The sequence below is a fragment of the Phaeobacter sp. genome (assembly GCF_022825805.1).
Lineage (GTDB): Bacteria > Pseudomonadota > Alphaproteobacteria > Rhodobacterales > Rhodobacteraceae > Phaeobacter.
Window position 1 is genome coordinate 1 of sequence record NZ_JAJDWC010000008.1, and the last position, 54,148, is coordinate 54,148.

Annotated in this window: 49 protein-coding genes and 1 tRNA gene; 24 read left to right on the plus strand and 26 right to left on the minus strand. The window is 55.7% G+C overall.

Annotation, left to right across the window (positions count from 1 at the left end; translation table 11 throughout):
* Both Q0C28_RS00515 and Q0C28_RS00520 read right to left on the minus strand, forming a co-directional pair.
* On the minus strand, positions 1–613 hold a 613-nt coding region (locus Q0C28_RS00515), incomplete at its 3' end, for a dihydrodipicolinate synthase family protein (protein WP_293572693.1).
* A gap of 8 nt (positions 614–621) precedes the next feature.
* Entirely contained in the window at positions 622–1,332 is a 711-nt protein-coding gene (locus Q0C28_RS00520; RefSeq protein ID WP_293572694.1) for a GntR family transcriptional regulator, read from the minus strand.
* A 159-nt stretch (positions 1,333–1,491) separates the two neighbouring features.
* Between Q0C28_RS00520 and Q0C28_RS00525 the strand changes: the two genes are divergently transcribed.
* The 5 genes from Q0C28_RS00525 to Q0C28_RS00545 all read left to right on the plus strand — a co-directional run bounded on the left by Q0C28_RS00525 (position 1,492) and on the right by Q0C28_RS00545 (position 5,559).
* On the plus strand, positions 1,492–2,574 hold the full coding sequence (locus Q0C28_RS00525; RefSeq protein ID WP_293572695.1) for a glycine betaine/L-proline ABC transporter ATP-binding protein: 1,083 nt from the start codon (positions 1,492–1,494) through the stop codon (positions 2,572–2,574).
* 12 nt (positions 2,575–2,586) lie between these two features.
* Entirely contained in the window at positions 2,587–3,222 is a 636-nt protein-coding gene (locus tag Q0C28_RS00530; protein ID WP_293572696.1) for an ABC transporter permease subunit, read from the plus strand.
* The gene (locus Q0C28_RS00535) at positions 3,152–3,523 is read left to right on the plus strand and encodes an ABC transporter permease subunit (RefSeq protein ID WP_293572697.1); all 372 of its coding nucleotides are present in this window, start codon (positions 3,152–3,154) and stop codon (positions 3,521–3,523) included. Before Q0C28_RS00530 ends, Q0C28_RS00535 begins: the two co-directional genes overlap by 71 nt.
* A 34-nt stretch (positions 3,524–3,557) precedes the next feature.
* Positions 3,558–4,550: a glycine betaine/L-proline ABC transporter substrate-binding protein ProX gene (proX, locus tag Q0C28_RS00540; protein ID WP_293572698.1), complete on the plus strand. Its 993-nt coding sequence runs from the start codon at positions 3,558–3,560 to the stop codon at positions 4,548–4,550.
* A 64-nt stretch (positions 4,551–4,614) separates the two neighbouring features.
* A complete protein-coding gene (locus Q0C28_RS00545; RefSeq protein ID WP_293572699.1) occupies positions 4,615–5,559 on the plus strand; it encodes a GlxA family transcriptional regulator in 945 nt (314 codons plus the stop codon).
* A gap of 50 nt (positions 5,560–5,609) precedes the next feature.
* Here the strand turns inward: Q0C28_RS00545 and Q0C28_RS00550 are convergent, their stop codons facing one another.
* Complete coding sequence (locus Q0C28_RS00550) at positions 5,610–8,078, minus strand: FAD-dependent oxidoreductase (protein ID WP_293572700.1); 2,469 nt, start codon at positions 8,076–8,078, stop codon at positions 5,610–5,612.
* 114 nt (positions 8,079–8,192) lie between these two features.
* Complete coding sequence (locus tag Q0C28_RS00555) at positions 8,193–9,710, minus strand: trimethylamine methyltransferase family protein (RefSeq protein ID WP_293572701.1); 1,518 nt, start codon at positions 9,708–9,710, stop codon at positions 8,193–8,195.
* A 95-nt stretch (positions 9,711–9,805) separates the two neighbouring features.
* Here Q0C28_RS00555 and Q0C28_RS00560 point away from each other — a divergent pair, with 95 nt between their 5' ends.
* On the plus strand, positions 9,806–10,756 hold the full coding sequence (locus Q0C28_RS00560) for a LysR substrate-binding domain-containing protein (protein ID WP_293572702.1): 951 nt from the start codon (positions 9,806–9,808) through the stop codon (positions 10,754–10,756).
* Between the two features lie 59 nt (positions 10,757–10,815).
* Here Q0C28_RS00560 and Q0C28_RS00565 read toward each other — a convergent pair whose 3' ends face one another.
* The gene (locus Q0C28_RS00565; RefSeq protein WP_293572703.1) at positions 10,816–13,605 is read right to left on the minus strand and encodes a bifunctional aconitate hydratase 2/2-methylisocitrate dehydratase; all 2,790 of its coding nucleotides are present in this window, start codon (positions 13,603–13,605) and stop codon (positions 10,816–10,818) included.
* 245 nt (positions 13,606–13,850) lie between these two features.
* Between Q0C28_RS00565 and Q0C28_RS00570 the strand changes: the two genes are divergently transcribed.
* Together Q0C28_RS00570 and Q0C28_RS00575 are read left to right on the plus strand one after the other, a co-directional pair.
* Complete coding sequence (locus Q0C28_RS00570) at positions 13,851–15,245, plus strand: multicopper oxidase family protein (RefSeq protein ID WP_293572704.1); 1,395 nt, start codon at positions 13,851–13,853, stop codon at positions 15,243–15,245.
* 285 nt (positions 15,246–15,530) lie between these two features.
* Positions 15,531–17,681 (plus strand): methyl-accepting chemotaxis protein, encoded by a 2,151-nt coding sequence (locus Q0C28_RS00575; RefSeq protein ID WP_293572705.1) that lies wholly within the window; start codon positions 15,531–15,533, stop codon positions 17,679–17,681.
* A gap of 80 nt (positions 17,682–17,761) precedes the next feature.
* Here Q0C28_RS00575 and Q0C28_RS00580 read toward each other — a convergent pair whose 3' ends face one another.
* Positions 17,762–18,532, minus strand: coding sequence for a transporter substrate-binding domain-containing protein (locus Q0C28_RS00580; protein WP_293572706.1), 771 nt, complete (start codon positions 18,530–18,532; stop codon positions 17,762–17,764).
* A gap of 124 nt (positions 18,533–18,656) precedes the next feature.
* Between Q0C28_RS00580 and Q0C28_RS00585 the strand changes: the two genes are divergently transcribed.
* The 4 genes from Q0C28_RS00585 (at position 18,657) to Q0C28_RS00600 (ending at position 21,235) form a co-directional block, all read left to right on the plus strand.
* On the plus strand, positions 18,657–19,397 hold the full coding sequence (locus Q0C28_RS00585) for an amino acid ABC transporter ATP-binding protein (RefSeq protein WP_293572707.1): 741 nt from the start codon (positions 18,657–18,659) through the stop codon (positions 19,395–19,397).
* 7 nt (positions 19,398–19,404) lie between these two features.
* Positions 19,405–20,169, plus strand: coding sequence for an amino acid ABC transporter permease (locus Q0C28_RS00590; protein ID WP_366934213.1), 765 nt, complete (start codon positions 19,405–19,407; stop codon positions 20,167–20,169).
* Positions 20,170–20,195: 26 nt separating this feature from the next.
* Entirely contained in the window at positions 20,196–20,543 is a 348-nt protein-coding gene (locus tag Q0C28_RS00595) for a carboxymuconolactone decarboxylase family protein (protein ID WP_293572708.1), read from the plus strand.
* Positions 20,544–20,743: 200 nt separating this feature from the next.
* A complete protein-coding gene (locus tag Q0C28_RS00600) occupies positions 20,744–21,235 on the plus strand; it encodes a fasciclin domain-containing protein (RefSeq protein ID WP_293572709.1) in 492 nt (163 codons plus the stop codon).
* Between the two features lie 52 nt (positions 21,236–21,287).
* Here the strand turns inward: Q0C28_RS00600 and Q0C28_RS00605 are convergent, their stop codons facing one another.
* From Q0C28_RS00605 to Q0C28_RS00620, 4 genes are read right to left on the minus strand one after another with little or no spacing between them, the layout of a single operon-like run.
* Positions 21,288–22,574, minus strand: coding sequence for an aminotransferase class III-fold pyridoxal phosphate-dependent enzyme (locus Q0C28_RS00605; protein WP_293572710.1), 1,287 nt, complete (start codon positions 22,572–22,574; stop codon positions 21,288–21,290).
* 4 nt (positions 22,575–22,578) lie between these two features.
* The gene (locus Q0C28_RS00610) at positions 22,579–23,682 is read right to left on the minus strand and encodes an enolase C-terminal domain-like protein (RefSeq protein ID WP_293572711.1); all 1,104 of its coding nucleotides are present in this window, start codon (positions 23,680–23,682) and stop codon (positions 22,579–22,581) included.
* Positions 23,679–24,278 (minus strand): dimethylsulfonioproprionate lyase family protein, encoded by a 600-nt coding sequence (locus Q0C28_RS00615; protein ID WP_293572712.1) that lies wholly within the window; start codon positions 24,276–24,278, stop codon positions 23,679–23,681. Before Q0C28_RS00615 ends, Q0C28_RS00610 begins: the two co-directional genes overlap by 4 nt.
* On the minus strand, positions 24,275–26,743 hold the full coding sequence (locus Q0C28_RS00620) for an FAD-dependent oxidoreductase (RefSeq protein WP_293572713.1): 2,469 nt from the start codon (positions 26,741–26,743) through the stop codon (positions 24,275–24,277). Before Q0C28_RS00620 ends, Q0C28_RS00615 begins: the two co-directional genes overlap by 4 nt.
* Before the next feature lie 73 nt (positions 26,744–26,816).
* Between Q0C28_RS00620 and Q0C28_RS00625 the strand changes: the two genes are divergently transcribed.
* From Q0C28_RS00625 to Q0C28_RS00640, 4 genes are read left to right on the plus strand one after another with little or no spacing between them, the layout of a single operon-like run.
* Entirely contained in the window at positions 26,817–27,731 is a 915-nt protein-coding gene (locus Q0C28_RS00625; RefSeq protein ID WP_293572714.1) for a MurR/RpiR family transcriptional regulator, read from the plus strand.
* Positions 27,728–28,855, plus strand: a complete 1,128-nt coding sequence (locus Q0C28_RS00630) for an aromatic ring-hydroxylating dioxygenase subunit alpha (RefSeq protein WP_293572715.1) — start codon at positions 27,728–27,730, stop codon at positions 28,853–28,855. Before Q0C28_RS00625 ends, Q0C28_RS00630 begins: the two co-directional genes overlap by 4 nt.
* A complete protein-coding gene (locus Q0C28_RS00635) occupies positions 28,852–30,306 on the plus strand; it encodes an aldehyde dehydrogenase family protein (RefSeq protein WP_293572716.1) in 1,455 nt (484 codons plus the stop codon). The genes Q0C28_RS00630 and Q0C28_RS00635 overlap by 4 nt, the downstream gene beginning before the upstream one ends.
* Positions 30,303–30,689 carry a carboxymuconolactone decarboxylase family protein gene (locus Q0C28_RS00640; RefSeq protein ID WP_293572717.1) on the plus strand — a complete coding sequence of 129 codons (387 nt, stop codon included), beginning with the start codon at positions 30,303–30,305 and terminating at the stop codon, positions 30,687–30,689. The genes Q0C28_RS00635 and Q0C28_RS00640 overlap by 4 nt, the downstream gene beginning before the upstream one ends.
* Before the next feature lie 52 nt (positions 30,690–30,741).
* Here Q0C28_RS00640 and Q0C28_RS00645 read toward each other — a convergent pair whose 3' ends face one another.
* Genes Q0C28_RS00645 through Q0C28_RS00675 form a run of 7 tightly spaced genes read right to left on the minus strand, consistent with a single transcriptional unit; the run spans position 30,742 to position 36,820 of the window.
* Positions 30,742–31,086: a RidA family protein gene (locus Q0C28_RS00645; RefSeq protein WP_293572718.1), complete on the minus strand. Its 345-nt coding sequence runs from the start codon at positions 31,084–31,086 to the stop codon at positions 30,742–30,744.
* A gap of 21 nt (positions 31,087–31,107) precedes the next feature.
* Positions 31,108–32,223, minus strand: coding sequence for an FAD-binding oxidoreductase (locus Q0C28_RS00650; RefSeq protein WP_293572719.1), 1,116 nt, complete (start codon positions 32,221–32,223; stop codon positions 31,108–31,110).
* Positions 32,220–33,611 carry an NAD(P)/FAD-dependent oxidoreductase gene (locus Q0C28_RS00655; protein ID WP_293572720.1) on the minus strand — a complete coding sequence of 464 codons (1,392 nt, stop codon included), beginning with the start codon at positions 33,609–33,611 and terminating at the stop codon, positions 32,220–32,222. The genes Q0C28_RS00650 and Q0C28_RS00655 overlap by 4 nt, the downstream gene beginning before the upstream one ends.
* Positions 33,598–33,909: a (2Fe-2S)-binding protein gene (locus Q0C28_RS00660; RefSeq protein ID WP_293572721.1), complete on the minus strand. Its 312-nt coding sequence runs from the start codon at positions 33,907–33,909 to the stop codon at positions 33,598–33,600. Before Q0C28_RS00660 ends, Q0C28_RS00655 begins: the two co-directional genes overlap by 14 nt.
* Positions 33,910–33,969: 60 nt before the next feature.
* Entirely contained in the window at positions 33,970–34,962 is a 993-nt protein-coding gene (gene dctP / locus Q0C28_RS00665; RefSeq protein ID WP_293572722.1) for a TRAP transporter substrate-binding protein DctP, read from the minus strand.
* 56 nt (positions 34,963–35,018) lie between these two features.
* The gene (locus Q0C28_RS00670; protein ID WP_293572723.1) at positions 35,019–36,317 is read right to left on the minus strand and encodes a TRAP transporter large permease; all 1,299 of its coding nucleotides are present in this window, start codon (positions 36,315–36,317) and stop codon (positions 35,019–35,021) included.
* 2 nt (positions 36,318–36,319) lie between these two features.
* Positions 36,320–36,820 (minus strand): TRAP transporter small permease subunit, encoded by a 501-nt coding sequence (locus Q0C28_RS00675; protein WP_293572724.1) that lies wholly within the window; start codon positions 36,818–36,820, stop codon positions 36,320–36,322.
* A gap of 141 nt (positions 36,821–36,961) precedes the next feature.
* On the opposite strand from Q0C28_RS00675, the gene Q0C28_RS00680 reads away from it, so the two are divergent.
* Positions 36,962–37,885: a LysR substrate-binding domain-containing protein gene (locus tag Q0C28_RS00680; protein WP_293572725.1), complete on the plus strand. Its 924-nt coding sequence runs from the start codon at positions 36,962–36,964 to the stop codon at positions 37,883–37,885.
* Positions 37,886–37,944: 59 nt separating this feature from the next.
* On the opposite strand, the gene Q0C28_RS00685 is transcribed toward Q0C28_RS00680, so the two are convergent.
* The 5 genes from Q0C28_RS00685 to Q0C28_RS00705 all read right to left on the minus strand — a co-directional run bounded on the left by Q0C28_RS00685 (position 37,945) and on the right by Q0C28_RS00705 (position 41,737).
* Positions 37,945–38,021, minus strand: a tRNA-Arg gene (locus tag Q0C28_RS00685).
* A 123-nt stretch (positions 38,022–38,144) separates the two neighbouring features.
* Positions 38,145–38,645 (minus strand): DUF995 domain-containing protein, encoded by a 501-nt coding sequence (locus Q0C28_RS00690; protein WP_293572726.1) that lies wholly within the window; start codon positions 38,643–38,645, stop codon positions 38,145–38,147.
* A 59-nt stretch (positions 38,646–38,704) separates the two neighbouring features.
* Positions 38,705–39,625 (minus strand): calcium-binding protein, encoded by a 921-nt coding sequence (locus Q0C28_RS00695; protein WP_293572727.1) that lies wholly within the window; start codon positions 39,623–39,625, stop codon positions 38,705–38,707.
* Between the two features lie 290 nt (positions 39,626–39,915).
* Positions 39,916–41,166: a lytic murein transglycosylase gene (locus tag Q0C28_RS00700; RefSeq protein WP_366934212.1), complete on the minus strand. Its 1,251-nt coding sequence runs from the start codon at positions 41,164–41,166 to the stop codon at positions 39,916–39,918.
* Positions 41,167–41,263: 97 nt separating this feature from the next.
* Entirely contained in the window at positions 41,264–41,737 is a 474-nt protein-coding gene (locus Q0C28_RS00705) for an Lrp/AsnC family transcriptional regulator (protein WP_293572728.1), read from the minus strand.
* A 98-nt stretch (positions 41,738–41,835) separates the two neighbouring features.
* Here Q0C28_RS00705 and Q0C28_RS00710 point away from each other — a divergent pair, with 98 nt between their 5' ends.
* The 5 genes from Q0C28_RS00710 (at position 41,836) to Q0C28_RS00730 (ending at position 47,499) form a co-directional block, all read left to right on the plus strand.
* Complete coding sequence (locus Q0C28_RS00710) at positions 41,836–42,834, plus strand: pyridoxal-phosphate dependent enzyme (RefSeq protein ID WP_293572729.1); 999 nt, start codon at positions 41,836–41,838, stop codon at positions 42,832–42,834.
* Positions 42,834–43,961, plus strand: a complete 1,128-nt coding sequence (locus Q0C28_RS00715; protein WP_293572730.1) for an amidohydrolase — start codon at positions 42,834–42,836, stop codon at positions 43,959–43,961. The genes Q0C28_RS00710 and Q0C28_RS00715 overlap by 1 nt, the downstream gene beginning before the upstream one ends.
* A gap of 136 nt (positions 43,962–44,097) precedes the next feature.
* Positions 44,098–45,456, plus strand: a complete 1,359-nt coding sequence (locus tag Q0C28_RS00720; RefSeq protein WP_293572740.1) for a hypothetical protein — start codon at positions 44,098–44,100, stop codon at positions 45,454–45,456.
* Positions 45,446–46,249: a hypothetical protein gene (locus Q0C28_RS00725; RefSeq protein WP_293572731.1), complete on the plus strand. Its 804-nt coding sequence runs from the start codon at positions 45,446–45,448 to the stop codon at positions 46,247–46,249. Before Q0C28_RS00720 ends, Q0C28_RS00725 begins: the two co-directional genes overlap by 11 nt.
* Before the next feature lie 95 nt (positions 46,250–46,344).
* Entirely contained in the window at positions 46,345–47,499 is a 1,155-nt protein-coding gene (locus Q0C28_RS00730; RefSeq protein ID WP_293572741.1) for a lytic murein transglycosylase, read from the plus strand.
* 65 nt (positions 47,500–47,564) lie between these two features.
* On the opposite strand, the gene Q0C28_RS00735 is transcribed toward Q0C28_RS00730, so the two are convergent.
* Complete coding sequence (locus tag Q0C28_RS00735) at positions 47,565–48,641, minus strand: calcium-binding protein (protein WP_293572732.1); 1,077 nt, start codon at positions 48,639–48,641, stop codon at positions 47,565–47,567.
* Between the two features lie 278 nt (positions 48,642–48,919).
* Between Q0C28_RS00735 and Q0C28_RS00740 the strand changes: the two genes are divergently transcribed.
* On the plus strand, positions 48,920–49,906 hold the full coding sequence (locus Q0C28_RS00740) for a hypothetical protein (protein ID WP_293572733.1): 987 nt from the start codon (positions 48,920–48,922) through the stop codon (positions 49,904–49,906).
* On the opposite strand, the gene Q0C28_RS00745 is transcribed toward Q0C28_RS00740, so the two are convergent.
* Genes Q0C28_RS00745 through Q0C28_RS00755 form a run of 3 tightly spaced genes read right to left on the minus strand, consistent with a single transcriptional unit; the run spans position 49,903 to position 53,080 of the window.
* Positions 49,903–51,045 (minus strand): glycosyltransferase, encoded by a 1,143-nt coding sequence (locus Q0C28_RS00745; protein ID WP_293572734.1) that lies wholly within the window; start codon positions 51,043–51,045, stop codon positions 49,903–49,905. The two genes, Q0C28_RS00740 and Q0C28_RS00745, sit on opposite strands and share 4 nt — an antisense overlap.
* Before the next feature lie 14 nt (positions 51,046–51,059).
* Positions 51,060–52,010, minus strand: a complete 951-nt coding sequence (locus tag Q0C28_RS00750) for a glycosyltransferase family 2 protein (RefSeq protein ID WP_293572735.1) — start codon at positions 52,008–52,010, stop codon at positions 51,060–51,062.
* Between the two features lie 8 nt (positions 52,011–52,018).
* Complete coding sequence (locus Q0C28_RS00755) at positions 52,019–53,080, minus strand: glycosyltransferase family 2 protein (RefSeq protein ID WP_293572736.1); 1,062 nt, start codon at positions 53,078–53,080, stop codon at positions 52,019–52,021.
* A gap of 175 nt (positions 53,081–53,255) precedes the next feature.
* Here Q0C28_RS00755 and Q0C28_RS00760 point away from each other — a divergent pair, with 175 nt between their 5' ends.
* Complete coding sequence (locus Q0C28_RS00760; RefSeq protein WP_293572737.1) at positions 53,256–54,029, plus strand: Wzz/FepE/Etk N-terminal domain-containing protein; 774 nt, start codon at positions 53,256–53,258, stop codon at positions 54,027–54,029.
* The last annotated feature ends 119 nt before the right edge of the window (positions 54,030–54,148 follow it).

Below are 54,148 nucleotides of genomic sequence, written 5' to 3' on the forward strand. Positions count from 1 at the left end.
GCAAGACTGCCTTGATGAACTCCCACTCCAGATCGCTCATGTCCGAACGCGCCATTTTCACACCCCAGCATGTTGTTTTGCTGGAAATGAAGCACAAGCCAATACGAATGATAAGGAATTTATAGGTGTGCTGCCTAGACCGTCCAACCCGGTCCAGAAACTCTTCACCCATCATCGTGCCTGTCCGATGCGGATAGTTATAAAGCATGATTGGCAGGTCTGCCGCCTTATCGATGGCCAGCGCGTTCAGAGCATTTTCGCGATCTGTTGGGACCGAATATGGCGGCGATGCCAAAAGGATCGCAGCAGCCTCCAGTTCCCGCGCACCCGATGCCAGCGCCACGGAATCCTCCGTCAACATCGCACCGGTTCCAACCACCAGAGGCAACCGACCATCCAGCTGTTTATGGGTAAAACGGGCCAGCTCAAGACGCTCATCCACTGTTTGCGCGTAGTTTTCACCGGTCGATCCGCCAGAGATCAGGCCGTGTATGCCAGCCTCAATAAGGTATTCGATCACCTGTGAAAGTGCGTCCCAGTTGACGCGACCATCCTCTTGGTAGGGTGTTACGACGGGCGTATAAATCCCTTCGAATTTAAAAATAGGGGTCATCTGCGTCCTCATGCAGGGGTTTTGCGCGCAACCGTCCCAAGCGGAACGTCAAGCCCGGATGGCATGACGAACAACTCGATCTGATCGCGCGACAGGTTCCAATGATCACTTGCCAGCTGCCCAGCTGCCGCTTCATCCCCTGCTTCAATCGCAGCAATGATCGCATCGTGCTGGGCACTTGCTTCGTCTAGGTTCTCCATCATCTGACGATCTGTCGGCCGATAGAACGTCATCCCGATGCGCGCGTGATCGATCAGCAGCCGCTGAAACGACGGCGCAAGATAGATGTTGTCTGCCATCTCACCGGTGATTTCATGGAACCGGTTGTTCGCCATCGCGCGCTCCGCCCCGGTCCCAGACCGCAAAGTCGCCTTGAACTGCTCCTGCGCGGTTTTCAGATCTTGGATCTGCTCTGGCGTGGCGTTTTTCGCCGCCAACTGCAAAACCGCGCCGTACATCATCGGTGCTGCCAGAAAAAAATCTCGCAAGGTCATGTGGGACATCTCGCCCACTCGTGCGCCACGGTTTTCGCGCAGGTCAACATACCCTTCCCCGGCCAGCTGCCGCAGAACTTCACGCAGCGGAGTTCGGGACAATTCAAACTCTTCTGACAGTTTAGCCTCGTCCAAATCGGTACCCGGACGCAAAACAAGCGTCATGATGGCCGTTTTCAAGTGACCATAGAGCTCCGCTTTTCTGCGTTTGGACGCGTCTTTCATTGTCATCTCCATCGTTGCGTGCGGTTCAGTTTGTCCAAGATGACGCCCCTAGACCGCAGCAGCAACTACAACATGCAGTTTGTGTTATTTCAAAATACATTTTGTGTACAAGTGAAAAATTCATAGTATACAAAATGAAATATCGGGAGGGAGACCGCAGTGCCACAAGACGACGATACGGCAGTGATTGATTGCAGAAACCTATGGAAGATCTTTGGGAAGAGATCCAAAGAAGCCATGGAAGCTGTTAAAAATCATGTGATTAGCAAGTTAGAAGTCAGAGATCGCTTCGACTGCGTTGTAGGCGTGCAAGACGCTACCTTTCAGGTGAGACGCGGCGAGATCTTCTGCATCATGGGTCTCTCTGGTTCCGGCAAATCAACTTTGATTCGACATATCAATCGGCTGATCGAACCGACCTCCGGACAACTCTTCATTGAAAACCAAGACATAAACGCCCTGTCCGACCGCAGTTTACGGCAACTGAGAGCCGAAAAAATCGGCATGGTCTTTCAGAACATGGCCCTGATGCCGCATCGCACCGTGTTGGACAACGTGTGCTTCAGCCAGGAAGTCCGTGGTCATGATGCCGCTGAACGGCGCGAGACTGCAATGCGGGCCATCGATGCCGTGGACTTGAACGGCTGGGATCAGAAATACCCAGATGAGCTGTCCGGTGGGATGCAACAACGGGTGGGGCTGGCCCGCGCCATCGCTGCAGACCCGTCTATTTTGCTCATGGACGAGCCATTTTCAGCACTTGACCCACTGATCCGGCGTCAGTTGCAGGACAAATTCATGTCCCTGTCCGCGGAAATGCAGAAAACCACGCTGTTCATCACCCATGACTTGGATGAGGCGATCCGTATCGGTCACCGCATCGCCATCATGAAAGACGGGGCGCTGATCCAGGTCGGCACGCCAGAGGATATCGTCACCAACCCTGCGGACGACTATGTGGCAGACTTTGTGGCTGGCATCTCCAAGCTGGACCTCGTGTCTGCTGCAAAAATCATGACACCATTGGAGCAATTCGAGCAGAGAAACGGCCCCACCAATACAGATGCCTGGCCCGAAGCCCATCCAGATCACTCACTTGATGAACTCGTCACACTCTCGATTTCCACCAAACACCCCGTTGTCGTGAAAGCCGACGGGAAAACAGTCGGCATTGTGACCAAAAACTCCCTTTTGCGCGGCATCCAAGGCCACGGCGATAGCGCCGTGGGCGCAGGTCAATAAGGAGCAACGCATATGTCAGATCAAACCTTCAGCCTGCTCGATCCGTTTTCATCCGTCGACTTGGGGCTTGCGGATACCGCCGATGGGATCAAGCAATGGGCCATCGCCAATCGCGGGATCATTCAACCCATCAAACAGGTTTTCAACGACCTGATCATCGGCATTGATACGGCACTCAATGCCGTACCCCCCATCATCATGCTGTGTCTCATCGTGCTGATTGCCTGGCAGTCAGCTGGGCGTCGGGTCGCGGCGGTCGTCGCCGTGGCGATGTTTGCGCTCGGCTTTCTTGCTCCCAATGCATGGAGCTTGGCCATGACAACGCTGGCGATTGTCGTCTCTGCGGTCATCCTGTGTTTTGTGATTGGTCTGCCTTTGGGAATTGTTGCCGGCAAAAACGATCGCATGGAAGCCGCAATGCGGCCTGTGCTGGATACCATGCAGACCATTCCTGCCTTTGTGTATCTGGTACCGGTCGTCATGTTGATCGGGATTGGCAATGTCTCCGGTGTGATCGTCACGATCATTTTCGCGCTTCCCCCCACTAATCCGGCTGACATCACTTGGCATCCGCGGCGTGAACCCAAGCGTTGTCGAAGCAGCGCGCGCGTTTGGCGCCTCACCCCGGCAGATCCTGTTCAAGGTTGAATTGCCCCTTGCGACACCAACCATTCTGGCAGGCGTCAACCAGACCATCATGCTGTCGCTGTCCATGGTGGTGATCGCCTCGATGATTTCAGTCAAGGGACTGGGCAATGAGGTGCTGCGCGCGATGGGCCGACTGGACGCCGGCAAAGCGCTTGTTGGCGGGCTCGGCATCGTCATCCTCGCAATCGTTTTGGATCGCATCACACAAGGTATGGGCCAATCCGGCCGCGCACGGGGACACCGCCATTGGTGGCAGTCCGGACCTGTGGGCCTTGTGATGCGGGCCATCGGAAAATCCTAAACATTCAACTGAACACCTAAGGGAGGAAAACTACATGTTCAGAAAAACCGCGTGCGCCACATTGATGGCGTCCACATTGCTCGCGTCACATGCCTTCGGCGCGGATATGCCCGGGGCTGGCACAACCGTACGCCCCGTCATGGCACCGTCTGTTGAAGAAATTTTCCAGCACCGTGTGCTGTTCAGAGCGCTAGAAGATCTCGGCTACAGCATCGCCGAACCGCAAGAAGTGGAATATCAGACCATCCATCTGGCGCTTGGCACCGGCGACGGTGATTTCACAGCGGTTCATTGGAACAACCTCCATGACACGTTTTTCCAAGAATCCGGCGGCGACGATGTGTTGGAAAAAGTCGGCAACCTGATCGACGGCGCGCTGCAAGGGTATTTAATTAACAAATCAGCCTATGATGCCGGAATTCAGAACCTGGGCGATCTGAAGGATCCACAAAATGCAGCCATGTTTGATGCCGATGGTGACGGCAAAGCCGACCTGGCAGGCTGTGCCCCCGGTTGGGGCTGCGAACGTGTCATCGAACACCAGCTAAGCGAATTTGGCCTGCGCGACACGATTGCACACAATCAAGGCGCATATAACGCCATCATGGCAGACTCAATTGCTCGAAATGCAGCGGGAGAAAACATCCTCTACTACACCTGGACACCTTACTGGGTGTCTGGCGCTCTGGTGCCTGGTGAAGATGTCGAATGGCTGTCCGTGCCGTATTCATCACTGCCGGATGGGGCAACTGCGGAAACCACCTTCAATGGCAAGGATCTCGGTTTCGCCGTTGATAGCATTCGGGTGGTTGCCACGGATGACTTTCTCGCGGCCAATCCAGCGGCTGGCAAGTTGTTTGAGGTCGCTCAAATCAGCATCAATGACATTTCCGCGCAAAACAAACTGGTTGCGGATGGCGAAGATGATTCAGCGGACATTGATCGCCACGTCGATAGCTGGATCGCAAACAATCGCGCAACCTACGACAGCTGGCTAGACGCCGCCCGCGCAGCTGCGTCAAACTAAACGAAACAAACCCCGTGTCGGCGGCGCCAATTCGTTCCGCCGACACCGCTGGAACACCTGACACATGACAACACAGTTTACCTTTCTGCTGATCGAGGAATTTTCGCACCTCGCGTTTTCCTGCGCGGTCGAACCCCTTAGGATTGCCAATCTGGTCAGTGAACAAGAGCTATATGCCTGGTCCTTTGCCTCCGAGAACGGTGAAACCGCGACCTGTTCAAACGGATCGGTCACATTGGTCCATAGTCGGTTCGACGAGATAGAGCGCTGTGATCATCTGTTTGCCCTCTCTGGCATCAACATGCGCAAGCATGTGACCAAACCGCTGTTGACCGCACTGCGACGCGCGAAATCCAGGGGCGTGGCAGTCGGGGCGTTGTGTTCAGGGGCCTGGATACTTGCAGAGGGCGGCCTACTGGATGAACTGCAGGCCGCGATACATTGGGAATACCACGACAGCTTCATGGAGGCCTTTCCGGAAGTGAACCTGGTGCGCAACGTCTTTGTGGCTGATGAAAAACACATGACCGCATCGGGCGGGACAGCCACAGCCGACTTGATGCTGCATTTGATTGAACGAGATCACGGCAACGATCTGGCAGTCTCTGTGGCTGATCAGATGGTCTACAATGCTGTGCGCAATGCAACAGCAGAACAACGCGTTTCGCTGCAATCACGAAACGGGATGCGCAACGCCCATCTGGTACACGCCATCCAACGGATGAAAGAGACCATCGAAACACCCGTTTCACCAAGCGTGATCGCCACTGAACTCGGGATCTCAACCCGCCAGTTGGAGCGGCTATTTGGCAAGTATCTGAACAGTTCCCCAAAGAAATACTATACGGAAATCCGTCTGGAACGCGCCCGCAACCTTTTGGTTCAGACCGAGGCATCAGTGACGGATATCGCCTTATCTTGCGGGTTTGAAAGCCCTGGCCATTTTTCACGGGTCTACAAAGCCGCCTACGGTGTCACGCCAGTACTGCAGAGAAGCAGCTTTCGCTAAGGCGAAAGCTGTTTCCCAAAGCCTTTTGCGAGCTGGCTTAAACCGCGTGTTTAGCCGCGCATTCGGTCACCATTTGGGTCATACGCAGGCCCGGACAAAACAGTGGCCGCATAAAATTCACCCAGGATTTCAACTTGCAGCGTGGTGCCCGCAGCCGCGACTGTGCTGTCGACGTAACCCATTGCCATCGATTGTCCGGTTCGGTGCCCATATCCACCCGAGGAGACATACCCAACCGCCTGACCATCTTTCAGGATCGCCTCGTCGTTGGAAACATCGATGCCGTCCACATCAATGGCCACCGTCACCAATCGCTTGTCAGCGCCCTGCTCTTGGAATTTTCGGGTCGCGGCTTTGCCAACGAACTCTTTGTTCCAATTGATGAAGATATCCATACCGCTTTCTACAGCGTTGAAATCAGGTCTGAATTCCAATGTCCAAACACCCCAGCCCTTCTCCAGGCGCATAGACATCAAAGCACGCGCACCGTACCAGCGATAGCCGAGATCCTTACCTGCGTCTTCAATGGAGGCGGCCAGTCGCATTAGGTAGTGGGGTTTGCAATAGATCTCGAACCCCAGTTCGCCCGAGAAACTGATCCGGTTCAAAAGCACGGGAACCCCGGCGACAACGGTTTGGCGCACATCGCGAAACTTAAACGACGCTGCCAAGACATCATCGCGCGTGATCCGCTGCAACAACTCCCGCGACTTTGGCCCTGACAGTGCAATGCCGTGCCAGTCGTCGGAGACATTTTGGTAGCTTATATCAGCTGGCAGATCCTTTTCGAACCAACGCCGATGTGCTTCTTGCATGGCCCCCGAGCCAAGCAACATAAAATGGTCTTCAGCCAAACAGGCGATGGTCAAATCACCGTAGAGTTTGCCTTTCTCCGTCAGCATTGGCGACAGGGTCAATCGTCCCGGTTTCGGAACAAATCCGGCCATGATCCGATCGAGATGCGCACGAGCGCCTGCGCCTTTGAACTCGTGTTTTGCAAAGTTGGCAATTTCGATGCCGCCAACACCCTGTTGAACAGCAGACACCTCCCGCGCGACATAATCATGGCTTCGATTGCGCTCAAATGTCGGATCCTCATGGGCATCGTCGGGCCCATCTGCAAACCAAAGAGCATGCTCCAAACCAAAACCTTGGCCCATAATGGCACCCTTCTGGGTCAGACGATCATAAAGCGCTGTGGTCTTCTGCAATCGACCTTTTGGCAGGGTTTCGTTCGGGAAGGTCATCACGAAGCGACGTTCATAATTCTCCGACGATTTGATGGTTCCCCAGTCTGGCGTGGCGAACTCACCAAACCGCGCCACATCCATTGCCCAAACATCGATCGAAGGCTCGCCATCGATCATCCACTCCGCCATGGTCAGACCAACGCCGCCACCCTGACAAAAACCAGCCATGACACCGACCGCAACCCAGTAGTTCTTCATACCGGGAACAGGCCCGATCATGGGGTTGCCGTCAGGGCCGAATGTGAAGGGCCCGTTGATCATATCCTTGATGCCCACCTGCCCGATGGTGGGAATCCGGTCGAAAGACATCTCCAACCGGTCCGCGATCCGATCAAGGTCGGGCTGCAGCAATTCATGGCCAAAGTCCCAAGGGGTGCCATTCACCTTCCACGGCGTTGATTTTGGCTCATAGGTGCCAAGCAACATGCCCTGACGTTCCTGTCGGAAGTAAATGTTGGCCTCATAGTCGATACCAGCGGGCAACCGTCCCGCCTCGCCCATGTTGGACATACGCTCTGCGATTTGGGGGATCGTCTCTGTGATCAGATAATGGTGCTCCATCGGCTGAACAGGCAGAGGAATGCCTGACATCTGCCCAACCTCCCGCGCCCAAAGGCCCCCACAGTTGACCACCATTTCCGCATTGATCTGACCTTTTGGAGTTGTCAGGTCCCAGCTGCCGTCAGGACGCTGCGCCATCGCCGTAACGCCGCAATGGGTGAAATACTGCGCACCATGAACACGGGCAGATTTTGCAAACGCATAGGTCGCACCAGACGGATCCAAATCCCCGTCTTGATCATCCCAAAGCGCGGCGTAGTAGTGTTTGGGATCAATCAGCGGGTGGCGCTCAGCAAGCTCCGAAGGTGAGATAAACTCCTGGTGCAGGCCCATATACCGTGCTTTGGACCGCTCACGTTTGAGATAATCATACCATTCCTTGGTCGACGCCGCATAAAACCCGCCAGTGATATGCAGCCCAACCGAATGGCCAGAGGTCTCCTCGATCTCCTTATACAAATCAATCGTATAACTTTGCAGACGAGAAATATTGGGATCTGAACTGATGGTATGTATCTGTCCCGCGGCGTGCCAGCTGGACCCCGACGTCAGCTCATCCCGTTCCAGCAGGACGACGTCTTTCCAACCAAATTTCGCCAAATGGAACAGAATTGAGCAGCCCACGACGCCGCCACCGATGACGACAACTTTTGCATGGGAGGGGAGCGGTTTTCCTGTCGACGTTTCGTCTTTTTGAATCTCAGGCAAGGGAGACCTCCTTATGTGAGCCGTTGGTGCCGTTTGCGGCTATTTTCTGTATCCTGGTCAGTTGCAGTTGCCCGACCTGCAATGCAGCCTGACGCGTGTTGGACCACAGTCGCATCAATACCACGCATCCGGGAGTTCTTCTTTCCGTTTGGCCACAAAGGCCGAAAGTTCCTCGCGTATGGCGATGTCCATGTCCGGGGGTTGGTAGTCGGCAAGCATCTTTTTCCATCTCGCATGCGCTCTCTGTCGCATGTCATTAGACCCCTGCTCCTCCCAACTCTCGACATTCTCGCTGTCGCTTAGATGCGGTTCATAGAATGCATCTTGATAGTTCCGCATCGTATGGGCCGAACCCAGAAAATGCCCGCCCGGATCCACTTCCTGATACGCGTCTCTCGCAAATGCTTCGTCGGAGGTATCAAGACCCTGGCTCAGCACTTTCTGATAGGATCCAAGCCGATCGGCATCCATGATGAGCTTTTCAAACCCAACACAAAGCCCCCCTTCCAGCCAGCCGGCGGCGTGCAACACAAAACTTGCACCGGCCAGCATGGTCGAATGCATCGAGTCCGCGCTTTCGTATGCGGCCTGCGCATCTTCGATCTTTGAGGCTGTCAGTGACCCACCGCAGCGCAGCGGCAGGCCAGCCCGACGGGCCAATTGCCCGATCGCGTAGTTGGAGACCACAGGTTCCGGCATCCCAAAGGTCGGCGCGCCAGATTTCAACGACATTGAGGACAGGAAATTCCCCAACACAAATGGTGCGCCAGGCCGGATCAGTTGGATGTAGGCGCATACCATCATCGCTTCTGCCATGGCCTGTGCCACTGATGCCGCCGTCGAAACAGGGCCCATTGCCCCGGTAAGGATAAAGGGCACCACGATCATCCCCTGCCCTCTGCTGCTATAGACACGGGCCGCCTCGGTCACGACCCGGTCCACCAATAGCGGAGAGTTCGTGTTCACATTGCCCATGATGACGCAGTGCTGCTCCATCATCTCTGCACCAAATAAAATCTCAGCCATATCAACGCTGTCCTGGGCGCGGCTCATTTCAGTGATGGCGCCAAGATGCGGTTTGTCTGACAGTGTCATATGTGCAAACAACATATCCAGATGCCGCTTGCTGACAGGGACGTCGCAGGGTTCACAGGTCACAAAACCACTGTGATGCAAATTTGGATGCATATAGGTCAACCGGACCAGATCCTGAAACGACGCCAGATCACCGTAGCGTCTGCCCTGCTCTAGATCGCGAACAAAAGGCGCGCCGTAAATCGGAGCAAACACCTGGCTACTCCCGCCAATGGAAACAGAGCGCTTTGGATTTCGCGCCACCTGTGTGAATTCCCTAGGCGCCTTAGCACATAGGTTCCGGATCCAGTCTGCCGGAGCGCGCACACGATCGCCGTCAACCGTGGCCCCCTCGCGGCGCCACAGCGCCAATGCCTCTGGATCATCACGAAACGCGATGCCGACGTCTTGGATCAGCCAATCGACCTGACGTTCAAGCCGGGTCAGCTGTTCCTCATCCAGAACATCAAAAAAGGGCAGCACACGGCTGATAAAGGGCGATTGCACTGGTGCGGTGGAGCTTTGATTGCGCTGCCGAGAGGATCTTGACCGTCTCACCGTTCTGGACCTTTCCAATTTGATACACCACAGCTAACCCGCGCCACCAACTCTGTGACGATTGAAAAAACCAATTCTTTGGATAAATTGAAATTATGCGAAAACCCTGGAACCATCTCACCTCACCGAGGCATCTTGTTGTCTTCGAAGCTGCTGCACGCTGCGGGTCATTCACTCTTGCCGCAGATGAATTGAACGTTCAGCAACCTGCCGTTAGCGCATCGATCAAGCAGCTTGAAACAAACCTTGGCGTGGCGCTGTTCCATCGCAGCCACCGTCGGATTGATCTAACCAATGCAGGAAAACGGCTCTTCGCGGATGTGACGCGGGCGTTTGAACTCTTGGCGGATTCTGCAACCAGCATCCGGCAGACAAACAGCAACGACCACGTCACATTGAACGCTTCATCGGCCTTCAACAATTACTGGATGCTGCCAAAACTGCGAGAGTTCCAAACATCACATCCAGCGGTCGATCTGCGACTGCAATCCAGTGATCGTGAACCAGATCTGAGCCTCGAAACCATCAGCCTCGCGGTGCGACTGGGCAGCGGCACCTGGCCTGACTGCGAGGCCGCGCTGTTGGCGGATGAAATCATCTACCCCGTTGCTGCGCCACGTGTGATGCAGAGCGCAGTCAACCTACGCAATGTGCCGGGCTTACTGAGCCAACGGTTGATCCACCTGGAAGAACCCATCCGCCAGCGCCCGTCATGGGAGCAATGGTTCCGCGCCTTCGACGTAGGTGAAATTCCACCACGCAGCGGTTTGCGGTTAAATGACTATGCGCTGGTATTACAGGCTGCGATGGCTGGGGAAGGATTTGCCTTTGGCTGGCACCACCTGGTCGCCCCCTTGGTGCAACAAAATCTGTTAGCGGCCCGCACGGATTGGGCGTGGAAGACGGGCAACGGGTTTTATCTTGTGTGGTCAAAAACCAAACCGCTGACAGATGAAGCGCAAGTCGTGCGGGACTGGATCTTATCCAACCGAACGGGCGCAGCCGATCTCTTGCCCAAAAGCCCGACGATCCCAGCAGCGCGGTAGCGGAAAAAAACACCCCTCTGAAATCAGAGGGGTGTTTAGAGCTTTCGGTTCTGGATGCCTTAGAAATGAACAGACTTTGCGCCAGCCGGTTTTTCAATCGGTGGTGCAAATTTCGTCAGGTCGATGCCTTCGACGGCGGCTTTGTACTCTTCCAGCGTGGGCGTCCGTCCGAGGATGGCTGACAGGACCACAACAGGTGTCGATGCCAGCAGCGACTCACCCTTTTTCTCGGAACTGTCTTCCACGACGCGCCCTTGGAACAAGCGGGTCGAGGTCGCCAGAACGGTGTCACCCTTCGCCGCCTTTTCCTGGTTACCCATGCAAAGGTTGCAGCCAGGACGCTCGAGATAAAGGATGTTCTCATACTCCGTGCGGGCTTTGCTCTTTGGCATGAAGTCGTCGAATTCAAACCCGGAATAGCGCTGCAGGATTTCCCAATCCCCTTCGGCCTTCATTTCATCAATGATGTTGTAGGTCGGCGCAGCAACCACCAGAGGTGCTTTGAATTCGACCTTGCCGGAGTGTTTCTCCAGGTTCTTCAGCATCTGGGCCACAATTTTCATGTCACCCTTGTGCACCATGCAGGATCCGACAAAGCCCAAATCCACTTTCTTCTCCGCCGCGTAGTAAGAAATTGGGCGGATGGTGTCGTGGGTGTAGCGTTTGGCCACATCGGCATTGTTCACGTCAGGGTCAGCAATCATTGGCTCGATGATCTGATCCAGGTCTACTTCAACCTCGGCGAAATACTTGGCAGTCGGGTCGGGCGTGAGCGCTGGGTTTTCACCAGATTTGATCTCGGCGATACGCTTGTCGGCTTTGTCAATCAGCCCCTGCAGTGTGCCTGCAGCGTTTTCCATACCTTTGTCGATCATCACCTGAATGCGCGACTTTGCCAGCTCCAACGATCCAATGAGGGTGTCGTCGTTGGAAATACAGATAGAGGCTTTTGCCTTCATCTCCGCAGTCCAGTCGGTGAAGGTGAAGGCCTGGTCCGCGAGCAGCGTGCCGATGTGCACTTCGATGATGCGGCCCTGGAAGACGTTCTCGCCACCGTGCTGTTTCAACATCTGCGCTTGCGTGGCGTGGACAACGTCGCGGAAATCCATGTGATCCGCCATCGTGCCCTTGAAGGTCACCTTCACAGATTCCGGGATCGGCATGGTGGCCTCGCCAGTGGCCAGCGCCAGAGCAACAGTGCCGGAGTCTGCACCAAAGGCGACACCTTTGGACATGCGGGTGTGGCTATCGCCCCCGATGATAACGTCCCAGTCGTCGACCGTGATGTCATTGAGAACCTTGTGAATAACGTCGGTCATCGCATGGTATTCGCCCTGTGGATCGCGGGCGGTTACCAAACCAAAGTTGTTCATGAAGCTCATCAACTTGGGGATATTGGCCTGTGCCTTGAGATCCCAAACAGATGCGGTGTGACAGCCGGATTGGTAGGCACCGTCCACCGACGGCGACAGAACGGTGGCGGCCATTGCCTCCAGCTCTTGGGCTGTCATCGGACCGGTGGTGTCCTGCGAGCCCACAATGTTCACGCGAACACGAACATCCGATCCTGCGTGCAGGGTCTTGCCCGGTGTTGCGCCACGTGCATTGCGGTTGAAGATCTTTTCAACCGCGGTGAGGCCCTGGCCTTCGACGGATACTTCTTTTGACGCAGCATAAGCCGATTGCAGTTCGACACCCAACGCTTCACACGCAAATGTCTGCAGCTTTTTGCCGAAAACAACAGCGTAAGAACCGCCTGCCTTCATGAATTCTACCTTTTGAGGGGTGAAAGACGAGGACACATCAACGAGCTCTTGATCACCATCATAGAGCTTTTTGGTCTTTGTATTGATGGTGAGCACTTTGCCGGTTTCGACAGAATAGGCTTGCTCCAACACCGGATCGCCATTGGCATCCGTAACAGTGTTGCCGTCTGCGTCAGTTTTCTTGACCCAGTTTTTCAGGTCCAGGCCGATACCACCCGTCACGCCCACTGTGGTCAGGAAGATCGGGGAAATACCGTTGGTCCCTGCAACAACAGGTGCAATGTTCACAAACGGCACATAGGGGCTTGCCTGTTTGCCGGTCCAAAGAGCGACGTTATTCACGCCGGACATGCGAGAGGAGCCGACACCCATGGTGCCTTTTTCCGCGATCAGCATGATACGGGCGTTCGGGTGTTTTTTCTGCAGCGCCTGAATTTCCACCTGGGCTTCGGGCGAGATCATGCATTTGCCGTGCAATTCACGGTCGGAACGCGAATGTGCCTGATTGCCCGGAGACAGCAAATCGGTCGAAATGTCGCCTTCTGCAGCGATGTAGGTCACGACCTCGATTTCTTCGTCGATATCTGGCAGCTTGGTGAAGAATTCAGCCTTGGCATAGCTTTCCAAAATCGACTTCGCGAAGCCATTGCCATCAGCCAGAGCTTTGGCCAGTCGATCCGTATCGGCCTCATACAGGAACACTTGGGTTTTCAGCACATCTGCGGCCTGTGCAGCGGTGCCCTCATCATTTCCAAGCGCAAGGTCCAGAAGAACGGCGACGGACGGCCCACCTTTCATGTGCGAGAGCAGCTCAAACGCAAAATCTGGGGAAATCTCTGCAACAACGGCTTGCCCCAAAATGATCTCTTTCAGGAACGCAGCCTTCACACCGGCCGCGCTGGTCGTGCCAGGCAGGGTGTTGTAGATGAAAAACTGAAGAGAGTCGTCGCGGTGTGGATGCCCATCCGTTTTGATCTGCTCGATCAGCTCACTGACCAACGCCCCATCATCAATGGGCTTTGGGTGGAGATCTTGGGCTTTACGGTCTTCGATTTCTTCGAGGTAGGCTGTGTAGAGGCTCATGGCTAACTCGTTTTGCTATGTGTTCAGACGATGGTGACGTCCATCTGGAGGTCCTGACATCGCGCCAGGTGTATTTGCATACCGCGGTATACGATAACTGTCAGAGGTGCAAGATCTCTATAGAGAATAGTACCACAGCAGTTAACCTACCGTTTGCGGCAGTTTAGCGCGGCAAATTCCCTTCAATAAGGAAATCCCGCCTGTTACTCGTTTGCGTGTTTGTTGCTTATGCATTTGGAGACGTCATGGTTGGGCTTTCTCGCAGACAATTTCTGGCAGGCACAGCCTGTGCCGTTGCCGGAGGCACAGGCGCATTTGCAACCTCTTGGACATCAGCTGCGCAAGAGATCCACCTGCAATCCCGCGAAACAGCGTTCAATTTCGGACCCAAACCGACCAACGGCCTGATTAGCCTTGCAGACAACGCGCCTCCCCCCATCTTGCGCCTGAAACAAGGGCAGCCAGCGGCGTTGAACTACACCAACGGTTTGGCGGATTACTCAACCATGCATTGGCACGGTATACGGCTTCCAAACGATATGGATGGTGTGCCCTATCTAACCCAAATGCCGATTGCACAGGGTGAGACGTTTCAATACCGGTTCACGCCCCCTGACGCCGGGACCTACTGGTATCATCCGCATTGCATGACCATGTCGCAAATGGCCAAAGGCCTGACAGGTGTTTTGATCGTCGACGAAGCCGAGGACCAGGGATTCGACGCGGACATATCGCTCAATCTCAAGGACTTTCGCCTGGCCGAAGATGGCAGTCTGCTCCCTTACTTCACAGCACGTGGTGCAGCGCGCGCCGGGACGTTTGGCAACATCCGGACAACCAACTGGCAGCAGGAACCCAGTTATGACGTGCCCGCAGGGGGGCTGATCAGGCTCCGCTTTGTTGTCAGTGATACAACGCGCGTTCACAAACTGTACTTCCCCGAAGTGGCCGGAAAAATCATCGCCTGGGACGGCCACCCGGTGAACGAAGAGATCCCGTGGCCAACGAAAGACGCCCCACTCTGGCTTGGCCCCGGACAGCGCGTGGATGTCGCGATTGTTGCCCCCGATCAAGAAGGCGAAGAACTGCTGTTCAACAGCTTGATTGGGACAAACTACCCCTTTGAAATCGCCCGCCTGCGGTCGATTGGCCATTCGCTGTCTCGCCAAGCAGGCGACATTCCCACGCTGCCGAAAAACCCGATCGAAGCCGCAGATCCCGCCACATCAAACATCGAAGAGACCGTCTTTGGCTGGTCCCCGGAAGGCGACGGGACAAACAACGGCCTCTGTGGCTCCAACGGATATATTTTCTGGTCAATCAACCGAAACCCGTGGAAGGGCGACGCCGTTGCCAATGGCGGGCCCGTTGTCTCAATGGCGCTTGGAGATTCCTACATCCTGCGCCTTCGGAATGAGTCGCCAAACCTGCATCCAATTCATTTGCATGGGCTGGTGTTCAAACCGATCCGATCAAATCTGCGCCATATCCCCGCGAACTACACGGACACTGTGTTGCTTTTGAAGGATGAGATCATCGATGTCCTGGTAAGAGCGGATAATCCCGGTCAATGGGCATTTCACTGTCATGTTATCGAACACCAGAAAACTGGCCTCTCTGGTTTCGTGTCCGTCGGGTAACCTGTGCCTGCGCTTACAGTTTCCATCCGGCAAATGCCCACCTCTGCTGGGCAGGCTCGGGTGCTTAGTCCATAGGCAACCCCTGTTCCAACGCGCAGACACGGCCAGCGGTATGCCTATAATATCAGCAAAATGAAACTGGCGGTCTGTCGCATTTGTGCAATAGCGCCAACTGCATTGAAATAGACAAACAAAAGACCCGCTGCCTGGCCTCCCATCAACGCTTTGTTCACCGCCCCGTGAAATCCAGAGCGATGAACAAAAGTACTCAATGGGATTCCCTCCATGACAGCACTCCTAAAGACGATTTCAGGAAAGCTCCTGGTCGCAACTACGATTGCCATTACCCTCTTGGTTTTGTGCTTCACCGCCTACACCGCCTTTCGGGTGTCCGCGGACGTCGAAAGCCAGGTTCTGGCCCAAGCCACGCAACAGGCCTCCGATATTTCACAGAATTTGGCAGCAGAATTGACCGAAGCCACATCAGCGGCGGCGGCACTGGGCGGCGCGATTTCCGGATTGGTGGCAGACGGGGAGGCAAAGACCTCAGATATCATCAATCTGATGAAGGGTGTTCCCGGTCGCTATGACATGGTGTTTTCCTCTTGGATGTCTGCGATCCCCGATGGCGCAACCGAAGACTTCATAACCGGTACGGATGGACGAAATGCCGATGGCGTGTTCACGCCCTATTGGACGAAGAATGACGCTGGCGGGCTGAATTTCGAAACCTTCAATGTCGATCCCACCACTACGGCCGAATGGTATCGCCTACCGCAGGTCAGCGGTGAAAGCGTGATCACCGAACCCTATCTGTCCAATGAGGGCCGGTTGCTGACATCTGTATCGGTTCCTGTGGAGGCTGGCGGTCAGATCATCGGCGTCGCTGGGGTGGATATCATCCTCGATCAGCTCGCAGACTTCGTGAACGCGCTGTCGGTATTTGATGGCGGCCAGGTCATGTTGATCGACCAAGGGGGCAAATGGCTTGCCCACCCCGATCCAGAGGTGATCACCACCGCGTTTGACGGGCCAGGATCTGATCTTTTCAACACTGCCATCGAAACTGGCTCTCTCCAGATTGAAACCGAACGAGCGGATGGCACCACACGGCTATTCTATCCCTTCACAGGTTACGGCATGAACAAGACTTGGGTGGTCGTCATGGACGTCCCGGAGCACGTGTTCATCACACCAGTGAAGCAGAGCATCTACGAAGAGCTGGCAACAAGTGGCATGCTGCTTGTCCTGACGTTGATCACAATTTTCTATTCCAGCCAGTCGCTTGTGCGAAAGCCTCTTAGCAAAATGCTGTCTGCTGTGAACGCGCTGTCTTCCGGCGAAGTGCACACGCCGATCTCACTGCCAAAGCGCAAAGATGAAATCGCCAACATGGCCGTTTCGATTGAGGCACTTCGCCAAGGTTTGGCGGAAAAAGCGGCCATGGAACAGGCGCAAAAAGAAGAGCAAAAAGATCAGGATCACGTGGTGTCTTCCCTGGCAAAAGGGCTGCAATGCCTGGCCGCTGGTCAATTGGATGCAAAGATCGATCAGGCCCTTCCCGGCCGATACGAACCGCTTCGGCAAGATTTCAACAACACGGTTGAGCAGCTGAACAATCTGATCGCGGCCATTGGCACCTCCGCCGATAGCATCGACAAGGGCGTGAGCGAGATCACCACCGCGTCCAACGATCTGTCGCAGCGAACGGAACATTCGGCCATGCAACTGGAAGAGACAGCGACAGCATTGAATGAAATGACATCGACAATTCAGCTGGTTGCAAACGGCGCGCGCGAAACAGAGGCATTGGTGACTTCTGTAAACAGCAACGCCAAGAAAAGTTCCGAAATCGCTGGTGATACTGTCACAGCCATGGACTCAATCGCTGAAACATCGGCGAAGATCACGCAGATCACCGGGATGATTGACGACATTGCGTTCCAGACCAACCTCTTGGCGCTCAACGCAGGTGTTGAGGCTGCGCGCGCCGGTGAAGCGGGGCTAGGATTTTCCGTGGTTGCAGCAGAGGTGCGAGGGCTAGCACTGCGATCCTCTGATGCGGCACATGAAATCAAAGAGTTGATTTCCGCGTCCAGCAGCCAGGTCGCTCATGGCGTTAAACTGGTGGGTCGAAACAATGAATCCTTGCAGACCATTATTCAGTCCATTGGCAGCATCTCTGAACATGTGGGGGATATTGCCAAGCAGGCCGATGAACAATCTCAGGGCATTTCCGAACTGAACGGTGCAATGCGCACGCTGGAAACCGCACAGCAGCAAAACGCTGCGATGTATGAACAAACAGCCGCAGCCTGTACCTCCCTGGATGAAGAGACATCAAACCTGGCAAAGCTGGTCGCGGGATTTCAGACCGACGACACTGGCATGGTGCATGACTTTCCGGCACCAACCGCACATGGATATGCGGCATAAAATATAGAACTGATCGGGGCCTTTACCGGCCCCGATCAAACCCGACACGTCTGAATACGCCGCGGCGGTTGGGGATCAGATTACAGTCCCCATTTGTCCTCGAGCTGTTCGAAGAACCCGCTCTTCTGTTTGACCTTGACCCAGTTGTTCACGTAGTTGATCCAGACCTGATCTGTCTGGGGCAGCAACATGGCAATCGCAGTCGGGGAGCGCGCCTCAGCGTTGTTGACCCGCATGATCGGGAATTTCTGGGCCAGTGTCGCACCCTCGATGTTTGAGGTCACAAAAACATCGGCACGCCCGGCGAGCACCTCTTGAAAGCCTCGCGCTGGCGCTTCAACCACTTTGATCGTGGCGTCGGGGAACCATTCACGAACACGTTTTTCAAAAACCGTGCCCAAGGTCGTGGCAACAGTCACATCCGGATTGTTGATGGATGCATAGCCATCAAAACGGCTGGCTTTGTCTTCGGTTGTGAACGGGTACATCTCGACCGAAATGTAGCTTTCCGAGAAGCCCGCAACCTTCATGCGCGCTGGCGAAATCGATGCTGATCCGGTCAGGTGATACTGGCCCGCGACCACACCGTTCACCAGTGTTTTCCAATCTGTCGGAACAAATTCGACCTCGACCCCCAAATCGGTGGCCAGTTCGGTCATGATATCAATGTCAAACCCCTTGTAGCTGTTAGTAGCAGGGTCACGAAGCGTCATTGGGTTCCAATCCCCGGTGGTCCCCACCTTGAGCACGCCGCCGTCCAAAATTTCGTTGAGCGCAGATTGCGCCTGCGCGGCGCCCGCTGCAAATAACCCACAAGCAACGATCGCTGCGGCCTTAATAATCTGTTTCATGTCATGCTCCCTTGAGGACCTTCACGTTTCCGAGACAACCAGTTTACGTCTTGATTAACGCAGATCGAAAAATATAACCCAGTAACGCTCACTTCCCAGGAATTATTTGCAAAGCGAGATCCTTATGGCTGCACCAGCAATCGAACTGCGCGGTGTCAACAAGTGGTATGGCACATTCCAAGCACTCAAGAATATTGATCTTGTTATTGAAGCTGGTGAAAAAGTCGTGATCTGCGGACCCTCAGGCTCCGGGAAATCGACGGTGGTCCGCTGCATCAACAAACTGGAACCACATGACAGCGGCACTCTCCAAGTGTTCGGTCAAACAGTCACAAACGATCCGCGCAGTTACAGCAACCTGCAGGGCGAAGTGGGCATGGTGTTTCAACAGTTCAATCTGTTCCCGCACCTCAGCGTGCTCGACAATCTGACGCTTGGGCCAATGAAGGCACGTGGGCTGACACGATCAGAAGCGGAAAAACGCGCGCGCCACTACTTGGAACGGGTGCGGATCCCCGATCAGGCCGACAAACGGCCATCGCAATTGTCTGGCGGCCAACAGCAACGTGTGGCTATCGCGCGGGCCCTGTGCATGGAGCCGAAGATACTCCTTTTTGACGAACCGACATCCGCGCTTGATCCCGAAATGATATCAGAGGTGCTCGACGTCATGAGCGAATTGGCTCAAGACGGGATGACGATGATTGTTGTCACCCATGAAATGGGATTTGCCCGCCGCGTTGCGGACAAAATGGTCTTCATGGACGGTGGTGAAATCATCGAACAGGGCGCACCAGAGCATTTCTTCACCGCCCCATCCTCGCAGCGCTGCCAGACTTTCCTGTCGCAGATCCTCCAGCACTGAGGCCGCCATGACCTACAAGACCATTCTTACGCTGACATGCCTAATGCTTGTGTCTGGCTGCTCCTCTTCAGCAACCTGGGGCTGGTATGTCATTGATCCGACAACACCAACTGGCTGGACAAACATCAAATTTCTGGTTTCCGGGATGGGAGATACCATCCTGATTTCTGTTATTGCCGCGGTCATCTCAATCGTCCTCGGACTGCTGGTTGCACTGCCCGGCTTGTCAGAGCGGCGTGGATGGCGACTGGTCAATCGGGTCTATGTGGAATTCATCCGCGCCATCCCCCTGTTGCCCATGCTGTTTTGGGTATTCTACGGCTTGCCCATTGTTTTCAAATCGATGGGCATCTCGGTGCCGATTGACCCGTTCTGGGGCGCGATCATCACGCTGGCCCTTTCTGACAGCGCCTTTACCGCAGAAATCTACAGGGCGGGCATTCAGTCCATAGCAAAAGGACAGCGAGAGGCCGCACAAACCATCGGCCTCACCTATGCGCAATCCATGCGCTATGTCATCCTGCCGCAAGCGATTAGACGCATATTGCCCCCATTGGCCAATCAGTTCATCTACATCGTCAAAATGAGTGCATTCGCCAGCGTGATTGGCATGCAAGAGCTGACCCGACGGGCAAATGAGCTTGTCGTGACAGAATATCGTCCCCTCGAAATTTACACCCTATTGATTGTTGAATACCTGATCTTGGTGCTGATCATCAGCGCAGGCGTGCGCTGGTTAGAACGGCGCATGGGATCAGATGAACGCGCTTGATCACACAGATTAGAAAGGAAAGCATCATGGACTGGATTGCCTTCATGAGCGAAATTGAAGCCGATGTCGGGCAACTTGCCAAGGAAGTTCCGGACACGATGAAAGGCTTCGCAACGATGGGCGCCGCGGCCAAAACCAACGGCGCCCTAAGTGAGAAAACAAAAGAAATCATGGCGCTCGGCATCGCCATTGCAACACGATGCGACTCCTGTATTGGGTTCCACACCAAATCCCTGATCCGACTGAACACAACTCGCGAAGAATTCTGTGAAGCGCTTGCTATGGCCACTTATATGGGGGGTGGGCCCTCGATGGCGTATAGCGCTAAGGCATTGAAAGCCTTCGATACATTTTCAAAAGCCCAAGACACATAGAGTCCACAGAAGTCGGCGGTATATCCGCGTGGCAGCCGCATACCACAGGCAAGCCGGTGCCAGCAATTTGCCGCTGGATTGAGTTCAAACACTGCACGAAGTGATCCAGAAGCACCAACGCGACGTATCTTGATAGACTTTGCATGGTTCGCATGACGCGGCCACGAGGTCACATTGTATGATTTCAGGAGGACGTCTAAATGAAACGCCGATTTGCACTAAAATCGATCGCCGCCCTTGGGTTTGCTGCAGCAGTCGCAGCCTGCTCACCCATGTCAGGTGGCAACGACATCGTGGATATCGCAGCTGGTAACGAAGACTTCTCCACCCTGGTTGCGGCGGTTCAGGCCGCCGGTTTGGTCGAGACACTGAAGGGTGATGGCCCGTTCACAGTCTTTGCACCGACCAACGCAGCCTTTGCAGCATTGCCCGCTGGCACAGTTGAATCGCTGCTCTTGCCAGAGAACAAAGACACGCTGGTCTCCATCCTCACCTATCATGTCGTGCCGGGCGCAGTGACCTCTGATCAGCTGGCCGGAAAGCGGCTCGGTGTTGCCACAGTACAGGGCAGCAATGTCCATATTGATGGCACCAAAGGCGGCGTTCGCGTCGACAAAGCCAATGTTGTTTCGGCCGATATCATGGCAAGCAACGGCGTGATCCATGTGATCGACAAGGTCATCATGCCATAATTCAGGCAAAATGTAGCGCGGTGCCAACGCACCGTGCCACCATCCTAACGCGTCACACTATGCGATCCGCCAGAACCGACGCCGCGGTACGAAACGCTCGCTCTGTGATCTCCATATCCTCATCGCTCAATGCCAATGACGGATACAGTTTGCCTGGTGATTTGAAGACACCGTTTTGCCGAAGACTTTGATTGTAGATCACGTTATGCGCGCTGTTGTCATGTTTTGCGCTGCGATAGTCCCGACAGTTTCGGTTGGTGAAATAAACATCAAACAGCGTTGCGTCCCCAACCATCTGATGCGCGATACCCGCCGCAGCCAGCTTTTCAGATTGCATCTGCATCAAACGCTCCCCAGTACTGCGCAGGGTGTCATAGGTTCCGGGCCGGCGTAAAATTTCGAGGGTCTTGAGACCAGCAACCGCTGCAATCGGGTTCCCTGATAACGTGCCCAATTGCATCAGCCAGCTCTCTGCTCCAGCCTTTTCGCGATCAAAACACTGCATGATTTCCGTTGATGCCCCAATGGCCGCAAGGGGGCAACCACCACCGATCACCTTCCCTAATGTGCAGATATCAGGCGTTACGCCATAGTGTTCCTGCGCACCGCCATAGGCCAAACGAAATCCTGTGACGATCTCATCAAAAATCAGCAGCACACCATATTGGTCGCACATCGCTCGCAGACCCTGAAGATAACCGGGCTCAGGCGGAATAATCCGTTGCAACGGTTCAACAAGGATCGCCGCGATCTGCTGCGACTGTTCCGCCAATAATGCTTCGACAGCGGCGAGATCATTGTAGGGTGCCACCAATACATGTTCCGCGACATCAGCGGGTATACCACCGCTGTCTGGAACCGGTTGGGGGAAGTTAACCTGTTGCTGGGGCGCCAAGCTCATCTGCGCCTCCGCCGACATGCCATGATAGCCACCTTCAAACTTCAGGATTTTGTCCCGACCGGTAAAGGCGCGGGCGAGACGGATCGCATACATGTCCGCTTCGCCTCCGGATGTAACAAAGCGAAGTTGCTCGAGACAGGGGACAGCCGCTACAATTGCCTCGGCCAGTTCAATGCCTTGCGGATTGTTGGCGAAAAACGTCATCCCACTTGGCAACTGCTCAAAAACAGCCTCCAGAACCTCAGGATGGCCATGACCCAGGAGCATCGGGCCCGATCCGATCAGATAGTCCACATATTCGGTGCCATCTTGATCCCAAACTCTTGAACCCTTGCCATGAGACAATACGACATTCGGGTCGAAATTTCCAAACCCACCCGCTGGGAGCACTGCTTTGGCGCGGTCTACCCACTCGTTCTGTGTGCCAATTTTCTGCATATTATCAGTTCCATATAAAATCCGGCGTGCCCAGCACGGACAAATCCGGGGTCACCCCCAAACCGACGCCTTCGGGTGGTGCAATCCGTCCGTTCCTGCGATCTGGCGCATCAGGGGCGACGCGCGGTGCAACGTAATGTGACAGATCGCAGGTGTTCATCAGGCCCCTCGCGGGCGTTGATGCTGCAAGATGCAAAGCCGCAGCTGTGGTGATGTCAGAGCCCCAAGTGCATTCGATACACATTTGCGTTCCAAGCTGGAGGCATATGTCCCGGGCGCTTCGGGCAGCGGATAACCCTCCAAACTTCGAAAGTTTAAGGGCAACCGCATCCATGCAACCGCTTTGATGACCCTCCATCAGGCTGGCGAAGTCATGCGCCGATTCATCAAGTTTCATGGGCAAGCCGGTTGCGGAGCGCACTCTTGCGCATTCGGCGATCGATCCGCAGGGCTGTTCCAGCATGACATCCAGATGGGCAACAGCCCGGCCAACGCGACTGGCGTCGAGCCCGCTTGCGCCACAATTCCAATCGCCGTAAACCAGCGGGCCTGCACCAACAGCTTCACGGACCTTGTGCAACCGCTCGACATCGGCCTGCCAATCCGCATCCGCCCCCAGTTTGACCTGAAACTGCCGCATCCCTTGGTCAAAGGCATCCGATGCAATACGCGCCATTTCGTCGGGCGCCACACAGGTGATCGAATGATACAACGGCATATCTTCGACCGCTCTGCCGCCAAGCAACGCATAGAGCGGCAGGCCCGCCACTTTGCCGGTGATATCCCAAAGCGCCATGTCGACAGCGGATTTTGCGTAAACATGGCCCTGCAGATGGCGGTTGACCGTTTCCATCAACGCCTCGACGCCCAACGGATCGGCCCGAATCAACACGGGGCACAACGCCTCGACAACCGGCGCAACACCACGCGCAAACGCAGGCAGATAGTGGGGTATTGGACACACCTCGCCCCAGCCTGAAACCCCGCTGTCCGTATCGATGCGCAAGATCACAGTTTCAACGGTGTCACAGGTCTTTCCATCCGCCATATGGTAGGTTTCATGACTGCTCAGAGGCAGATGCCACAGCGAGATACGATTGATTTTCATGCTACCGCCTCCGATTTAGACAGCGCAGGACCTGTTTCAAAACCGTTGCGCCACATCACCAAACACATCACCGGGTCCGCCGCTGTTGTCATTGCATGTGGTTGGTCTGATGCATGGAACGATACCTCGCCAGCACCCAAGGCGCGGCTCTCACGTCCTGCAGCGTGGAAGTCTGCCTTGCCGGACACGACGAAATAGAGTTCTTCTGCCGGATGCTGATGCCATGGGTAATGGAGCCCCGGTGGCATGTAGACCATCCAGGCCCGCAGCGTCGCTGATTGGAAAGGCCCCTCTTCACCCACCAGACAATAGCAGCCGAATTGATCGACAAAATCCTGACTGATTTCATCAGCCGTGTAATGCTGGCGCCACCGCGCGTGGGGCGCCGCCGCCATAAATCCATCCCGCAGTGTGTCAAAAGGACCTGCAGAAAGCCCCGTCTGTGCAATGAACCCATGGTACGGCGTTAGCAGCACTGGATCGACGTCACCAAAGGTAATGTCTTGCGGAAATGCCATAAAATCCGGCAGGTCTGGACATTTCTCAAAGGCTTGTTCGACCGAAGCCATCAATGCGTCCCAAACAGATCGGCTCATTGCGCAGCACTCCTGCTTGCATCGGTCATATCCCGATCGCTGCGCGGACGTAGAGATTGCGGATCAAAGGCGGGTTCGCCCAACACCCTTGCCGCGCGGGGCACGCCATGGATCAAAACCTCCAACTCATTGCCCGGAACCGCCGCATCCGGTTGAAGGTAGGCAAACGCCAGCACCTTTCCGACAGTTGGGCCAAAAGCGACAGAAGCCGTTGCGCCAACCGTTGTGCCTGCCTGCAGCACAGCCTCTCCGCCATGGCCATCGATTTCGCCATCAGCGTCAATTTCCAAATTTGCACAGAGCCAACGAACCGGTTGCGCCAATGTCGCCGCTTTGCCCAGAAAATCCTTATCCGTTTGCACAAACCGCATTACATCTGCCTCGGGCAGGGTGACTTCGTTCGTCAGCTCCCCGGCACCTTTGAACCCCTTCTCCATGCGCATTGCATTCATCGCAAAGGAACCGTAGTTGGCAATTCCATACGATTGTCCGGCCTCCCACAGCGCCTGATACACCGAAAGTGCCTGGTCGCGCGGGATGTGCAGTTCCCAACCCAGCTCACCCGCGTATGACATACGGAACGCCCAAAGTTCGACATTCGCCACAGTGATCTGCTGAGCCGTCAACCATCGGAATCCGGCGTTCGACAAATCAGCGTCGGTGCAATGTGACAACACCGCCCGGGCCATTGGTCCATTAAGGCTCAGGGCGGCCCAAGTGTCGGACAGACAGGTCACCGATACGCTCTCGTCAACGGTGTGGCAGGCGAGATGATCCAGCAGCCTCTGTTCGAAAAATGCAGCGCACACCAGATAGAAACGGTCCTCTGCCAATCGAACCACCGTCGTTTCCAATTCGATACGCCCGGCTGAATTCAGCATATGAGTGAGGCAAATGCCGCCCTGTTTTTGTGGCAACCGGTTTGCGATCAATTTATCGAGCAGAGCAGCGGCATCTGGACCTGCGACCTCGATCTTTGTGAAGGCGGAAATGTCCATCACACCAACCCGTTCGCGCACGGCCTGCACTTCCTTAGCCACAATCTGATCAACCTCAGTTCGGCGGAAGGAATACTGATCAACCGGCTCCACGCCATCAGGGGCAAACCATCTTGGGCGCTCGTGGCCATACACTTCTTCATGAACTGCACCCTGCGCCACCAGATGGTCATAAAAGGGAGATGTCTTTACCGGGCGGCCAGCCAACCGATTGAAATGCGGAAACGGGATCTCGTGCCGCAAGCAATAATCTTCTTTGGCCTTTGTAACTTGCCATTCTGGCGTCGCGTAGCTCCCGAACCGACGCGGGTCATAGTCACGCATGGAGATATCTGCCGCGCCGTGAACCATCCAGCGCGCCAGCTCTCGGGTCAGCCCCGGGCCCCAGCCAATCCCAATTTGCGTGCCACAACAGCACCAGTAATTTCGCACACCGGGTGCCGGTCCAATCAGCGGATTGCCGTCCGGCGGATGCGAGATAGCACCATGAACTTCGCGTTGGATACCCAAAGGCGCAAAGATAGGCATCCGGTTCAGGCTCTCTTCGAGCCAGGGCATGACCCGGTCATAATCCGCATCAAAAAGTTCGTTTTCCGCGTCCCAGGGGCAATGCTCTTCCCAGACCGTGTTGGGATTTGATTTCTCATAGATCCCAATCAGGCCACGCTTTTGCTCCATCCGAATGTATCCCGACACTTTTTTATCGTCGCGGATGACGGGCAGCTCCCTGTCGAGATCAGCAAATTCAGGCACGGGTTCTGTGACAAAGTAATGGTGGGTCATAGAGGTCATCGGCAGCTGCAACCCCGACCATTCCCCCATTTGGCGCGCATAGGTCCCGCCTGCATTCACAACATGTTCGCAGATGATCGAGCCTTTTTCGGTGTCGACGCGCCAGCTGCCGTCAGGCAATTGGGTGATGTTTGTTGCGCGGCACCGGCGAATGATCTTGACCCCCTTTGCCCGCGCGCCCGCCGCCATTGCCATGGTGACATTTGTTGGATCCACATGCCCATCATCAGGCGTGTGCAAAGCACCGAGAACGCCATCCAAATTGTAAAATGGATGCAGTTCTGCGACACGGTCTGGTCCAACCAGCTCAATGTTGAACCCAAGCGATCGGCCCACAGACAAGGTGTGACGCAACCAATCCATTTCGTCTTCGGTGTAGGCAAGCCGGAAAGAACCACAGCCGTGCCAGGTCACTGCCTGGCCGGTCTCAGCCTCCAGCGCGCCTGAGTACAGACCAATGTTGTAGTCCACACACTTGCCTAGCGAAAACGAGCTTGTGGAATGGGTAATTTGACCAGCCGCGTGCCAGGTCGACCCGGAGGTCAGCTCTGCCTTCTCCAGCAAAACAGCGTCCTGACCCCAACCCTCATGACCCAGATGGTAGGCCAGACCAACGCCCATAACACCGCCACCGACGATGACCACCCGTGCCTGCCCTGGAAGTTCTGCGACCATGTCAGATCCCTTTTTCTCGCTTTGAACAGATTCCTCTCGACAGGCTAAGCAAACAAAAATACCATCGTCAATCATGAATGACACAAATGTATCAAACACCAAAAGCACCTCCGACCCATCCACTGCCGTTCTGAGCCGCCTCTCAGACGAATGGTCGGACTTGACGCCCGAAGCGCAAAAAGCTGCGCGATATGTTCTCGAAAATCCACGGGATATCGGGGTATCGACCGTTCGGGAAATTGCCAAAGCTGCGAATGTAAAACCAAACACATTGGTGCGAATGGCCCGGCAGGTGGGCTTCGATGGTTACGACGACTTCAGAGAACCTTTCCGCGAGGCGATCCGACGCGGCAATATCGACTTCCCGGACCGCGCCAGATGGCTGCAGGACATCAGCAAACGTGGCGAGCTGGGCGCGCTTTATGCTGAAACAATTGCAAGCACCCTTGGCAATATCGAAGAAACCTTTGCCGCTATTGATGTCGGCGCCCTAAAGCAAAGCGCCGAGGCCATCTGGAATTGTCGAAACGTCTTCACGCTTGGCGTTGGGGTGCAAAATGCCAATGCGCGCAACTTCACCTATCTCGCCTCGACTGGCATGACGCAGTTTCATGCGATCCCGAAATCAGGCTCGACCCCCGTGGATGATCTCGCTTGGGCCGATAGTCGGGACGTCCTGATCGCTATCACGTGTCGCCCCTACCGCAGCGAAGTGGTTGACGCCGTGCACATTGCGAAAGAGCAGGGCCTTTGTGTGATTGCCATCTCCGACAGCCCAGCAAGCCCAATCGCGCTGGCTGCAGACCACAGTTTTGTCGTTCACAACGATGCACCGCAATTTTTTCCGTCATCGGCGGCAACAATCGCCTTGCTAGAAACGCTGCTCAGTTTTGTGATTGCTGTTGCCAGCGATGAAATCATCACACGGGTGGAAAAATTCCACACCCGGCGCCATCAACTTGGGATTTACAGGGAAGAACCGGAATGAGCACCACACCATTGCGGTCGCTTGACGCGCGATATTACACCGACCCAGATGTGTTTCAGCAGGAAGTGACGGGCTTATTGTCCCGAACTTGGCAATTTGCAGGACATGTCAGCCAGATCCCGAACATTGGGGACTATTTCACTTTTGACATCGCGGGCGAAAGCCTGTTCGCAATCCGCGGTCGCGACGAAAAGATCCGTGTGTTCTTCAACGTCTGCCAACACCGTGCCCACGAATTGGTTGAAGGTGCAGGCAACACGCGTTTGGTCGTCTGTCCCTATCACGCGTGGACCTATGAACTCACAGGTCGCCTGCGCTCCGGTCCCAACATCAAATCTGTTCCGGGATTTGACCGCTCGGACATCTGCCTGTCAGAAGTAAGAAGCGAAGACTTTCACGGCTTTCTTTTCGTCAATCTGGATCCCGAGGCTGCACCCATGGATGACTGGTTTCCTGGCGTGCGCGATGAAATCGCTGCTTTTGTGCCCAATCTGGCCACGCTTGCGCCGCTGGAATGGATCGAGATCCCAGAGAGTTGCAATTGGAAAGTCTCCGTCGAAAACTACTCCGAATGCTACCACTGCCCAATCAATCACGCCACATTTGCCGAAGGCGTGGTCCGACCAGAGACCTATGACATTCAGCCAGATTACCAGGGCGGCTATGTTCTGCGCCACACAACGGAATGTCAGTCGATGGAAAAAATGACCTATCCGGTTGATTTGAGCGTTCCCAACGCAGACCGCTATCAAAGCTGGTTCTTGTGGCCGATGTTTTCGTTTCAGTGTTATCCCGGAAACATCCTGAACACCTACCATTGGCGCGCAAATGGTGCAGCGGACTGTACAGTTTGGCGTGGTTGGTACACAGATCGGGGCGAAGACTCTGATATCATTCGAACATTGGCAAAACAGGACCTCGAAACCACTGTTGCGGAGGACATATCTTTGGTGGAAAGCGTGCAGCGCGGCCTCCGCTCCCGCGGCTATCGCCCTGGCCCATTGGTGGTCGATCCAGCCTGCGGCGTGAGCTCCGAACATTCGATCGCAGCCCTGCAAAAGTGGATGCGTGAGGCTGTCGATCATCCAAACAGACCACCCTTCAATACTGGACAGCAAAAATGATCAAAGACTACTGGCAAAACTATATCGACGGCCGGTGGGTCGACGGTAAAGCAGGTCGGCATCCGGTAGAAAACCCAGCCACTGGCCTGACAATCGCGCATCAAGCACTGGCGAATGAAACGGATGTAGATGCAGCTGTTTGTGCGGCGAAAAAACTGCATCTGTCGTCCGAGTGGTCGGGTCTACGCCCGGTGGAGCGAGGCCGCAAGGTACAGGCGATGGGCCAATACCTGCTTGATCATATCGATGAGATTTCTGAGGTTTTGACACTTGAACAAGGCAAGCCGCTTTGGGAGTCCAAACTCGAAATCGAAGGAGCCGCTCGGTATTTTGAATACTACGGCAACCAGGCAGAAACCCTTGAGGGGCGATCTATCCCACTGGGCAACGGGTATCTGGACTTCACCATTCATGAACCCATGGGGGTTTCGGCGCAAATCATTCCTTGGAACTATCCAATCGAAATGACCGCCAGATCCCTGTCAGCTGCCTTGGCCACGGGCAACACCTGTGTCGTTAAAACGCCGGAACTGACACCGCTCACCAATGCTTGGTTCGCCAAGGCAGCCGAGGCCGTTGATCTGCCCAACGGAGCAGTGAATATTCTCTGTGGTCTCGGATCTGTTGCGGGTGCGGCCTTGGCCTCTCATCCCGGTGTCGATCAGATCGTCTTCACGGGTTCAGTGCCAACTGGTGTCGCAATCGCCACCGCCGCCGCGCAGAATGTTGTGCCCTGCGTTTTGGAATTGGGCGGGAAATCAGCGGCCATTGTGCACGCGGATGCAGATCTGGACGCCTTTGAAACCGATTTGCGCTGGGGCATCTATTTCAATGCTGGGCAGGTCTGTTCTGCCATGTCGCGCATCATCGTGCACGACAGCCGCAAAGACGAGTTGATTGACCGCGCCGTGGCAATCGCAAATGGCCTGAGCACGGGGCCGGGCATTGATAGACCCGAATTTGGGGCCAACATGGGATCCATGGTCTCTGTTGCGCAACGCGACAAGGCACGCATGATGATTGAACACGCAGAAGCACAAGGCGCAAAAGTCTTGGCTGGAGGCCATGCGCTGAACCGTCCTGGCGCGTTTCTGCAGCCGACGGTTTTGACAGATATTACACCCGATATGAGCATCGCCAGAGATGAGGTCTTTGGACCCGTACTCTCTGTTCTGTCCTTCAGGTCCGATGCGGAGGCCATTCAAATCGCCAATTCAACCGACTACGGCCTGGTCGGCGGGGTATTCACATCAGACACAAACAGAGCAATGCGCGCCGCGCGTGACATCAAAGCAGGGCAAGTCTTTGTCAACGAATGGTATGCAGGCGGCGTCGAAACACCATTTGGCGGCTATGGAAAATCCGGGTATGGACGGGAAAAAGGGCGAGAAGCTCTTTGGAATTACGTACAGACGAAGAATATTGCCATCAAATTGGGAGAACAGCCATGAGCTTTGACGAAGATCTTTTTCTGAAAGGCTTGGAGCAACGAAAAGCGACGCTTGGCGCCGAGTATGTCGAAAAAAATCTTGCGGCCGCCGATGATTTCACGCGTCCCTTTCAAGAGGCTATGACAGCATGGTGCTGGGGCTTTGGCTGGGGTGACGATGTCATCGATGCAAAAACGCGCAGCATGATGAACCTGTCCATGATCGGTGCATTGGGCAAAATGCACGAATGGGAACTTCACCTGCGCGGCGCCATGAACAACGGTGTCTCACAGGATGAAATTCGCGCAATCATCCATGTGATCGCCATCTACTGTGGCGTACCACAGGGTGTTGAGTGTTTTCGTATTGCAAAGAAAGTCTTGGCAGAAGCAGAAGCCAACTGACACTCTGGCAGCGAACGGTTGGCCCCATTTATCTGGGACCAACCAAAAGATCTTAATCGCAAGCGGCGGTTACGATCATTTCCACCTTCAACACATCACGCGCGAGCTTTGCCTCGCCACAGGCGCGGGCCGGTGCGTGCCCTTCTGGGACCCAAGCATCCCAAACCGCGTTCATCTCGGCGAAATCGGCCATGTCAGAGAGCCAAATGACACACTGCAGGATCCGCGTATTGTCACTCCCCGCCTGCTCAAGCAGCGCGTCGACCTTTTGCAAGATGTCGCGAGTCTGATCAGCAACCGTTGGCGCATCTGAGGTTTGACCACACAGATAGGCAACACCGTTGTGCTTCACGATTTTGCTCATGCGGGTGCCTGTCTCAAGGCGGGTGATGGACATGTTGAGTCTCCTGTTGGGCTATCAAAGAACTTTGCGATCAAACCGATCGACACGAAATGCCCCAAGCGCATAGCGGCTCTGACCCTTGAGAACCAGATCTGCCATCGTCTGACCGACAATGGGTCCCATTTGAAATCCATGAGCCGAAAAACCAAAGGCATGAAACGCGCGATCCGCATTCACCGCCGGACCAATCACTGGAAGGTTGTCGGGCATATAGGCCTCTAGACCCGCCCACATCCGGTTGATTGCGGCGCTTCGCATGATGGGAAAGAACTCAGCCGTGGTGCGCGCCGCCGCCGCCAATTTCTTGTAATCCAGCCGCGTCGCATTTCGTGCGCGATCTGCAAACCCTTTTGCCCCTCCACCGATCAGCACGGTACCATTTTCAAACTGCTTGAAACTTAGCTGGCGGCTCACGGCGCCCACCACGGGTTTGGCAAAATGCGGCATACGTGCGGTGATCATCAGCATCGGAGCAGCATGGCTCAGAGGAACGTTATCCCCGATCATCAGCGCAATTTGATCCGCCCAGGCGCCTGCGCAGTTCACAACGGTGTCTGCTTCAAAACGCTGATGTCGCCCCTGTCCAAGCCAGGTTTCGCCAACCCGTCGCAGCCCGACCAATTCTTCGCCCTCACAAAAGACCGCGCCCAGGCGTTCGGCTGCACGCCGAAAGGCCACCGTCGCCTTATAAGGGATCGCATAGCCATCTAAACTGGAGGTCACACCACCCACACATTCCGGACTGACGTGAGGCAGAAGATCACGCAACTCGGATTGGTCGATAATCCTCTCATGGTCATGACCCTCCGCCCGCATGATCTCTTGCCGCGATCTGAGAGCTTGCATGTCTTTTTCGTCAGACGCGATGTTTACGATGCTCTGTGCGCGGAACCCGGTTTCATGTCCCAACTCTTCATCCAAGGTTTGCCACATCTGCATGGACGCCTTGGACAAGGGCACTTCCGCAAGGTCACGCCCCAACAGGCGTACACCCCCTGCGTTCACCCCTGATGCGTGACGCGCAACATAGTCTTTCTCGAGCACAACGACAGAGACCCCGTGCCGTGCGAGATAGTAGGCAGTGGCGGATCCTTGTATGCCGCCGCCAATGATCAAAACATCTGATTTCATCGCGCGCTCTCGCCATCCTGCAGGCGAGCCAACTCCTCAAGAGTGAGCAACCGGAGCGGACTGCGCAATCGATAGTACCCAACATCCGCGACGGGTTCCTCGCGCCATTTTGCCAAAAGTCCGGACACGATGTGACCACACTGACGGCCCTGACACGGGCCCATTCCACATCTGGTCAGAGATTTCAGTGCATTTGGATCGCGCGCGCCCGATTGAAACCCCTGCCTTAAATCCCAAAGCGATTGCTCCTCGCAGCGGCATACGATTGTATCATCCCGTGTTGGCAGCATGAGATCGGGCGCCGGCTGGTACAGGCGGTCGATAAATCGGCGAAATCCTGATTGACCTGCCGAGGCTTTGCGCGGTGCCTCTGCCAATTGATCGCGACCTACGTCGTCCAACAAGCCCAGTTCACAGCCGATCCCAAGCGCTGCAAGCTCCCCAGCGTGTTTGGCTCCGTTTGCGCCGACAATTCCGGCGCCATCCCCGGCTACCCAAATATGCGGGCAAGATGTTTGACCAAATGGCGATGTTTTCACTCGCCATGCCAATTGATCAGGCTCAAAGACATGATCCAATCCAATGGACCGCGCGAGATTCAAGTTCGGCACCACGCCGTGGTGCAATAAAACAGCATCCCCTGACAGTTCGTACGACGCCCCATCCTGCTGAAACCGCAGGCCTTGCGCATGATCTGTTCCTACAACCTCAAGATCAGTCGCGAACCGATAAAAAGGCACCTTGGACTTCTGGATCTCGCGAAGAAGGCCCAGCCCTTTGAACAGCATCCCAACCTGTCGCAGGGCAGATGCGAGCATAGGCAAGGCGGCGACATAATTCTGTCGCGGTGTTGTGTCAACGACGCCAGCAATAGGAATACCCAGACGCAGATATTGCGCCACAATCAGATAAAGCAGCGGTCCAGATCCTGCAAAAATCGCATCTGAGATGGCCATAGCGTCGGATTTCAGCATGACCTGGGCCGATCCCGCCGTCATTACGCCTGGCAACGTCCATCCAGGTATCGGCATCGGCCGCTCCATCGCACCCGGACAAATGAGCATCTGCCTGCATTGCAATTCTTGTGTGCGATTGTCCTGAGAGTAGAAGATCCGGCCATCATCCCCCAGGTGCCAAACATCTGCACCAGGCATCCAGGCGACGTTGCTTTTGCTGAACGCGGACACCAGATCCGCACCGCTGAGATAGTCAGCGCCAAGTTTGTCGGGCGTTGCAAGCGGGCTTTGCGCAACCGCGCGATAGATCTGTCCACCGGGCGACGGTGCGCGATCCAACACTGCCACCGTCGCGCCCAATTCAGATAGGCGCAGCGCAGCCGACATGCCAGCAGGCCCTGTACCAATAATGGCGCAATCAAAGCTCTGCATGATAGACCTCGGATGCTTCGGTGATGTGTTGGGTGTTGATAACCATGCCCGCAGACACTCGGCGCAGGCATGCCTGTTGATTGGGCAAACCGTCTATCTCCACCAGACACTCGAAACACACCCCCATCGCGCAATAGGCGCTGCGGTCTTGGCCGGAGACCGCGGCTTTGCGAGTCACCGTAAACCCATTCAACGCCATCGCCGACCAAACGGATTGACCGGCGACAACCTGCAATGGCGCACCGTTGACAGTGATTTCAACCAGGTCTCCGCTTAACCCGCGCAAGGATGTGAACATCAAATACAATCCGGCAAACTGAGGGAGGCGCCGTAAACCGGCACCTCCTGAAGTGGATGTTTATTCGCTGATTTTATCGAGGATGGACTGGCCCCACTCGGCCCCGACATCTTCGAGCACCTGCGGCCAGACCTGTGCGCGCACATGATCTGCCGTGACGCTCAACTCATCAGAGGTCAGCGACACCAGGGTTGCACCGTTGTCGACCAACTTCTGTTCAAACGCGGCCTGATCCGCTTCGGCAGTTTCCCACCGTTGCGCTTCAAAGCTCAGTGCTGCTGCTTCAAGCGCGGCCCGATCCTCGGCATCCAAATCGGCAAGCGTGCCGGAATTGATGATCATGTACCACACTTCGAAATGGGTGTTCACGGGCACGTAAGTTGTCGTCACATCACGGAAAGACGCGTAATACCCTTCGGCGCCCGAGCCAACCACACCGTCAACAACACCAGTTTGAACAGCTGTAAACGCTTCGGAGAACGGGATGGGGGAGCTGATGTAACCAAGCGCGTCAGCGGTCAGCTGGAAGCTCTTGATCCCTGGAACGCGGACTTTGATACCCTTCGCAGCAGCAGGATCACCGGGGTCCACTGCGTTTGTGTTCAGTGCGATACCACCAAAATAGACCGGATATGCCGCCAGCATGGTGATGTCTTGCTTGGCGTACAGCTCTTTCATCGCTGCATGGATGGCACCGCCGGGACCGTAGATCTTTTTGGCCTCGCTCCAATCAGATGCGACATATGGGAACGCAGAAATCTGCATGCGCCGGTCAACCGCAGTGGCGGCAGGTTGAACCGCCATGTCGATGGCGCCCACAGAAATCCGCTCTTGAACCGATGTGTAATCCCCCAGTGCCGAAGCAGGGAACAAGTTCAGGTTCAAATCACCATCGGTTGCAGCGGACACAGTGTCGGCGAACTGGCGCAGCTCTGTGTCAATTGTCGCGCCTTGTGGGCGGATGTGGCTTACCTTCAGCGTTTCCGCTGTGACCACCCCCGTAGTCAGGGCGAGTGCTACGGTCAGGCAGGACGTCTTTAGGACAGAATTCATGTTATATCTCCTCTGTTGAAGTTGTTTTTTGTGTGTGGAATGGCCATCAAGTCAGATCAGTAGCCAAAGACCCTTGGCAGCCAGAGCGACAGGTCGGACCAAAAGCTGGTCAGGAAAACCACCGGCAGATAACCCAACACAATCAGTGTCATGGCTGGCCGGATCACGCTTGTGACGGGGACCTGACCGATGCGAGCACCAAGATAGAGGATCGAGGCGTAAGGAGGGGTCACACCACCCATCGCCGTGTTCACCCCCATGATGGCAGCAAATTGAATGGGGCTGATGCCGATGGCCTGCATCAGCGGCAACAACAGCGGCGCAATAAGAATGATGGCCGTCACATCGTTCACAACCATGCCCACTAGGAACAGCAGCACGTTGATGAGGATCAGCAGGACGATTTTGTTGTCCGTGATGGCAAAGATCGCTTCCACCAGCGCCTGCGGGATGCTCTCCAATACGAACATCTGGCTCAGGATCATGGAAGACAGGATCATCAACATGATCGCGCCCACTGATGTCGCAGCCTCACGGCCGGCACCCAGGAAAGTCCGCAAATCCAGGCCTTTGTAGATCAGAAACCCAACCGGCACAGCGTAGATCACCGCCACCGCAGCAGCTTCGGTCGGCGTCATGATGCCACCGTAGATGCCGCCGAGAATGATCACGGGCATCAGCAAGGCAGGTGTCGCCTTCAGTCCGCGGTTCGTGGCCTCGGCCAAGAACATTTTGCCACGCAAAGGTGCCTCCAGTTCCAGCGGAAACTTACGTGCCATTCGAACATTGACGACGGAAAACAACGCCATGATCAAAAGGCCCGGGCCCAAGGTGGCCAGAAAGCACGCCAGGATCGAAGTGTCCGTGACCCAGCCATAGACGATCATCGTGACAGATGGTGGAATCAAAAGCCCCAAGAGCGATGCGTTTGCGATGAGGGCCGTTGCGTAGGCACGCGGATACCCCTGTTTTTCCATTTCCGGGATCAGCAGCGGGCCAATTGCGGCAACACCGGTCAGACCAGATCCGGAAATTGCCCCGATCAAGGCGCAAGACACGGTCGCAACGATGCCCAGACCACCCCGCATGTGCCCGATGAAAATGTTCACAAAATTCAGCAAACTCGCTGCGATACCGGACACACTCATGATCGTTCCGGCCAAAACAAACAGAGGAATGGCCAGCAGCACCGGATTGCCCAATTGCTGGAAACCCCAGAGCATGTTGCCCTTCATCACAACGTCCCCGGCAAAATACATCACCATCAGACCTGCACCAAAACAATAGGGCAGCGGCACACCAAGTGTCAGAAGCAGCACAAGGACAAGCACCGCTAGGAGAGCAATTTCGACCATCTTCAGATTTCCTTGATGTTAGCCGATGTCGCCAAAGATGGCTCTGGGCGGAAGAGCGCGCGAACGTGCAGAAACAAATGCCAAGAGGTAAACACCATCATCAGGCACAAGCCGCAGAAGAGCGCGATATCGACATAAAAGGTCGGCAGATACAGCGTTGGACTTTCACGCCACACGCGGATCGAGTAGCGGGTGAAATCCCACGCCCACGATGTTAGCCACAATCCGACAATCAGACTGATGGTTTCCGAAATCACTGACAGAACCTGCCGCTGACGTTCCTTGCTGAGAAAAATCTCCAGCACATTGGCCCGGATATGGGTGTTTTCCCGCGAGGCATTTACCGCACCCAACATGTAGAGCCACAGCGTAGGATAAAGCAGGCTCTCCTCCAGACCCATCACTGGGATTTCCAGCAAATAGCGCGTGATCACCTGGACAAACTGCCCCAGCGCCACCAGGCAAATCAGCACTGTCAACACAATGCTTGCAAAGCGTGTCATCCCATCCTCCCCAAGACCCGAGCCATTCCAGCCAGTGTCGGGGCAAGATCGGATTTGAGGCCCATTAAGTCAAAACGATTAAACTGATAGTAAAATAAAGTCACTTTATAGCATGTGATTTTTCATATATAAATCAGTGTTATGAACATCAGCTTTCGTCAACTTCAGGCCTTTCGCGAGGTGGTCAGGTCCGGATCCGTTTCCGAGGCAGCGCGGGTTATGGGCCGCACGCAACCTGCGATCAGCGCTTTGATTGCCAATTTGGAAACCGAATTGAACATCACCCTTTTTCGTCGCCAGCGCGGGAAAATGTCGCCAACACCAGAAGCGTTGTATTTCCTGGGAGAAGCAGACGCGATCCTGGATCGCTTGGCCTTATCGACCAGAACGATGCGGGAAATCGGCGCGTTGGAAAAAGGGCGTCTCAACATCGCGTCAATGCCAGCCGCCGCCAGTATGTTGATGCCGCAATTGCTCGCAGATTTTCTCAAAGACAAACCTGATGTGCAGGCATCGTTGATGATGCGGGCATCAGCGGTCATTGCCGAGTGGATCACCTCGCAGCAATATGACATCGGCTTGGGCGAAACTCCCAGCAATTCAGCCGCCATCGATATGCAAAATCTGGAGCTGGAATGCGTCTGCGCGATTGCAGCCGATGATCCCCTGGCAGCCAAATCTGTCATCCAAGCCAAGGATCTGTCCGGCAAGCCAATGGCAGCTCTGCAAGATGGTCATCAAAATCTGAAGGCGACCCAACGCGCATTCGCGGAGCAAAACAGCAAATTTGAGCACAGGTTTGAGCTGCGCAATTTCCAGCCAGCGCTTCCCTTGGTGGAAAAAAAACTTTGTTACTGCGTGTGCGATCCGATCACCGCCGCCGGCTACCTCAAGATGCAACCGAGCCCACGCCCAGTGGTGTTTCGCCCATTCAAACCATCAGTGGTTTTGAAAGTCTCTATCATGCAGCCCGCGCACAAACCCCCATCGGGCCTCGCGAAGGCCTTCGCCGAGTTATTGAGAAAGGAACTGGACGGGATTAACAGCCTGTTTGATTGCGACTGACACACCCGATGGCAGCGAGCATTCCGTTCACACGCGCGGAACAATCATGAGGGAAGTAGTGGCGGACCGAGGAGGATTCGAACCCCCGACCCCTTGATTCGTAGTCAAGTACTCTATCCAGCTGAGCTATCGGTCCACTGCGGCGGGGTTTAGTTCTGCGCGCCCTTGGTTGCAAGAGGAAAACGCGCGATTGCAACATTTTCTGCAATGACAGGGCACAGCCAATTGCATGAAAAAAGGCGCCATTGGCGCCTTGTTCTCAGAACCCCAGCTTGGAGCGTGTTTGTCCGACCTGTGCCTGGAATTTGTACCCCCGCACAAAACCGGCATTTTTGTCCATCGGCCACCATTCCGGATCATTCGGCCAGCTGCGCCAAACAACGCCCCACCGATCAACCACATGGCTGATACAAGACCGATCATTGGCACTGGCGCCTGCGCGGCCGCTATCAGGATAATACCACACCAGATCCTGGCACATACGCCCATTGGCATCGACGGCCCACGTTCCCGCGCCCAGGTTCTCGCCTTGGTCCGCACACCAGGCGCGCGCCTGACCGTTAGGGGCGAAATAAACGCCACCGCCACAGTTGTTGGTCCACAACTCTGTCTTGCCAGAGTAGATCTTCGCAATTTTCTGCGGATTTGCGATTTTTGCACCGCGTGGCAGAGGGTCTGCCACACTTGCCGCTGGCACCGCAAAACCACAGGCCACGACAAGTGCTTTCACCGCAAAGGTCGCTTTGTTCCAAGCAAACATGGTTTCCCCTTTTCTCTGTTGATCCACAAATGGCCAGGTCTTGCCGACCCGACATTGGGTTAGAACAAGAAATTGTCCGCGTCGTTCAACGCGGCCAACTCCGTGTTCTCCACGATGACGGTCACATTGGCGAAATAGACTTCAACATTATCACCCACCTGCACCAGGTCGACATCCGAGAGATCATCTGCACCTTGACCCAACCGGATGCGATCAACGCCGACCTCGAAATCCGTAATCGTGTCGGTGTGATCCCCGTCATTGAAGATAAACACATCGGCACCCGCACCGCCCGTCAAAATGTCGTCACTTCCGCCACCAAGCAGCCGATCAGCACCGGCGCCACCAAACAGTGTGTCACTGCCGTTGCCGCCCATCAGCCGATCTCGGCCACCGCCGCCGCGGAGTTCATCATGGCCCAAACCGCCAAACAGTTTGTCCCGCCCCGTGCCACCATAAAGGATATCATCACCACCATTGCCGTGCAGACGGTCTGCGCCAGCCGCGCCGCGCAATTCGTCTTCGCCCAAGCCACCACGGATCAGATCGCGACCACCACCACCGATGACACTGTCGTCACCGGCGCCCAACAGCAGTTCGTCATTGCCCCGATAGCTGTGCAGCTGTGTGGTGGCGTTGCCTTGCGCCACAATCGCATCATCACCCGCCAACAAGGCCCGCTCTCGGTCGGCACCAGATAGCCCAGCGAACTCTTCGAAACCGATCGACATATTGGAAATCGAAAAGACAGCGGCTCCATCCAGTGACAAATCAATGGAATAAACGAGCCAGTTCGCTGGGCTCGCGTCGGAGAAATCACCCTGCAACTGCAGCTGTGTGCCATCGGCGGCCTGTTGTTCCAAAAGCATGGCATCCGCGCTGAGATCAAATCCTGCCGCTGAAACGTCAAAACCCTCTAGGGCTAGAAGGCTGCTGAAACCGGGGGCCTCGGCTGTCGAGGCGATAAACACATTGGCCATGACTGGATCTCTTTTACGTGGTGATACATTTTGTCTAAAAATGGATAGGCTTATTGACCAAACACCGCAAATCCCCTGCGTCAGAATTTGGTTAACGAACCGTTTACTGCGCGCTGAGCCCGCTAAAAACGGCAATTTACCGCAATTGTTTCCCAATTAGGGACACTGATCACCAATGCTCCTGCGTCTATTTGGAGTGAGCGATTCTCTTTGCGCCAACAGGTGCTGATGCCCTGCCCTGGGCCAGCCCCGTTGCGCAAGCGACGCAAGATGTCCCAGTGGACAAGTGACTACCGCGCCAAAGCAGACACGATCTTGCGATCAGGAAAACAGGTCGCGGCCTGCCCGTTGGCCAGTTGCCACTCGCCAATGGAGCGACGGGTTTTGTAACCGACCAACCCATCGGCCCCGCCGACGTCATATCCCAGTCGCTCCAATCCACTTTGCATGGCCGCAATTCCGGACCGCGACAGGGTATCGACTGATTGCCACCGCGCCGAGAATGCACCGACGCCGAAATCTATGCGATCCCCCATGTGACCTACAAACAACGCGTAGAGATCACTTTTGTTGTATTTCTTCAGAACGTAGAAATTTGGCGTCACCAGAAATGCAGGTCCGTGACGACCAGCCGGCATCAACAGATAGGCTTCGCCCTGACGCTCATGAGCCGGAAACGGGCGGCCGGAAACGCGAGAAATGCCCAGTTTTTGCCAATCCTGAACCCTACGCCCCTGGTCCGGACCTTCCAGGGCGCAGGACACATCTGTCGGAACTTTGACTTCAAAACCCCAATCCCGCCCCCGTTGCCAATCAAAGGCGGCAAGGTATCTGCCAATCGAAGCAAGAGTATCTGTCTCAGAGCGCCAGATATCGCGCCGACCATCGCCATCGCCGTCTTGTGCGTAAGCCAGAAAGTTCCTCGGCATGAACTGTGGCTGCCCCAATGCACCAGCCCAGCTGCTTTTCAGCCGACCCGCGGGCGCATGACCTCCATCCACAATCTGTAGCGCTGCAATCAACTCTTCTCGGAAGAACTCCGCCCGGCGACCCATAAACGCCTTTGTCGCCAAGACCTCGAATGCATCATGCGGAATGGCAGCGCTCCCATATGCGCTTTCACGACCCCAGATCGCGAGGATAATCCGACCGGGTACACCAGTTTGACGTTCTATTCGTGACAGCGTGGCACGATGACGACCAGCCATAGTTTTGCCAACCCGCTCTGCTGACGCCAGCGTCGAGTTTTTGAAATAAGCCGCCGGAGCCCGGAATTCCGCCTGCTTTTGCTGTTCTGGAACCTGGCCACCCCCCGGTGGCCTAAGATCAGGCAAATCCCAATTCAGACTGATATTTTTGACGGCCGCATCAAAAACCCCACGATCCACACCCGCACGGCGGGCCGCAGGCCAAACATCTGTGCGCAGCCAGTTTTGAAATTTGGCCTCTGTTTGTGAACGGGTATCGGCACTGGCCACTGATGACAAAAACACACATGCCAAGAGACTGAACAGCACCCGAACCATATTCATCACCCTCATTTCAACCACCCCCAGCCCACAGAGGCCCTGGGACCTGCTTACCTTTGGCCCAGACAAATTGCGCGGGGAGTTGGAGGCGAAAAGACGCAAAACGAGATCAATCCAAGTCAATCGGGATCTGCAAACCAACCTTTTTGCGTCCCATCACAACCGATGTTCGAAAACGGCGCACATTTGAATCCTCAAAAAACAGCCTCTTGGTCAAGGCTTCAAAAGCGGCCATATCCTGCGCCGTGCAGATCAGGCAGAAATCAGCCTCACCGGTCAGATAATAGCACTGCTGCACCATCGGCTCTGCTTCGGCGCGACGGGTGAAAGCGTCAATTTGGTCCAACCGCTCGCGCTCCAGTTCAATCATCACGACGAATGTCATCGGGCTGCCCACCTTGGCAGGATCAAGCAACGCCACGTCGCCGGTAATAACACCGCGCGTCCGAAGGGATTTCACCCGCCGCTGCACAGACGCCACAGAAATCCCAGTCTCCTCTGCCAAAGCCTCCAGGCCGAGACGAGCGTTGCCCTGCAGAGCGCGCAACAACAGGGCGTCGATTTGATCTATTTTCTCACTCATCGGATTCTGCTGATTTAAATTTCTCTTGCTGGGCCATATTTCGAGAAAAACACATCATTTCGGGCTGGTAAACTCCTGCCATGAACAGGAACTCCGTCATGCTCGACCCCGCCAAGCCCGCTGCCCTTCTGGACCAATACCCCAACTATAAGGTGACCCCCCTCGATACGCATCGATTGGGAGACCACAACATTATGGTCAAGGATGAAACCAACCGGATGGGTCTGGGCGCCTTCAAGGCAATGGGTGGCATGTACGCAGTGGCCACCCTGCTGATGCGCGAAGCGAAGTTGACTGCCGCGGAATTGGGCTCTGACGCTGCCAAGGAACTGGCAAAAAACGTTACTTTCGTCTGTGCCAGCGCGGGCAACCACGGGATGGCCGTGGCAGCGGGCGCAAAACTGTTTGGCGCGGGTTGCAGAATCCACCTGTCAGACACGGTGCCAGCTGGTTTCGCGGCCCGGTTGGAACAGCAGGGCGCTGTCGTTGTACGGTCGGGCGCGACCTATGAAGAAAGCATCGAAGGCGCGATCACAGATGCCGAGCAAACCAATGCAGTTCATCTGGCCGATGGATCCTGGCCCGGTTACACCGAACCACCACGTCTGGTGATGGAGGGCTACACCTATATCGCGGAAGAAATGCGGCAGACCTTCGAAAGCACACAAACCTGGCCGACCCATGTGTATCTACAAGCCGGTGTTGGCGGCTTGGCCGGAGCCATTGCATATATGATCCGCAAAAACTGGGCCGAACAACCAGAGATCATCGTTGTCGAACCAACCGCAGCGCCCTGTCTCTCCGAAAGTGCGACCCACGGAAAAATGGTGACTGTCGATGGCCCCGTTTCAAACATGGGTCGATTGGACTGCAAAACACCGTCCATGTTGGCCTTTGACATACTGGCGCGGGCGGCAGATCGCTATTGTGCCATCTCTGATCAGGACGCGCTTGAGGGCGCGGAGGCTGCGGCCACTTTGGGCATCCAAAGCACACCGTCAGGGGCTGCGGGGCTCACAGCTTTGATGCATGACATTGCCAACGGCCTGCCAACAACGGCGCGCCCGCTAGTGATCTTGTCGGAAGGGCCGGTCTGATGGAATTGGACGAGCTGAGAACATTCCGGCGGCATCTTCACGCGAACCCCGAAGTTGGGATGGATTTGCCACAAACATCCGAGCGCATTGCGGCCATCCTCGAAGCCGCAGGTTTGGAGGTTCTGCGCGGCCTCGGTGGTTGTGGACTGGTTGCCACCCTTGCGCGCGGACCAAATAAAACCGGTATCGCAATACGCGCTGATATGGATGCCTTGCCGATCCAGGAAGAAACCAATCTGACCTACCGCTCCACGACTGCCGGTCGGTTCCACGGCTGTGGCCATGATGGTCACAGCACGATCCTGCTTGGTGCTGCCTTGCGTTTGGCCAATGATCCAACCTTCGGCAAGACAGTCCATTTCCTGTTTCAGCCCGATGAAGAAAACGGCACCGGAGCAAAAGCCATGTTGGCAGATGGGTTACTGGAGCGTGTCGCGATCACGGAATTTTACGGTTTGCACAATCTTCCCGGCATGAAAGTCGGTGAATTTGCAACCCAGGCCGGGCCGTTCTGCGCCTTTGAAGACAATTTCGAAATTCGCATTACGGGGCGTGGCGGCCATGCATCGATGCCCGAACGCGCCATTGACCCGATTGTTGCAGGTGCCGCGATTGTCACGGAGTTGCAGACCATCGTCTCTCGCTCGGTTCCCCCGGCAGAGCACGCGGTGGTATCAATCACCGATTTTGAAACCGATGGATCCCGCAATATCCTGGCCAGCAACGTCGTGATCACCGGTGACTGCCGTGGTTTCAACCAGCAGACGTCTGAAACCATCGAAACCCGAATGCGTCAAATTGTTGAGGGGATCTGCAAAGCACATGGCACCGATTTTTCGCTCACCTACAGCACCTCCTTTCATCCCCTGGTCAACGACCGAGTAGCCACCGAAAAGCTTGTGACCAGTGCGCGCAATGTCGGCCAGGTCGATGATGCCTACGGCAGGGTTGGGTTTTCCGAAGATTTTGCCGCCTATCTCGATCATCGTCCCGGTGCGTTCATTCTGATGGGCAATGGCACGGACGGCGCCAATGGCAAACCGCTTCACAACCCCGGCTATGATTTCAACGACGACGCCATCGAACACGGTGTGAACCTCTGGTGTGCCTTGGCCAAAGCGTCGTAACACCGCCGGCATCCCATAAACTCTGCGCGAAATCCCACATATAAAACACTGACGGATTGCATCCCTCTTGCACCTCCATATCTTGAATGGTGCGAGAGGGAGACCGCGCATGACCAACCCCGAAAAAAGACAACAAATGCAGCACCCGGGCACCGCTCAGCCACAGTCCAGCCGCACGGAGGCCCGCGCTGCGCAAAATGCGCGTGATTTGGAAGATCACTTGCGCTGGTTGGACAGCATCACCGGAACTGCGCTTGGCGTTCTGGCGGTCGCATCTGGCATCTACACCTATCTGGGCGTCTCCTCGCTGTTGGATGACACCGGAACATTCACCGTCATTGCGGCTCTCGCCTATTCTGTTGCTGTCTCTGTCGGGATTTTTGTCTTCTGGTCCTACATGATGCGACTGGTGCCTGCGGTTCGTACCATCACCGCGCGCATGGGGCTGATCCTATCCATGGCGCTCGGCTCTGTTGCCATTATTGCGATGTCATCCTGGCTGAATGCTGCGGCACTTGCGGGCGCTGCGGCGGTGGAACAACACCTGGCAAAAACGGTGCAAGACTACCAAACCGCCTTGGAGCGCGCCGATGAAATCGTGCAGTCAGGCCAAAGTCTAGCCAGAGACGTCGCACGCGTGCGCCAATCGTTTGAAAACCTGTCCGAACAGGAGGCAACAGGTCAGCTCTCGGGCTTTGCAGGGCAAGGGGCCGTATTTCGCCTTCTACGCCAGAAGGCAGATGAGCTCTCCGCGTTAGAGGCACAAATCACGGCACAGCAGCCTTTGGTCGAAGCCGCGTTTGATGAAGGTAATGCCATTTTGTCACGCATGCGGACGTTGACGGTCGAACAAGGCCCGGTTGCGCAAAGATCAGTGCAGTTTTCGGAAGAAGCCGTGCGTTTGGCAAATGTTATCACGCAATTGCGCCAACTGTCAGCAGCGCCACTGGTTCTGCGCGCGGCACGCGATCTGTCAGAGAGTGTCGTGATACCCGAGCTTGACGGGTCAAACGCAGCCACGCGTCAGGGACAGCAGGCCACGATCAACAGTGTACGCGAGGTTTTGTCCCAACGTGCTGACGGGCTCGCCGGAGCTGCAGCAGCTGTGCTGAACATGACACCACCGCGCGATACAACCTATACTCCTGTTTCAGCAGCAGACGCCGTCATCCTTTATGCTGGGAATTTTATCCCGTCCTGGGCAGGCGCGATTGCCATCGACCTTCTGCCCGCTGTCTTGGTTCTGATCGTTGCCATCACCCAAGCCGCCATTCGCGTTGGCCGAGAGGCTGCCGCAACCGAAGACACCATGACACTGGCAGAACTGCGCGCGGCGGTTCAGGCAATTCGGGAAATTGACACCTCTCTGGAGCGAGCGGAAAGCCCAAGCGCCATCGATCCGAAACCCGCACATGCGCCCAAAGAGGTGGAGCACTCGGAAACACCGCATAGCCCAGACATCACAGAAATAGGCAGCCAGCGACGTGCGGACTGAACAGCCCCCGCAGAACACAAAGCGCAAGTCGCCAGAAACCTGGCGCGTTTTGCGTTGGGTGTTTGCAGCGCAGCTCGGGTTTGCCGCGGTCCTCCTTGGCACCGACCTGGCACAGGGCATTCCAAACTTTGCTTGGCCCACGCCCCAACCCGGTCTTGATCAGCCCATTCGACCCGGCGATCAGACCCGGCGCTACGCACCGGATTGGGTGCCATCCGTCCCAACGGATCCGGGATCCACACCGTTTCCGGCCACTGGTGACTTCCCAGATCAGCTGCGTTTCGACATGTCGGATTGGGATGGGCAGCCGGTGGTCAAACTCACCGGGCGCATTGCCCCCGGCGATAGCGATAGATTTCGAGAATTTATCACACAAACGCCCTCAGAGTTCAAAACAGCCTTTCTGCACAGCCCGGGTGGTTCGGTCCGGGATGCCCTGGCCATCGGGCAGTTGATCCGCGAGCGCGCATACAACACGGAAATTCTCGCAAACGATCTTTGTCTCTCTGCTTGCCCTTATATCCTCGCCGCCGGGGTGGAACGGCGCGCAGACGGCTCTTCGCTGGTTGGCGTGCACCAACATTTTTTCAACCAAAACACAATGATGCCAGCTTTCTTCGCGGTGGAAACCATTCAACGCAGCCAGGGTGAGGTGATTGCGTACCTCGATGGCATGGGAGTGGATCCCCGGCTGATGCAACATGCGCTGGTTACGCCAGCAGATGAAATCTACGTGCTGTCGCCCGAGCAACTCATACAGTACGAGCTGCTTTCCGCCGACGACGACAGTTGATCAAATCGACGAGACTGCAGTTCTGGGTTCTCTCTTGCGACCACACCTGGCTTCGCTAGGGTGGCAAAAAACAAACGAGGCTATCGATGCAGAAAGTGACACTCACCCGCCGCGGTTTCGGTTTCGGCCTTGCTGCATTCGGGCTGACGGCATGTTCAACAGGCGGAACATCTGCCCCAAATCTGGTAACAAGATCCGCATCAGACCTGCCCGCTGATCTTCGCCCGACCCCAAATGCAGCCTATGATCAGTGGGTCACAGGATTCCAGCAGCGGGCAAGAGCCGCCGGAATTTCGCAATCAACCTTATCATCTGCGCTCCGGCGCACGGGGTATCTGCCTGGAGTGATTAAAAGAGATCGCAATCAGACAGAATTCAAGCGCAGCCTTGAGGACTACCTTTCAATCGCAGCATCAGATCAAAGGGTGCAAAAGGGGCGCGCGGCCTATGCGCGGCACCAGTCAACGCTGAGACAATTGGAGCAAACCTACGGTGTAGCCGCCGAAATTATCACTGCGATCTGGGGGCTGGAGAGTTTCTACGGCGATCGTCGTGGCAATATACCTGTGATTTCCTCAACCTCGACACTGGCGTTTGACGGCCGCCGCGGCGCGTTCTTTGAAAAACAGCTCATCGCGGCTTTGAAGATCCTGCAAAACGGCGACACGACCGTCTCACAAATGACCGGGAGCTGGGCCGGGGCGATGGGACATACGCAGTTTATTCCCACTTCCTATCAGGCGTTTGCGGTCGACTTCACCGGCGATGGACGACGCGATATCTGGTCCGACGACCCAACAGATGCCCTGGCTTCAACGGCGGCCTATCTTGCCAAAAACGGCTGGCGTCGCAATCTTGGCTGGGGTGAAGAGGTGATCGGACAGGCATCAGCCGGACAAACCATCCTTGAGCCACAAAAGGGTGGCCCGCGTTTTGCCGTGACACCAAATTTCAGAGTGATCAAACGCTACAACAACTCGGACGCTTATGCGATTGGCGTCGGTCATCTTGCGGATCGAATTGCCGGGGCCGGACCGTTGCGCACCCCCTTCCCTCCTGATCAGAACGGCCTAGTAAAAGCGCAGCGCGTTGAACTTCAGGAACGTCTGACCGCAAAGGGGTTTGACACCGGCGGAGCAGACGGGGTGATTGGGCCCAAATCCACCGCAGCAATCCGCGCGTTTCAAAGCAGCATTGGGCAAAACCCGACCGGCATTCCCTCACCACAATTGCTGGTCCAGCTGCGCTGAAAAACGAAAAAAGGCCCGGCAACTGATGCCGGGCCTTTTCTATGTGCGGTAGGCAATACAGCGTGTCAGAAGATGAAATCTTCGGCACCCAGATCCGCGATATCCACATTCAGCAACGTGATGGAATTACCGCTGCCGTCAGAAATCACTGCGTCATCGCCGACTTGCTGCAAATGGTTGCTCTGAAGATCTGCAAAGTCGTCAAAGGCCACGAGTGTCCGCAGATCCAACTTCTCAGCGTCGTTGTTGGCCGCGAAGCCGTCGATGGTGTCGTTGCCGAAATTGCCTCTGAAAATGAAGATGTCAGCGCCAGCGCCGCCTTTCATGCTGTCATCGCCGAGGCCGCCAATCAGCCGGTCGTTGCCGGCACCGCCAAACAACGTGTCTTCACCACGGCCACCGACCAATCGATCGCGCGCCCCGCCTCCCAACAGTTGGTCCGCTCCACGCTCACCGAAAAGTGTGTCCGACCCTTTGGCCCCGATCAGCACGTCTGCCTGAAGACCGCCTCGGATCACATCTGCACCGCCACCGCCGCGAACGACGTCCTGGCCACCGCCACCAAACAGCACATCGCGACCACCGCCGCCATTGATGGTGTCGTCGCCACCGCCGCCGCGGATGGTGTCGTTTCCAACATCGCCCGGACCCGCTGCAAAGGAATCGTCACCAGCGCCCAAAGCCACCTCATCGCTGCCGGGCGTTCCGACCAGAACATCCGCATCCGGGCTACCCTGTGGCGCACCACCGGCAATCTGCAACGCTTCGACCAGGATAGTGTCGCCATCAATACCCTGAAACTCTGCGCGGAGCAGATCAAAGCCTTCGCGAATTTCGCTAGGATCGATCTCGTTTAGAGCCTGCAGAATTTCCTGTATGTCCCCATCTGTCAGCTCACCTGCAAACAATGGGTTATTGAGCAGAGCCGCGACCTCATCAATCAGCACCTGCCAATCGATTGACAGGATCACCTGCTCTGCCAAATCGATCAACGCGAGAAATTCAGACACCGTCAAGATCGCGACATTGCCGCCATTGAACGTGTTGATCAGGTCTTGATTGCCGCTGAAGGCCAATCCGCTGCCAACAAAATCAAGCCACTCTTCAAGATCTAGAATATCGTTTAAAACCGCTTCAGACATAATTACCAATCACTCCAGTTTACACCGCTTCACCCCGGCTGATCAGAACGAACAGCGCCACGGGCCCACAGCCCCACACAGGCTTTGGGTGGTAATACGTTAGAGGGAGTGGGAATTTTGATTCAAGGTTTCAAATTGAAATTTCATGTCATATTTGACGATATCGACGTAATTTTGTTCTGTCGCCTACCTCTTTGGGCCGGTCTGGCAACTACAAACTTGTCTCACTGCGCTGACACATGAGATAGAAACCTACCGAAGTCAGGTCAGGACCCACTGTGCAAATCCCGCTCTTTTTTCATGGCTATGACCTGAAAGCCTACGATTTTCCGGCAGGCCAGCCTCTATCGGTTTTGCGCGAAAGACTTCGGTTTCACTACCGCAGTATGCGCAACCTGCAACCCCGGACTGGGTTTTACACAGCCTTTCTCAATCTTGCCAAAAGCCTGGAACAGCTCGGTCATCAGGTGCGCATCAATGATTTTGCGTTTGCGAGAACGAACCCGAACCTTCCCGTTGGGATGAGCGGCTACCTACCACCTTTTGGCCAGTCGGGGCTGAAAAATCCAGTGCTCTACGGTCCGGGCCGGGTGCCAGACCCAACAGAGCTGGGCGCGCTGCAGGCGCAATTGAACCTGAAAATCGTAACCTACCCGTCTGAATGGCCCAAGGAGCTGGCGGCCAAAGATATGCCGATCACCTATGCGGCGATGTTCGTCGGCATCGATACAGATGAGTGGCCCGATATGTCTGGGTCGGACAAAAAGGTGGATTTCCTCCTCTACAATAAAATCCATTGGCACAAGGCAGAACGTGCGCAAGATCTGCTCGCTCCACTGCGCCAACATCTGCGCGACCGCAATCTGACATGGGCGGAGCTTGAGTATGGGTCTCACACGCCAGCGCAGTACAAAACTGCGATCCGTGAAAGCCGGGCTTTGATCTTTTGCACCGAACACGAGACGCAAGGGCTGGCATGCCAGGAGGCCATGGCCGCAAATGTTCCGGTCTTTGCCTGGGATGAAGGACGGCTGAGCGACCCCAGCCAGATCGCGATTGCGCCCCCTGATCTGCGCCCATCGTCGGTTCCATATTTCGATGCAAGATGTGGGCTGACCTTTCGCATCTCGACTCTCGAAGAACAGCTTGATCGGTTTATGGCCGCGCGGGACAGCTATCGCCCAAGGGACTATGTGTTGGAAAACCTATCCCTGGAGCAGGGTGCGCGGCGTTTCTTGACGCTCTATGAGAGCCTTCTCAGCTAGCGCTGTTCGGTATCTCCGGACACAACACCCGCCGACATCAGAAGCCGCTCAACATCGCGAGCCTGTTGCCGGAAAAGTCCCTCGTCCAGCTCCGCAATGGCACATCGCTTCTGCTGCAGAACCTCCGCCGTCAAGGTTCGCATCAAAGACGCAAGCGCTGCCGGGGTTGCGGTGGGTATGGTCCACCCCTGCCCGGTCTCGCGTATTTTACGCCCCGTCTGTGTCGTCTCGACCGCGATCACCGGGCAATTGTGCCATGCCGCTTCGTAAATCCTGTTGGGCAACAGCTGATGTGAATTGCCATGGGCCTGCCAAAGGTCCTGGGCCCAAACCACATCGCAGTCGGCGTAGCAGCCCATCAGGCCATCGGGATACGAATAGGGCCCATGAAAATGAACATGCGACAGGCCCGCGATCCGCTGGTGAAAGTCCGGCAAAACATGATCATGGATCTGACCATGAATATGCAATTCCACCTCACCGGTGAATTGTGTGACTGTATCCAACAGCAGCTCAAAGCTGGGCCTGCAGCGGATCGCACCGACCCAGCCTAGACGTATCGGCCGCTTGGTTGGCGCAAGGGCCCCAGGCCCAGGCCGTCTGGTCTGCGGAGGCAACACCAGCTTATTTTCGATCAGATGTATTTGCCCAGTGTAGCCTTGAACAGGATGGAAATACCCATCAACAAAACCCGGCGACGACACCCACAAGACATCTGCCGCTTTCATCAAACGCCGCTCGACAAGCCGCGCCGTTTTAGACACAGGCCCCTTCCCCTCCAACAGGGGGTGAATATCCAACACCTCATAAGCAAGAGGCACCGCAGCGTGGCAGCGAGCACGCAATATGGCCGCCAGCGCCAGCATGTCCAGATTTCGCGCCACAATAAGATCCGCTGACCTCACCAGCGCCGGAAGGCGTTTATCCCGCAGTGCCGCAGCCAGCGCCAATTTGCCTCTGCGCAGGAGACCATGTTGAGCAATTTCACCCAGATCAATGTTGAGCCAGTCAGTCTCAGGGATCGCACCCTTGCGTGACGTGACGGACACAACATGGTGGCCAAGATCATGAAAGGACGCCATCCGCCGCAATTGTGCAACGTCCGTCAGATCTGATCCAAAGCCAACGATGCGTGCCAACCCGCTTTCCTCACCTAACCGTTCGCGGTTGATGACGGATCCGCGGCGGGTGCTCCGTAAAGCCGCGCCTGTGGTCGGGCAAAACAACCGGCAACGACCCCTTTGTGCAAAGCGCCTCGCAAGATCCAGAAGTTCTGACGCGCCGTATCTCGCCCACTGCACCAAATGCCGATCTGACAATAAATCGCCTTTGCGCTGGCAGAAACCGTGAGACGGGCCAATTCCGCAGGGCCAACAGCCGCCGCAGAATAGGTCTGCCCCATCCTAAATCTGCGTTCAGTCAACCATGCGAGTGTCAACCTTTCCGGCGCGACACGTTCTTCGGCGACCGCATCCGGACAGATATTAAAACGCGCACCAGAGCGAGACACGTCAAAGAAATACGCTGTGTCTTCGCCACCGCTGGTGCCGCGCCGCACGTCAAAGTTCTGATCCACCCAGGGTGTTCCCCAAAACCGGACCAACGCATTACATGTATGGGAGGTTTGCAATTTGGCCTGCCGCCCCTGCCCTGCCATGCGCAAAGCGGGCCAATTGCTGTGCCAATCTTGCTCAACCATCCACTCCGGCGTCTCGGACGGGTACTGTGCAATCGCGGGGCCGGACACCACATCCACACCAGAGGCCACGGCGACCCCCATCAATTTCTGCAACCAATCTGGCCCAACAACTTCGTCATCATCGACAAATGCGATCCAATCAGATTGCCGACGGCGCGCATGGTCAAGACAGGCGTTGCGCGCAATGGAGATATTGCCAGCGGGTGCGTGCACATAAGTCACCGGCCAGGATTGATCGGCTTGGCCCACAATATGTTCTGCGCTCGGTTCCACATCGTTGTCGGCGACGATAATGTTCACGAAACAGCCCTGCGGCGCCTGCAGCTTTGACAGAGACGCAAGCGTGTCACGGACGCTCTCCCGCCTGTAGGTGCACAGAAGAATGGAAATTCGCTGCAGCTTCATCGGTCTTGTTACCTCTTGCCCCACTCTATCAGCGCAATGCGCAAAACCCCAAGTGCCCATGCCATATGCATGATTCCGGCTGCAAGACCAGCCCAAAGCCCATCACGACCCAGGTTCAAAAGCCCACAGAGAGAGGCAATCAGCAACACGGCTCCGTAAACCGCCACCCACATGGCCGCGATGGGCCACAGAAGTGATGCGCATAGGCTGACGCAACATAAAAACAGATTGAGCACCGGCGCCATCTGGCGCAACCGCGGGCGCGCGCGATGTTTGAGCAACATGCGCGCACGGCCTTTGCCGTAGTTGAAATACTGGCGCCAAAGCCCGGCTGCCGTGTCTCGCATGATATAGCCAAGCCGCACATCTGCAGCGAGCCAGATGCGGCCGCCCGCGCCGGAAATCCGGTGGTCCAATTCGGCATCTTCGTTGTGCGAAAAATCAGCGTCATATCCGCCAACGGAGCGGAACCAACTCAGATCCATCAGCGCGTGATGACCGTGATCAACATAACCCGATTGGCGGCCGCCCCGATGCGCTGATCCGCCAGAGCCCAATGGCGTATCCACGACCCACGCGGCTGCCCGCGCAAAGGCGGTTCGCCCCTGCGAATCCATCGGCACAACAACTGATGCAGGACGGTCCTGGGCGTCCCAGACCTGCAACAGCTGTGTGACAAAACGCGCCGGATAGACCGCATGGGCGTCGCATCGCAGCAGCACATCGAACTCGGCGCCATATGTCTCAACCGCAAGGTTTATTCCGGCCGACTGAATACGATGCGTGTTGTCTAGGACTGCGATGCGGCAAGCGGCATCTTTGGCAATCGAGGTCACAACAGCGACCGTTGCATCTGTGCTGCCGCCATCTGCGACCACGATCATGACCTCTGAGCGATCCTGCAACTTCGGATCCTGCATCAGACTGTTCAGGCACGCCTTGATTGTTGACTGTTCATTCAGCGTGGGCACAACCAGCAAGACGCGCGTGTTCAGCCTCGAATTGTCTGGCCCGGCGGTCTTGTTCAATTTTGCAGCGATCTTTGTCACTGTTGCGGTGCTCGGCGCCATCGTCCATGCCTCAATCTGTCTGATTTCCCAAGCTAGACCAAGGCCGATGCGCGGAACAGGTTGATTTTCAGGCAGAGACGGACGAAAATTAACCAAATCCCTAACAGCCCAATTTGCGGTTCGTGCAGCGCAAATTTGGGTCGTGGGCAAACCAAATACGATGGGGTCAACCAACGTGTCCACGCCACAGACGTCCTTTGCCGCTGACGACGGTCGAGAAGTGCTCGACATCGGAGCAATATTTGCAGTGCTCTGGAGAGGGAAACTGCTGATCGCACTCGCCATTGTGGTTGGTCTCTTGCTCGGAATTTGGCAGGCCTACATCGCCACAGTTCCGCTCTACGGAGCGGAGGCACAGTTGGTTCTCGATCCTCGTGACGAAAAGGTCGTCGATATCGAAAACGTGGTCACCAGTCTGGCCACCAATGAAGAGGTTATTCGAACTGAGGTCCATATCCTTGGCGGCCGCGAAATGGCAGGGCAGGTCGTGGACAGGCTCAATCTGGTGGCAGATCCAGAGTTCAACGGGCTGTTGGCTGAACCCGGTTTCAACCCGGTCCAGTCCCTCAAAAATGGGATCAAGCGTATGCTTGGCATGGAGGTCTACGCGGTCACAACCTCTGCTGATCCCGCCTATCTGCGAGAAAAGGTGATCCAGTCAATGCTGGCCAATGTCGAAGTGGTCAATATTCCCGACACCTATATTTTCTCGATCTGGGCGCTCAGCGAGGATCCGTTCAAGGCCGCGGAAATAGCCAATGCATTTGCGGACACCTACATCGCCAATCAGGTGGCGGTGAAGCTCAACGTGACTGAGCAGGCCACAGGATGGTTGGCCGAAAGAGTCAGCGAATTGCGCGGGCAATTGGAGCTGAACGAACGCCGTGTCGCCGAGATCCGTGCCCAGGCGGATGTGACCAGCCCGGCGCAACTGTCGAGAACATTCTGAATTGTCCGGTGTAGGTAACATGCCAATTGTCCGCTTCAGTTAGTACCGCAGCAGCCCAAATCGGAACGAGCCGTAGGCGACTGGAGATTTGGGCTGCTGCGTTCGCACGCGTCGAAGCG

What these genes read in the sequence shown, in the direction of transcription:
- Q0C28_RS00520 (WP_293572694.1), bottom strand. Translation starts at nt 1,332, where the DNA reads ATGAAAGACGCGTCCAAACGCAGAAAAGCGGAGCTCTATGGTCACTTG.
- Q0C28_RS00530 (WP_293572696.1), top strand. Translation starts at nt 2,587, where the DNA reads ATGTCAGATCAAACCTTCAGCCTGCTCGATCCGTTTTCATCCGTCGAC.
- proX (WP_293572698.1), top strand. Translation starts at nt 3,558, where the DNA reads ATGTTCAGAAAAACCGCGTGCGCCACATTGATGGCGTCCACATTGCTC.
- Q0C28_RS00545 (WP_293572699.1), top strand. Translation starts at nt 4,615, where the DNA reads ATGACAACACAGTTTACCTTTCTGCTGATCGAGGAATTTTCGCACCTC.
- Q0C28_RS00560 (WP_293572702.1), top strand. Translation starts at nt 9,806, where the DNA reads ATGCGAAAACCCTGGAACCATCTCACCTCACCGAGGCATCTTGTTGTC.
- Q0C28_RS00565 (WP_293572703.1), bottom strand. Translation starts at nt 13,605, where the DNA reads ATGAGCCTCTACACAGCCTACCTCGAAGAAATCGAAGACCGTAAAGCC.
- Q0C28_RS00570 (WP_293572704.1), top strand. Translation starts at nt 13,851, where the DNA reads ATGGTTGGGCTTTCTCGCAGACAATTTCTGGCAGGCACAGCCTGTGCC.
- Q0C28_RS00575 (WP_293572705.1), top strand. Translation starts at nt 15,531, where the DNA reads ATGACAGCACTCCTAAAGACGATTTCAGGAAAGCTCCTGGTCGCAACT.
- Q0C28_RS00580 (WP_293572706.1), bottom strand. Translation starts at nt 18,532, where the DNA reads ATGAAACAGATTATTAAGGCCGCAGCGATCGTTGCTTGTGGGTTATTT.
- Q0C28_RS00585 (WP_293572707.1), top strand. Translation starts at nt 18,657, where the DNA reads ATGGCTGCACCAGCAATCGAACTGCGCGGTGTCAACAAGTGGTATGGC.
- Q0C28_RS00590 (WP_366934213.1), top strand. Translation starts at nt 19,405, where the DNA reads ATGACCTACAAGACCATTCTTACGCTGACATGCCTAATGCTTGTGTCT.
- Q0C28_RS00595 (WP_293572708.1), top strand. Translation starts at nt 20,196, where the DNA reads ATGGACTGGATTGCCTTCATGAGCGAAATTGAAGCCGATGTCGGGCAA.
- Q0C28_RS00600 (WP_293572709.1), top strand. Translation starts at nt 20,744, where the DNA reads ATGAAACGCCGATTTGCACTAAAATCGATCGCCGCCCTTGGGTTTGCT.
- Q0C28_RS00605 (WP_293572710.1), bottom strand. Translation starts at nt 22,574, where the DNA reads ATGCAGAAAATTGGCACACAGAACGAGTGGGTAGACCGCGCCAAAGCA.
- Q0C28_RS00610 (WP_293572711.1), bottom strand. Translation starts at nt 23,682, where the DNA reads ATGAAAATCAATCGTATCTCGCTGTGGCATCTGCCTCTGAGCAGTCAT.
- Q0C28_RS00615 (WP_293572712.1), bottom strand. Translation starts at nt 24,278, where the DNA reads ATGAGCCGATCTGTTTGGGACGCATTGATGGCTTCGGTCGAACAAGCC.
- Q0C28_RS00620 (WP_293572713.1), bottom strand. Translation starts at nt 26,743, where the DNA reads ATGGTCGCAGAACTTCCAGGGCAGGCACGGGTGGTCATCGTCGGTGGC.
- Q0C28_RS00625 (WP_293572714.1), top strand. Translation starts at nt 26,817, where the DNA reads ATGAATGACACAAATGTATCAAACACCAAAAGCACCTCCGACCCATCC.
- Q0C28_RS00630 (WP_293572715.1), top strand. Translation starts at nt 27,728, where the DNA reads ATGAGCACCACACCATTGCGGTCGCTTGACGCGCGATATTACACCGAC.
- Q0C28_RS00635 (WP_293572716.1), top strand. Translation starts at nt 28,852, where the DNA reads ATGATCAAAGACTACTGGCAAAACTATATCGACGGCCGGTGGGTCGAC.
- Q0C28_RS00640 (WP_293572717.1), top strand. Translation starts at nt 30,303, where the DNA reads ATGAGCTTTGACGAAGATCTTTTTCTGAAAGGCTTGGAGCAACGAAAA.
- Q0C28_RS00645 (WP_293572718.1), bottom strand. Translation starts at nt 31,086, where the DNA reads ATGTCCATCACCCGCCTTGAGACAGGCACCCGCATGAGCAAAATCGTG.
- Q0C28_RS00650 (WP_293572719.1), bottom strand. Translation starts at nt 32,223, where the DNA reads ATGAAATCAGATGTTTTGATCATTGGCGGCGGCATACAAGGATCCGCC.
- Q0C28_RS00655 (WP_293572720.1), bottom strand. Translation starts at nt 33,611, where the DNA reads ATGCAGAGCTTTGATTGCGCCATTATTGGTACAGGGCCTGCTGGCATG.
- Q0C28_RS00660 (WP_293572721.1), bottom strand. Translation starts at nt 33,909, where the DNA reads ATGTTCACATCCTTGCGCGGGTTAAGCGGAGACCTGGTTGAAATCACT.
- dctP (WP_293572722.1), bottom strand. Translation starts at nt 34,962, where the DNA reads ATGAATTCTGTCCTAAAGACGTCCTGCCTGACCGTAGCACTCGCCCTG.
- Q0C28_RS00670 (WP_293572723.1), bottom strand. Translation starts at nt 36,317, where the DNA reads ATGGTCGAAATTGCTCTCCTAGCGGTGCTTGTCCTTGTGCTGCTTCTG.
- Q0C28_RS00675 (WP_293572724.1), bottom strand. Translation starts at nt 36,820, where the DNA reads ATGACACGCTTTGCAAGCATTGTGTTGACAGTGCTGATTTGCCTGGTG.
- Q0C28_RS00680 (WP_293572725.1), top strand. Translation starts at nt 36,962, where the DNA reads ATGAACATCAGCTTTCGTCAACTTCAGGCCTTTCGCGAGGTGGTCAGG.
- Q0C28_RS00690 (WP_293572726.1), bottom strand. Translation starts at nt 38,645, where the DNA reads ATGTTTGCTTGGAACAAAGCGACCTTTGCGGTGAAAGCACTTGTCGTG.
- Q0C28_RS00695 (WP_293572727.1), bottom strand. Translation starts at nt 39,625, where the DNA reads ATGGCCAATGTGTTTATCGCCTCGACAGCCGAGGCCCCCGGTTTCAGC.
- Q0C28_RS00700 (WP_366934212.1), bottom strand. Translation starts at nt 41,166, where the DNA reads ATGAGGGTGATGAATATGGTTCGGGTGCTGTTCAGTCTCTTGGCATGT.
- Q0C28_RS00705 (WP_293572728.1), bottom strand. Translation starts at nt 41,737, where the DNA reads ATGAGTGAGAAAATAGATCAAATCGACGCCCTGTTGTTGCGCGCTCTG.
- Q0C28_RS00710 (WP_293572729.1), top strand. Translation starts at nt 41,836, where the DNA reads ATGCTCGACCCCGCCAAGCCCGCTGCCCTTCTGGACCAATACCCCAAC.
- Q0C28_RS00715 (WP_293572730.1), top strand. Translation starts at nt 42,834, where the DNA reads ATGGAATTGGACGAGCTGAGAACATTCCGGCGGCATCTTCACGCGAAC.
- Q0C28_RS00720 (WP_293572740.1), top strand. Translation starts at nt 44,098, where the DNA reads ATGCAGCACCCGGGCACCGCTCAGCCACAGTCCAGCCGCACGGAGGCC.
- Q0C28_RS00735 (WP_293572732.1), bottom strand. Translation starts at nt 48,641, where the DNA reads ATGTCTGAAGCGGTTTTAAACGATATTCTAGATCTTGAAGAGTGGCTT.
- Q0C28_RS00750 (WP_293572735.1), bottom strand. Translation starts at nt 52,010, where the DNA reads ATGAAGCTGCAGCGAATTTCCATTCTTCTGTGCACCTACAGGCGGGAG.
- Q0C28_RS00755 (WP_293572736.1), bottom strand. Translation starts at nt 53,080, where the DNA reads ATGGCGCCGAGCACCGCAACAGTGACAAAGATCGCTGCAAAATTGAAC.